The organism is Azospirillum sp. A29, assembly GCF_042604625.1.
Lineage (GTDB): Bacteria > Pseudomonadota > Alphaproteobacteria > Azospirillales > Azospirillaceae > Azospirillum > Azospirillum palustre.
Genome location: NZ_CP170466.1, coordinates 786,874 through 844,544, shown reverse-complemented (window position 1 = coordinate 844,544; position 57,671 = coordinate 786,874). Strand labels below are relative to the sequence as shown.

General features: G+C 68.3%; 48 protein-coding genes, 1 tRNA gene and 1 pseudogene (2 of these 50 only partly in view). 37 read left to right on the top strand and 13 right to left on the bottom strand.

The window, feature by feature from the left end:
• Nucleotides 1-1,077: the 5' portion of a glutamine-hydrolyzing carbamoyl-phosphate synthase small subunit gene (gene carA, locus ABNQ38_RS18780; RefSeq protein WP_376958762.1), read on the bottom strand. Its footprint begins 96 nt before the window's first position; 1,077 of the gene's 1,173 nt are visible here — the first part of the coding sequence; it begins with the start codon at nt 1,075-1,077; the stop codon falls past the left edge of the window.
• Nucleotides 1,078-1,442: 365 nt separating this feature from the next.
• Here carA and ABNQ38_RS18775 point away from each other — a divergent pair, with 365 nt between their 5' ends.
• The 7 genes from ABNQ38_RS18775 (at nt 1,443) to ABNQ38_RS18745 (ending at nt 9,949) form a co-directional block, all read left to right on the top strand.
• On the top strand, nt 1,443-1,907 hold the full coding sequence (locus ABNQ38_RS18775; RefSeq protein WP_377809701.1) for a GatB/YqeY domain-containing protein: 465 nt from the start codon (nt 1,443-1,445) through the stop codon (nt 1,905-1,907).
• A gap of 224 nt (nt 1,908-2,131) precedes the next feature.
• On the top strand, nt 2,132-4,039 hold the full coding sequence (dnaG, locus tag ABNQ38_RS18770) for a DNA primase (protein ID WP_098740181.1): 1,908 nt from the start codon (nt 2,132-2,134) through the stop codon (nt 4,037-4,039).
• Between the two features lie 199 nt (nt 4,040-4,238).
• Nucleotides 4,239-6,272: an RNA polymerase sigma factor RpoD gene (gene rpoD / locus ABNQ38_RS18765; RefSeq protein WP_377809700.1), complete on the top strand. Its 2,034-nt coding sequence runs from the start codon at nt 4,239-4,241 to the stop codon at nt 6,270-6,272.
• Nucleotides 6,273-6,417: 145 nt separating this feature from the next.
• Nucleotides 6,418-6,493 (top strand) — tRNA-Ile (locus ABNQ38_RS18760).
• 52 nt (nt 6,494-6,545) lie between these two features.
• On the top strand, nt 6,546-8,219 hold the full coding sequence (locus ABNQ38_RS18755) for a tetratricopeptide repeat protein (RefSeq protein WP_377809699.1): 1,674 nt from the start codon (nt 6,546-6,548) through the stop codon (nt 8,217-8,219).
• A 261-nt stretch (nt 8,220-8,480) separates the two neighbouring features.
• Entirely contained in the window at nt 8,481-8,990 is a 510-nt protein-coding gene (locus ABNQ38_RS18750; RefSeq protein WP_377809698.1) for a sigma-70 family RNA polymerase sigma factor, read from the top strand.
• Nucleotides 8,990-9,949, top strand: a complete 960-nt coding sequence (locus tag ABNQ38_RS18745) for an anti-sigma factor family protein (protein WP_377809697.1) — start codon at nt 8,990-8,992, stop codon at nt 9,947-9,949. Before ABNQ38_RS18750 ends, ABNQ38_RS18745 begins: the two co-directional genes overlap by 1 nt.
• A gap of 49 nt (nt 9,950-9,998) precedes the next feature.
• On the opposite strand, the gene ABNQ38_RS18740 is transcribed toward ABNQ38_RS18745, so the two are convergent.
• On the bottom strand, nt 9,999-10,649 hold the full coding sequence (locus tag ABNQ38_RS18740) for an alpha/beta hydrolase (protein ID WP_377809696.1): 651 nt from the start codon (nt 10,647-10,649) through the stop codon (nt 9,999-10,001).
• A 139-nt stretch (nt 10,650-10,788) separates the two neighbouring features.
• On the opposite strand from ABNQ38_RS18740, the gene ABNQ38_RS18735 reads away from it, so the two are divergent.
• The 7 genes from ABNQ38_RS18735 to ABNQ38_RS18705 all read left to right on the top strand — a co-directional run bounded on the left by ABNQ38_RS18735 (nt 10,789) and on the right by ABNQ38_RS18705 (nt 18,735).
• Nucleotides 10,789-11,616 (top strand): SRPBCC family protein, encoded by an 828-nt coding sequence (locus ABNQ38_RS18735; protein WP_377809695.1) that lies wholly within the window; start codon nt 10,789-10,791, stop codon nt 11,614-11,616.
• Entirely contained in the window at nt 11,613-12,794 is a 1,182-nt protein-coding gene (locus tag ABNQ38_RS18730; protein WP_377809694.1) for a zinc-dependent alcohol dehydrogenase, read from the top strand. Before ABNQ38_RS18735 ends, ABNQ38_RS18730 begins: the two co-directional genes overlap by 4 nt.
• A 17-nt stretch (nt 12,795-12,811) precedes the next feature.
• Complete coding sequence (locus ABNQ38_RS18725; protein ID WP_377809693.1) at nt 12,812-13,066, top strand: hypothetical protein; 255 nt, start codon at nt 12,812-12,814, stop codon at nt 13,064-13,066.
• A gap of 131 nt (nt 13,067-13,197) precedes the next feature.
• Entirely contained in the window at nt 13,198-15,180 is a 1,983-nt protein-coding gene (treZ, locus tag ABNQ38_RS18720) for a malto-oligosyltrehalose trehalohydrolase (protein WP_377809692.1), read from the top strand.
• A 28-nt stretch (nt 15,181-15,208) separates the two neighbouring features.
• Complete coding sequence (locus ABNQ38_RS18715; protein WP_377809691.1) at nt 15,209-17,275, top strand: amylo-alpha-1,6-glucosidase; 2,067 nt, start codon at nt 15,209-15,211, stop codon at nt 17,273-17,275.
• 574 nt (nt 17,276-17,849) lie between these two features.
• Nucleotides 17,850-18,236 (top strand): hypothetical protein, encoded by a 387-nt coding sequence (locus ABNQ38_RS18710; protein ID WP_377809690.1) that lies wholly within the window; start codon nt 17,850-17,852, stop codon nt 18,234-18,236.
• Nucleotides 18,237-18,372: 136 nt separating this feature from the next.
• Nucleotides 18,373-18,735: a hypothetical protein gene (locus ABNQ38_RS18705; protein WP_377809689.1), complete on the top strand. Its 363-nt coding sequence runs from the start codon at nt 18,373-18,375 to the stop codon at nt 18,733-18,735.
• A 36-nt stretch (nt 18,736-18,771) separates the two neighbouring features.
• Here ABNQ38_RS18705 and ABNQ38_RS18700 read toward each other — a convergent pair whose 3' ends face one another.
• On the bottom strand, nt 18,772-20,415 hold the full coding sequence (locus ABNQ38_RS18700; RefSeq protein WP_377809688.1) for a polysaccharide deacetylase family protein: 1,644 nt from the start codon (nt 20,413-20,415) through the stop codon (nt 18,772-18,774).
• A 315-nt stretch (nt 20,416-20,730) separates the two neighbouring features.
• Here ABNQ38_RS18700 and ABNQ38_RS18695 point away from each other — a divergent pair, with 315 nt between their 5' ends.
• Complete coding sequence (locus ABNQ38_RS18695) at nt 20,731-21,099, top strand: DUF2934 domain-containing protein (protein ID WP_109047496.1); 369 nt, start codon at nt 20,731-20,733, stop codon at nt 21,097-21,099.
• 27 nt (nt 21,100-21,126) lie between these two features.
• Here ABNQ38_RS18695 and ABNQ38_RS18690 read toward each other — a convergent pair whose 3' ends face one another.
• Nucleotides 21,127-22,461, bottom strand: coding sequence for a L,D-transpeptidase family protein (locus tag ABNQ38_RS18690; protein ID WP_377809687.1), 1,335 nt, complete (start codon nt 22,459-22,461; stop codon nt 21,127-21,129).
• 487 nt (nt 22,462-22,948) lie between these two features.
• Here ABNQ38_RS18690 and ABNQ38_RS18685 point away from each other — a divergent pair, with 487 nt between their 5' ends.
• Nucleotides 22,949-23,488 (top strand): DUF882 domain-containing protein, encoded by a 540-nt coding sequence (locus ABNQ38_RS18685; RefSeq protein ID WP_246307211.1) that lies wholly within the window; start codon nt 22,949-22,951, stop codon nt 23,486-23,488.
• A gap of 585 nt (nt 23,489-24,073) precedes the next feature.
• On the opposite strand, the pseudogene ABNQ38_RS18680 reads toward ABNQ38_RS18685, so the two are convergent.
• A pseudogene (locus ABNQ38_RS18680) lies at nt 24,074-24,329 on the bottom strand (helix-turn-helix domain-containing protein); the annotation flags it as partial.
• A gap of 541 nt (nt 24,330-24,870) precedes the next feature.
• Complete coding sequence (locus ABNQ38_RS18675) at nt 24,871-25,620, bottom strand: hypothetical protein (RefSeq protein ID WP_377809686.1); 750 nt, start codon at nt 25,618-25,620, stop codon at nt 24,871-24,873.
• A 153-nt stretch (nt 25,621-25,773) separates the two neighbouring features.
• Here ABNQ38_RS18675 and ABNQ38_RS18670 point away from each other — a divergent pair, with 153 nt between their 5' ends.
• The 14 genes from ABNQ38_RS18670 to ABNQ38_RS18605 all read left to right on the top strand — a co-directional run bounded on the left by ABNQ38_RS18670 (nt 25,774) and on the right by ABNQ38_RS18605 (nt 41,961).
• Nucleotides 25,774-27,246: a dynamin family protein gene (locus ABNQ38_RS18670; RefSeq protein ID WP_377809685.1), complete on the top strand. Its 1,473-nt coding sequence runs from the start codon at nt 25,774-25,776 to the stop codon at nt 27,244-27,246.
• A gap of 187 nt (nt 27,247-27,433) precedes the next feature.
• Entirely contained in the window at nt 27,434-28,261 is an 828-nt protein-coding gene (locus ABNQ38_RS18665) for a substrate-binding periplasmic protein (RefSeq protein WP_377809684.1), read from the top strand.
• Between the two features lie 166 nt (nt 28,262-28,427).
• A complete protein-coding gene (aroQ, locus tag ABNQ38_RS18660) occupies nt 28,428-28,877 on the top strand; it encodes a type II 3-dehydroquinate dehydratase (RefSeq protein WP_098740164.1) in 450 nt (149 codons plus the stop codon).
• Nucleotides 28,878-28,899: 22 nt separating this feature from the next.
• Nucleotides 28,900-29,349, top strand: coding sequence for an acetyl-CoA carboxylase biotin carboxyl carrier protein (accB, locus tag ABNQ38_RS18655; protein WP_098740163.1), 450 nt, complete (start codon nt 28,900-28,902; stop codon nt 29,347-29,349).
• A gap of 19 nt (nt 29,350-29,368) precedes the next feature.
• The gene (gene accC / locus ABNQ38_RS18650) at nt 29,369-30,709 is read left to right on the top strand and encodes an acetyl-CoA carboxylase biotin carboxylase subunit (RefSeq protein ID WP_109047376.1); all 1,341 of its coding nucleotides are present in this window, start codon (nt 29,369-29,371) and stop codon (nt 30,707-30,709) included.
• 484 nt (nt 30,710-31,193) lie between these two features.
• On the top strand, nt 31,194-33,677 hold the full coding sequence (locus tag ABNQ38_RS18645) for a methyl-accepting chemotaxis protein (protein ID WP_377809683.1): 2,484 nt from the start codon (nt 31,194-31,196) through the stop codon (nt 33,675-33,677).
• A gap of 311 nt (nt 33,678-33,988) precedes the next feature.
• Nucleotides 33,989-36,130 (top strand): PAS domain S-box protein, encoded by a 2,142-nt coding sequence (locus tag ABNQ38_RS18640; protein WP_377809682.1) that lies wholly within the window; start codon nt 33,989-33,991, stop codon nt 36,128-36,130.
• 10 nt (nt 36,131-36,140) lie between these two features.
• The gene (locus tag ABNQ38_RS18635; protein ID WP_377809681.1) at nt 36,141-37,535 is read left to right on the top strand and encodes a CHASE domain-containing protein; all 1,395 of its coding nucleotides are present in this window, start codon (nt 36,141-36,143) and stop codon (nt 37,533-37,535) included.
• Complete coding sequence (locus ABNQ38_RS18630; protein WP_377809680.1) at nt 37,450-37,773, top strand: ATP-binding protein; 324 nt, start codon at nt 37,450-37,452, stop codon at nt 37,771-37,773. Before ABNQ38_RS18635 ends, ABNQ38_RS18630 begins: the two co-directional genes overlap by 86 nt.
• Entirely contained in the window at nt 37,773-38,210 is a 438-nt protein-coding gene (locus ABNQ38_RS18625; RefSeq protein ID WP_377809679.1) for a response regulator, read from the top strand. The genes ABNQ38_RS18630 and ABNQ38_RS18625 overlap by 1 nt, the downstream gene beginning before the upstream one ends.
• A gap of 12 nt (nt 38,211-38,222) precedes the next feature.
• Nucleotides 38,223-39,656: a diguanylate cyclase gene (locus ABNQ38_RS18620; protein ID WP_377809678.1), complete on the top strand. Its 1,434-nt coding sequence runs from the start codon at nt 38,223-38,225 to the stop codon at nt 39,654-39,656.
• 45 nt (nt 39,657-39,701) lie between these two features.
• Complete coding sequence (locus tag ABNQ38_RS18615; RefSeq protein ID WP_377809677.1) at nt 39,702-41,072, top strand: response regulator; 1,371 nt, start codon at nt 39,702-39,704, stop codon at nt 41,070-41,072.
• A 143-nt stretch (nt 41,073-41,215) separates the two neighbouring features.
• The gene (locus tag ABNQ38_RS18610) at nt 41,216-41,614 is read left to right on the top strand and encodes a response regulator (protein ID WP_377809676.1); all 399 of its coding nucleotides are present in this window, start codon (nt 41,216-41,218) and stop codon (nt 41,612-41,614) included.
• A complete protein-coding gene (locus tag ABNQ38_RS18605; protein WP_377809675.1) occupies nt 41,611-41,961 on the top strand; it encodes a hypothetical protein in 351 nt (116 codons plus the stop codon). The genes ABNQ38_RS18610 and ABNQ38_RS18605 overlap by 4 nt, the downstream gene beginning before the upstream one ends.
• Before the next feature lie 6 nt (nt 41,962-41,967).
• Here ABNQ38_RS18605 and ABNQ38_RS18600 read toward each other — a convergent pair whose 3' ends face one another.
• A complete protein-coding gene (locus ABNQ38_RS18600; protein ID WP_377809674.1) occupies nt 41,968-42,576 on the bottom strand; it encodes a nitrogen fixation protein NifQ in 609 nt (202 codons plus the stop codon).
• A 121-nt stretch (nt 42,577-42,697) separates the two neighbouring features.
• Nucleotides 42,698-43,147 (bottom strand): CoxG family protein, encoded by a 450-nt coding sequence (locus ABNQ38_RS18595; protein WP_377809673.1) that lies wholly within the window; start codon nt 43,145-43,147, stop codon nt 42,698-42,700.
• Between the two features lie 138 nt (nt 43,148-43,285).
• Between ABNQ38_RS18595 and ABNQ38_RS18590 the strand changes: the two genes are divergently transcribed.
• From ABNQ38_RS18590 to ABNQ38_RS18570, 5 genes are all read left to right on the top strand, one after another.
• Entirely contained in the window at nt 43,286-43,705 is a 420-nt protein-coding gene (locus ABNQ38_RS18590) for a secondary thiamine-phosphate synthase enzyme YjbQ (protein WP_377809672.1), read from the top strand.
• A 171-nt stretch (nt 43,706-43,876) separates the two neighbouring features.
• Nucleotides 43,877-45,487: a DegQ family serine endoprotease gene (locus ABNQ38_RS18585; RefSeq protein WP_377809671.1), complete on the top strand. Its 1,611-nt coding sequence runs from the start codon at nt 43,877-43,879 to the stop codon at nt 45,485-45,487.
• A 90-nt stretch (nt 45,488-45,577) separates the two neighbouring features.
• Nucleotides 45,578-46,258, top strand: coding sequence for a winged helix-turn-helix domain-containing protein (locus ABNQ38_RS18580; RefSeq protein WP_377809670.1), 681 nt, complete (start codon nt 45,578-45,580; stop codon nt 46,256-46,258).
• A gap of 25 nt (nt 46,259-46,283) precedes the next feature.
• Nucleotides 46,284-47,717: an ATP-binding protein gene (locus ABNQ38_RS18575; protein ID WP_377809669.1), complete on the top strand. Its 1,434-nt coding sequence runs from the start codon at nt 46,284-46,286 to the stop codon at nt 47,715-47,717.
• 237 nt (nt 47,718-47,954) lie between these two features.
• Entirely contained in the window at nt 47,955-49,043 is a 1,089-nt protein-coding gene (locus tag ABNQ38_RS18570; RefSeq protein WP_377809668.1) for an AI-2E family transporter, read from the top strand.
• A 10-nt stretch (nt 49,044-49,053) separates the two neighbouring features.
• Here ABNQ38_RS18570 and ABNQ38_RS18565 read toward each other — a convergent pair whose 3' ends face one another.
• The 3 genes from ABNQ38_RS18565 to ABNQ38_RS18555 all read right to left on the bottom strand — a co-directional run bounded on the left by ABNQ38_RS18565 (nt 49,054) and on the right by ABNQ38_RS18555 (nt 53,096).
• The gene (locus tag ABNQ38_RS18565; RefSeq protein WP_377809667.1) at nt 49,054-50,610 is read right to left on the bottom strand and encodes an MDR family MFS transporter; all 1,557 of its coding nucleotides are present in this window, start codon (nt 50,608-50,610) and stop codon (nt 49,054-49,056) included.
• A gap of 67 nt (nt 50,611-50,677) precedes the next feature.
• Complete coding sequence (sppA, locus tag ABNQ38_RS18560) at nt 50,678-52,429, bottom strand: signal peptide peptidase SppA (RefSeq protein WP_377809666.1); 1,752 nt, start codon at nt 52,427-52,429, stop codon at nt 50,678-50,680.
• Nucleotides 52,430-52,523: 94 nt separating this feature from the next.
• On the bottom strand, nt 52,524-53,096 hold the full coding sequence (locus ABNQ38_RS18555; protein WP_377809665.1) for a peroxidase-related enzyme: 573 nt from the start codon (nt 53,094-53,096) through the stop codon (nt 52,524-52,526).
• Nucleotides 53,097-53,244: 148 nt separating this feature from the next.
• On the opposite strand from ABNQ38_RS18555, the gene ABNQ38_RS18550 reads away from it, so the two are divergent.
• Complete coding sequence (locus tag ABNQ38_RS18550) at nt 53,245-54,330, top strand: response regulator (protein WP_377809664.1); 1,086 nt, start codon at nt 53,245-53,247, stop codon at nt 54,328-54,330.
• A 114-nt stretch (nt 54,331-54,444) separates the two neighbouring features.
• Here the strand turns inward: ABNQ38_RS18550 and ABNQ38_RS18545 are convergent, their stop codons facing one another.
• Both ABNQ38_RS18545 and ABNQ38_RS18540 read right to left on the bottom strand, forming a co-directional pair.
• On the bottom strand, nt 54,445-54,741 hold the full coding sequence (locus ABNQ38_RS18545) for a hypothetical protein (protein WP_377809663.1): 297 nt from the start codon (nt 54,739-54,741) through the stop codon (nt 54,445-54,447).
• Nucleotides 54,742-54,838: 97 nt separating this feature from the next.
• Nucleotides 54,839-56,911: a methyl-accepting chemotaxis protein gene (locus tag ABNQ38_RS18540; RefSeq protein WP_377809662.1), complete on the bottom strand. Its 2,073-nt coding sequence runs from the start codon at nt 56,909-56,911 to the stop codon at nt 54,839-54,841.
• 293 nt (nt 56,912-57,204) lie between these two features.
• On the opposite strand from ABNQ38_RS18540, the gene ABNQ38_RS18535 reads away from it, so the two are divergent.
• Nucleotides 57,205-57,671 carry the 5' end (the start) of an LL-diaminopimelate aminotransferase gene (locus ABNQ38_RS18535; protein ID WP_098740140.1) on the top strand. 808 nt of this gene lie beyond the right edge of the window, so the window shows 467 of its 1,275 coding nt (coding positions 1-467); the start codon lies at nt 57,205-57,207; its stop codon lies off the right edge, out of view.

Sequence of the window (57,671 nt, the reverse complement as noted above, 5' to 3'; positions counted from 1 at the left end):
CGAGAAGACCGGCTTGTCCTTCAGGCGGATGCCTTCGTTGGTGCCGTCGAACAGGCTGACATGGGTGACCTCGGCGTCGGCCGGCAGCGTCTCCGGCATCACGACGAAGCCATGGTTCTGGCTGGTGATCTCCACCCGGCCGCTCGCCAGATCCTTCACCGGATGGTTGGCGCCGCGGTGGCCCTGCTGCATCTTGGTGGTCTTGGCGCCCAGCGCCAGCGACAGCATCTGGTGGCCGAGGCAGATGCCGAACATCGGCACGCCGGTGTCGAGCAGGCCCTTGATCGTCGGCACGGCATATTCGCCGGTGGCGGCGGGGTCGCCGGGGCCGTTGGACAGGAAGACACCGTCCGGCTGGTGGCGCATCACGTCCTCGACCGTGGCGGTCGACGGCACCACCGTCACCTTGCAGCCGGCGGCGGCGAGGCAGCGCAGGATGTTGCGCTTGGCGCCATAATCGATGGCGACGACATGGTACTGCGGCTTGTCCAGCGTGGCATAGCCGCCGCCGATGGTCCAGCCGGCCTCGGTCCAGTCGTAGGTCTGGCGGCAGGACACGTCCTTGGCCAGATCCATGCCCTCCAGACCCGGCCAGCCCTTGGCCTTGGCGACCAGCGCCTCGATGTCGAACTTGCCGTCCGGCGCATGGGCGACGACGCCGTTGGGCGCGCCCAGGTCGCGGATGCGGCGGGTCAGGCGACGGGTGTCGACGCCGGTCAGGCCGACGAGGCCGTAGCTCTTCAGCCAGTCGTCGAGATGGCGGGTGGCGCGCCAGTTCGACGGATCGGTGATGTCGGCGCGCAGGATCAGGCCGCGGGCGGCCGGCGTGATCGTCTCGATGTCCTCAAGGTTGGCGCCGGTGTTGCCGATGTGCGGGAAGGTGAAGGTGATGATCTGGCCGGCGTAGCTGGGATCGGTCAGGATTTCCTGATAGCCGGTCATGGAGGTGTTGAAGCACACCTCGCCCACCGAATCCCCCGTGGCGCCGATGCCTCGGCCGCGGAACACGGTGCCGTCGGCCAGGACCAGGACGCCGGTGTGAACCGCATTGTCGGAGGGGGGAGTGGCGAGAGTCATTCCTGTGAACCTTCCCAAAAACCGCGGCCGGCGACGGATCGGGTGATCGGCGGAACGGCGACGGCCTAGCGTCCCGCCGGGCGCGCACACGTAGCCGCTCGCACCCCACATCCGCCGGAATGGGCAGTGACGTGGGATCGAGTGGGCTGATCGGATGGGCCGGACATCCTATATGACGATTGGACGCAGGATTTCCAGCAATAGCTTTGCAAGGCGGCCCTGATCCGTGGACAAAGTCGGACGGTCGCGGGGCACCCATTTGCCGGCTGGGGCTTTTGCCGTGGAAATCGGCGGCCATTTTCGGAATAGTCGGCTGTCCGGCCGGAGCCTCCTATCCCGGCCCGACGAACCAAGGAAGACGGGACATGACACTGCGCACGCAGTTCAACGACAGCCTCAAGGATGCGATGCGCGCGAAGGACCAGCGCGCGGTGTCCACCATCCGCATGATCCTCGCCGGCCTGAAGGACCGCGACATCGAAGCCCGGGGGCGCGGCGTGACCGACGGCATCGACGAGGCGGGCATCCTGTCGATGCTGCAGGGCATGGTGAAGCAGCGCACCGAATCGGCGGCGATGTACGAGCAGGGCGGGCGTCCCGAACTGGCCCAGCAGGAGCGCGAGGAGATCGCGGTCATCGAGCGTTATCTGCCCAGGCAGATGAGCGAGGAGGAGGTTGCCGCCGCCATCGACGCCATCGTGACCGAGCTGGGTGCGGCCAGCATCAAGGACATGGGCAAGGTGATGGCCGAGCTGAAGGCCCGCCACGCCGGCCAGATGGATTTCGCCAAGGCCGGCGGTCTGTTGAAGGCGCGGCTGTCCGGCAAGTAAGGCCGGGCTGACGGGGCGTCGGCAGTAGCGGGGCGGCCAAGCTTCGTCCGAGGCCGGGCCCTCCGATCGGCCGGGTCCCGCTCAGTCGGACGGATGCCGATGGTCCGCCCCATCTGCGCCTCCATCGGCGCCCTTGGGGACGGCGGCCCCGGTTCCCATACTATGGCTCGGCCATAGCCCTGCGCCCTTGCTTCCTATCTATCGTATCCGGTGACCGTTCGACCATGGCTTTCCCGCCCCAATTCCTGGAAGAACTGCGCACCCGGCTGACCCTGTCGGAAGTGGTCTCCAAGCGGCTGCGGCTGATCCGCGCCGGCCGCGAGTACAAGGCCCCCTGTCCCTTCCACAATGAGAAGTCGCCATCCTTCTACGTCAACGACCAGAAGGGCTTCTTCCATTGCTTCGGCTGTGGCGCCCATGGCGACATCATCGGTTTCGTCATGCGTCACGACAATCTCGGCTTCCCCGAGGCGGTCGAGCATCTGGCCGGCGAGGCCGGGCTGCCGGTGCCGCGCCCGACAGAGGAGGACCGCCAGCGTTACGAACGGCGCAAGACCCTGCATGACCTTGTCGAGCAGGCGGCGCGCTGGTTCGAACAGCAGCTGCACACCTCCGCCGGGCGGTCGGGGCTGGATTACTTCCTGCGGCGCGGTCTGGACGGCGAGACCATCGCGCGTTTCCGGCTGGGCTACGCGCCCGGCGATTCGAATGCGCTGCGCACGTATCTCGGCAAGCAGGGCTTCTCCGACGAGGACATGGTCAATGCCGGGCTGCTGAAGCGGCCGGACGACGGCCGGTCGCCCTACAGCTTCTTCCGCAACCGCGTGATGTTCCCGGTCACCGACCGGCGCGGGCAGGTGGTCGCTTTCGGCGGCCGCATCCTAGAGGGCGACGGGCCGAAATACGTCAACACCGCCGACACGCCGCTGTTCCACAAGGGCACGCTGCTCTACGGCCTGTCGCGGGCGCGGCAGGCGGCGGCGGACGGCAAGCCGGTGATCGTCGCCGAAGGCTATATGGACGTGATCGCGCTGGTCCGTGCCGGTTTCGAGGGGGCGGTGGCGCCGCTGGGCACCGCGCTGACCGAAACCCAGGTGCAGGAGCTGTGGAAGCTGATCCCGGCGGCGGAGAAGGTGCCCTTCCTGTGCTTCGACGGCGACAATGCCGGCCGGCGGGCGGCCTGGCGGGCGGTGGAGCGCATTTTGCCGCACCTCGCCCCCGGCCAGTCGGCCCGCGTCGCCTTCCTGCCGGAGGGCGAGGACCCCGACAGCCTGATCCGCGCCCAGGGCGCGAAGGCGATGGGAGCGGTGCTGGAGGCCGCCATCCCGCTGTCCGACGCCCTGTGGCGGATGGAGAGCGAGGGCCGGCCGACCGACACGCCGGAGGCCAAGGCCGCGGTGAAGGCGGCGCTGGAGGCCCGCGTCGCCACCATCGCCGACCGCGACGTCCAGAGTTTCTACCGCACCGAGATGCGCCGCCGTGTCGACGAGGCCTTCGCTCCGGCGCGGCCGGCCTACAACCGCGGGCCGTGGGTGCCGGGGCAGGGGCGGGGACGCTTCGGCGAGGCACCGCGCCGCCATGTGCCGGGCACGCCCGGACGCCTGACCTCCAAGCCGGCAGGGGAGGGGCGCGGCCGCGCCTCCCGCCTCGCATCGATGCGCGAGCGCATTCTGCTGGCCACGCTGATCAACCATCCGGATTTGTTCGGCGAACTGGCGGAGCCGCTGGGGCTGTTGCCATTCGGTGACCCGGAGCTGGAAAAACTGCGCTGGGCGGTCATCGAATGCCTTTCTGACGACCGCAACCACGACTCGACACTTGACGCCGATGCGCTTTGTCGCCACTTGTCATCCGCCGGCCATGAGACAATGGTCGGTGCTTTGCTAGGCGAGTCGACCTATGTCCATGCCGGCTTCGCCCGTCCGGACGCCTCCACGGAGGACGCACGGAAGGGATGGTGGCCTGCGTGGCGGCATCTGCATCACGAGCGGGTGCTCGACGATCTTAGGGAAGCGAAAGCGGCTCTGACCCGTGACAACAGCGAGGCCAACTTCGCGAGGGTCGTGGCTCTTCAGCAGGAGGTCATAAAGTCCGGGATGGGTATCGCGGACAGTGACTTTGACGATATCTGAGTGTTGACGATGCATATCGTCGGCAATCGGATGTCGGTTGATGGATACAGAGGGCAACAGGACGGGGCCGCATGACAGTTTCTGTGATGGCGGGTTCTGGGTAGATACATGGTTGGGGGTGGGGCGGACGGGCCGGGAAACCGGGACCGGGCGCTCCTTTCGTCTTTATTCACTGGGGTAATGCGGGGGCACCGATCGCATGGCCACGAAAGCTGCGAACAGCGTGGAAGTTTCCGAAACGCGGGAGGAATCCGCAGACGGTCCTCTGATGGACGGCATGGGTTTGGCCGTCAAGAAGATGATCGCTCGCGGCAAGGAGCGCGGGTATGTCACCTATGACGAGCTGAACGCAGCGCTGCCACAGGATTCGTCCTCGTCCGAGCAGATCGAAGACACGATGGCGATGCTGTCCGAGATGGGCATCAACATCGTCGAATCGGAAGAGCAGGATTCGGAGAACGCCGGCGAGGGTGCGGGCGAAGGCGAAGGCCGTTCGTCGGGCAACCTCGACGACGACGACATCGGCCGCACCGACGACCCCGTGCGCATGTACCTGCGCGAGATGGGTTCGGTGGAGCTGCTGTCGCGCGAAGGCGAAATCGCCATCGCCAAGCGGATCGAAGCCGGCCGCGAGATGATGATCGGCGCGATCTGCGAATCGCCCCTGACCATCCGCGCCATCCTGGAGTGGCATGATTCCCTGATGGAAGGGAAGATGCTGCTGCGCGACATCATCGATCTGGACGCCACCTATGGCGGCGGCCCGGATGGCGAGGAGCTGCCGGAAGGGCTGGCCGAAGTGGTCGATGCCACTGGCGCCGCCGGAACTGCCGGCACCGCCGCCGCCGCTCCCGCCGCCGCCGCCGGTGCCGATGCGCCGGCCGGAGAGGAAGGCGACGAGCCGCGCCCGCCGCGCGCCGAAGGCGAGGGCGAAGAGGGCGAGGAAGGCGACGAGGGCGACAACAGCCTGTCGCTGTCCGCGATGGAAGCCGCGCTGAAGCCGCAGGTCATCGAGACCTTCGAGAACATCAAGGCGACCTACGACAAGCTGCACAAGCTGCATGAGGCCCGCATGGGCGCGATGCAGCGCGGCGAGGACGTCGGCAAGCAGACGGACAAGAAGTACGACAAGCTGAAGCTCGAAATGGTCGAGCTGATGAACACCGTCCGTCTGAACAACCAGCGCATCGAGCAGCTGGTCGAGCAGCTCTATGGCCTGAACCGCAAGCTGACCGGCTTCGAAGGCCGTCTGCTGCGCATGGCCACCGAGTGCCGGGTGAAGCGCGAGGACTTCCTGAACCAGTATTTCGGCCACGAGCTGGACCCGAACTGGCTGGAGCGCATCCGCGGCCTGAACCCCAAGACCTGGGGCAAGTTCGCGGAGAAGTACGACGGCGAAATCCGCAAGACGCGAGAGTCGATCTCGAACGTCGCCGAGGAAGCGCGTCTGCCGATCAACGAGTTCCGCCGCATCGTCTCCACCGTCCAGAAGGGCGAGAAGGAAGCGAGCCGGGCCAAGAAGGAGATGGTCGAGGCCAACCTGCGTCTCGTCATCTCCATCGCCAAGAAGTACACGAACCGCGGCCTGCAGTTCCTGGACCTGATCCAAGAGGGCAACATCGGCCTGATGAAGGCGGTGGACAAGTTCGAGTACCGGCGCGGCTACAAGTTCTCGACCTACGCCACCTGGTGGATTCGTCAGGCCATCACCCGCTCCATCGCGGATCAGGCGCGGACCATCCGCATCCCTGTCCACATGATCGAGACGATCAACAAGCTGGTCCGCACCAGCCGCCAGATGCTGCACGAGATCGGCCGCGAGCCGACCCCGGAAGAGCTGGCCGAGCGTCTGATGATGCCGCTGGAGAAGGTCCGCAAGGTTCTGAAGATCGCCAAGGAGCCGATCTCCCTCGAAACGCCGATCGGCGACGAGGAGGATTCGCATCTCGGCGATTTCATCGAGGACAAGAACGCCGTCCTGCCGCTGGACGCCGCCATCCAGGCGAACCTGCGCGAGACGACGACCCGCGTCCTGGCCTCGCTGACGCCGCGCGAGGAACGTGTGCTGCGCATGCGCTTCGGCATCGGCATGAACACCGACCACACGCTGGAAGAGGTCGGCCAGCAGTTCAACGTGACCCGCGAGCGTATCCGCCAGATCGAGGCGAAGGCGTTGCGCAAGCTCAAGCACCCGTCGCGATCGCGCAAGCTGCGCAGCTTCCTGGATACCTGATCGGGACATCCGACCGGGAAGCATACTTTTCGAAACGAAGCGGGGGCCAATCGGCCCCCGTTTTCGTTTTCAGGCTTCTGCGTCGGGACGATGAACGAGGGGTTGCAATTCCCCAAAGCTTTGTCGCAAAGTGCGCCCCGCGGTAGGGCCTGTAGTTCAGCGGTTAGAACGCGCCGCTCATAACGGTGTTGTCGTCGGTTCAAATCCGGCCGGGCCCACCACGCCTCCCCGACCGACCCAACACTCTGATCGGGGGCATGGCGGGGCATGGTCGTGGGCGACGTTCTCCAACTCATTCAATCGGCGGCGGCGGCGTTGCAGCGGCGGGAACCGGCGGCGGCGCGCAGGGCGTTGCGGCAGGCGCTGGCGCTCGATCCCGGGCGCGGCGACGGCTGGAGCATCCTCGGCGTCGCGGCCATCGGCAGCGGCGATGCGGTGGGCGCGCTGGCGCCGTTCCGGCGGTCGCTGTGCAGCGCGCCGGGCAATCCCGCCTATGCCCGCAACCTCGCGGCCTGCCTGAAACGGCTGGGCCGGGCGGAAGAGGCGGCGGCCGTCCTGCATCGGGCGGCGCTTGCCGGCGCGCTGGCTCCCGACCTGCTCTGCGACCTTGCCGATCTGCGGCTGGCGAGCGGCGACGCATCGGCGGCGCTGCCGCTTTACCGGGCGGCGCTGCTGCTGGCGCCCGACCATGGGCGCAGCCTGAACAATCTGGCGGAAACCCTGCGCCGGCAGGCCATGCCGGCGGCGGCGACGGAGCTGGCCCGGCTGGCACGGCTTCGCGGCACGGCGCCGGCCTGGGCCGCTGCAGGGGCTGAACTGGTCGAGGCGGGACGGATCGAGGAGGCGCAGCCGGCGCTCTGCCGGGCGCTGGCGCTCGATCCGGCCGATCCGGCCAGCTGGAGCAATCTCGGATTCGCGCATCTGCAACGGCATCGGGCGGAAGCGGCGGTGGCGGCCTTCGCCCATGCCCGCCGCCTCGACCCGGCCCTGGCGGAGGCGGCGGTCGGGCAGGGCAGCGCGCTGATGCTGATGGGGCGCCTGTGCGAGGGGGCGGCGCTCTATGAGGAGAGGGTGCGGCTGCCGCTGTTCCAGCCGCCGCGGCGTTTCGACCGGCCGGACTGGGACGGCAGCATCCGGCCGGGGGCGACCCTGCTGATCCATGCCGACCGTGGCATAGGCGATGTGATCCAGTTCATCCGCTATGCGCTGATCCTGCGGGCGCAGGGGATGCGAGTGCTGTTCTGCGGCCAGGAAAACCTGCTGGGACTGCTGCGGTCCTCACGCATCGTCGACGCCGCCTTCGGCTATGACGAGGACCTGCCGCCCTACGACATGCATGCCCATGTGATGAGCCTGGTCCATCGGATGGGGACCGAGCTGGGCGGCATTCCCGCGGATATCCCCTATCTCCACGCCTCGCAGGCGGCGAAGACCCTCTGGGCCGGGAGGGCCGCGGGTCTGGAGGGGCTGAAGATCGGCATCGTCTGGGCCGGCTCCGTGCATTTCCGCTATGACCGCGTCCGCTCGCCCCGTCTGGAGCCGCTGCTGCCACTGTTCGGCATTCCGGGGACGACGGCGGTGGTGCTCCAGTTCGGGCAGGGGCGCGACGACATGGCCGAATTCCCGCTGCCCGCCGGCACCGTCGATTGGGGCTGCTCGTTGCAGGGCATGGACAACACCGCGGCGGCCCTGGGAGAGCTGGATGTGGTGATCAGCTCCTGCACCTTCATGGCCCATCTGGCCGGTGCGCTGGGGAGGCCGGTGTCGGTGCTGCTGCATGCCGGGTCGGAATGGCGCTGGCTGCGCGGGCGGGAGGAGTCGCCCTGGTATCCGACGGCGCGGCTCTACCGCCAGACGGCTCCCGGCGACTGGTCGGGGCCGGTGGAGCGGCTGCGGGCCGATCTGGCGGCGCTGGCGGAGCGGCGGATTGCCCTGGCCGGCAACTGACGGGGCCGCTCTGAAGCCTTTTCGGCACAAGCGTGGCGGTACCGCACAAATTTTGCTGCAAGCCTCATAAAGTCTGGAATAAAGGATGCGCGGCGCGCGTTCGCACCCATATGCATCGGGTCTCCCATTCGGCCGCAAGGTCGAAAGAGCCGGCCCGGCCTCTGGAGTTGCGGCGCCCTCGTCGTCCCGTCCGCCTTGTCGGCAGAAGGGGAAGGCCATGGCGTGAGCCGTGGCGTGATCGGTTAAGGATCGGGTGCGCGGTTGAGCAAATTCGGGGTCGATCTGGAAGTCCACATCGCGTCCTTGCGGCGCTACGCGCGTGCGCTGATGCGCAACAGCGCGGATGCGGAGGATCTGGTGCAGGAGGCGCTGACGCGCGCGGTGGCGCGCGCCGACAGCTTCCAGGCGGGGACGAACCTGCGGGCATGGCTTTTCACCATCCTGCACAACGTCCATGTCAATCAGGTCCGTTCCAAGGCTGCCCGGCCGCAGGAGGTCGATGTCGACGACGTCGAATCCAAGCTGGTCAGCCCGCCCCGGCAGGAAGAGCGTGTCGAGCTGCGCGAGATGATGCGCGCGGTCGACGAGTTGCCGGAGGAACAGCGCAAGGTGCTGCTTCTGGTGGCGCTGGAGGGCCTGAAATACGACGAGGTCGCCGACATGCTCGGCGTGCCGATCGGGACTGTCATGTCGCGCCTGTCGAGGGCGCGCGAGGCGGTACGGGCGAAACTGGCGAACGAGGGTGCCGTTACCCTCCGGCGGGTGAAGTGATGAACGCGCATCAGGGACTGGGACGGGTCACGGAGGACGAACTCCACGCCTATGTCGACGGGCAGCTGGACGGCAACCGCCGTCTGGCGGTGGAGCGATGGCTGGCCGAGGATCCGGAGGCGGCACGCCGGGCGGAGGATTACCGCGCCCAGGCGACGCTGCTGCACGAGATGTTCGACATCGTCCTGCGCGAGCCGCCGAGCGACAAGGTCCAAGAGCTGTCCGACCGGCTGAAGGGGCGTGTCGCCTTCAACGACAACCGTCCGGCCTGGCATGCCCGTCCGCTGGTGCGCTTCGCCGCGGCGGTGATGCTGGTGGTCGCCGGTGCCGCCGGCGGCTGGATGGGCCGCGGGGTCGACCAGCAGGTCGGCGCTCCCGTCGCCCAGCAGCGCCAGACGCTCGCCACCTTCGCCCAGGAAGCCACCCAGGCGCACCGCTTCTACACCTCCGACGAACGCTTCCAGGTGGAGCTTGGCGCAGACAATCAGGACGAGCTGAACGGCTGGCTGTCGAAGCGGATGGGCCGCGACGTCTTCGGACCGGATCTGGGCCGCATCGGCTATCGCCTGATCGGCGGCCGCTCGCTGCCGACCGACCTCGGCGCCGGCGCGCAGTACATGTACGCCAACGACGGCAACAAGCGGATCACCCTGTTCGTCGGCGCTCCGCAGAGCGGCAACCAGTCGAACTTCAGCTTCACTCAGAACGGCGACGTGGCGACCTTCTACTGGGTCGAAGGGCCGCTGGCCTACGCCCTGGCCGGCCGCTTGTCGAAGGAGGAGCTGCTGGAGATCGCCAAGGCGGTCTATCAGGACGTGAAGGCTGGCCCGCCGCGGCGCGAGGCCCCGCCGGAGCAGCAACAGCAACAGCAACAGCAACAACAGCCCCAACAGCAGCAGCAGGATCAGCCGGCGGGCGTGCAGCCGATCAGCGACACGCACAAGGCCAAGGAGAGCTGAGGGAATTCGAGAGGGGCGCCGGTGGCGCCCCTTGTCGTTTCAGCAGGCCTTACCGTTCCAGCAGGTAAAACTTCAGCCAGTCGCGCACCTCGCGGCAGACCGCCTCCGACGCCTCTTCCATCGCATGGCCGGTGCCGGGGACCAGAACCAGCTTCTTCGGTTCGCCCGCCTTGCGGTGGACGTGGATGGAACAGCTTGCCGGCAGAATCTCGTCCGCCTCGCCGTGGACCAGCAGGATGGGGCAGGACAGGTCGCCGACCGGATCGGTGCCGTAGCCCTGGGTCGCCAGCGTCACCACGGTGCAGACCGCGCCCCGGTTCGACGCCGCCGCCTGGATGACCACCGCGCCGCCGAAGGAATGGCCGACCAGCGCGACATGGTGGATGCCCTGCCGGCCGAGGAAGGTGAGCCCGCACAGCACGTCGTACACCGCCTCCTTGAGGTCGCGCGGATCGCGGAAGCGCAGGCGCAACGAGGCGACGCCGTCGGCGGTGAAATCCGCGGCCAGGCGCGGGAAGAGCCCGCGCGCCGGGCTATCGAACCCGCCGCCGACCCCACCGACCCACAGCACCGCCAGTTCGCCGACCGGCGCCGGGTAGAAGCGGGCCTGGACAGGGCCGCGGTCGGTTTCCAGTGTCACCGGCCGAAAGCCCTCGGCGTCGACGATGCCCATGGTGGCGTCCAGAAGAGGCACGGCCATCCTCCCATCCGATCTCTGCTGTAGAGACTAACAGCGCAGACGCCCCGCGGTTGCCGCTTACCACTGCGGGTGAGGCAACGAAGCCGCAACCCGGCTGTTCTCTGTCCATAGCCTTTGCACAGACGGGAAAGGAGCGGCGATGGCGTCGAACAGTTTGACCGGGCGGGGCGGCCGCTGGCCGCAGCCGGACTCTTTCCTCTCAGGCCTGGGGGCAGGCCTTGCGGGCGCGGGACCGGGCGATGCCGCCACCGGCGGCCGCTGGCTTGCCATGGTCGGCGGCACGGCACTCGGCGTTCTGGGATTGCAGCGGTCGGGCTGGGGCGGGGCGATGATGGCGCTGGGCGGCGCCGGCCTGTTCGCCGCCGGTGCCCTCGGGCTGCGGCCCTTCGGCGAGCGGTCGCTGGGCACGGCACCGAACCCCGGCGCATGGCGCCACCAGGGGCCGGCTACCCGCCGCCGGTCGCTGACGCCGGAACGGACGCAGGCGGTGGTCACCATCGCGTCGGATGCCGGGACGATCTTCCGCTTCTGGCGCAACTTCGCCAACCTGCCGAAGCTGATGCCGCAGTTGGAGCGGGTCGATGTGCTATCGGCGACCGAAAGCCGTTGGATCGCCAAACCCTCGACCCAGTCGGCGGGCGAGGCGCCGAACTGGCGCTGCGTGCTGGACCGCGTCGACGAGGACCGGCTGCTGACCTGGCATACGGCGGGTGAGACGACCCTGCCGCACCGCGCCTCGCTGATGCTCAGCCCGGCGCCGGGCGACCGCGGGACGGAGGTGCGGCTGACGCTGGTCTATCGCGTGCCGGCGACCGAGGTGGCGGCGCTGCTGGGCGTCACGCCGGCGGGACAGGCGGAGGAGGCACTGCGCCGGTTGAAGCAGCGGGTGGAGACGGGCGAGCTGTCCACCATCGAACGGCAGCCGCGCGGCGGAAGCTCCGGCCCCTTCCGGGAGGCGACGGAATGAAGGCGCTCTGCTGGAACGGAACCAACGACCTGCGGGTGGAGCGGGTGCCCGACCCGGTGCTGGTCAATCCGCATGACGTGATCGTCAAGGTGGCGCTGTCGTCGGTCTGCGGGTCGGACCTGCATCTGATCGACGGCTATGTGCCGACCATGCGGCCCGGCGACATCATCGGCCACGAGTTCCTGGGCGAGATCGTCGAGAAGGGGCCGGAGGTCCGTTATCTCAACCGCGGCGACCGGGTCGTCACGGTGTCGATCATCGGCTGCGGCCAGTGCGGTCACTGCCGGCATGGCGAAAGCTCGCTGTGCGACAACTCCAACCCGAACCCGGACCATGCCCGCACCGCCTACGGCCATTGCGGCGCCGGCATCTTCGGCTACAGCCACGCCTTCGGCGGCTATGCCGGCAGCCATGCCGAATATATCCGCGTGCCCTATGCCGACTTCAACGCCTTCCGCGTGCCCGACGGGGTGAGCGACGAGAAGGCGGTGTTCGTGTCCGACGCCGTGCCGACCGGCTACATGGCCGCCGACATGGCCGGCATCAAGCCGGGCGACGTGGTGGCGGTGTGGGGCTGCGGCGGCGTCGGTCAGATGGCGATCCGCAGCGCCACTCTGCTGGGGGCGGAGCGGGTGATCGGTATCGACCGCGTTCCCGACCGGCTGCGCGCCGCCCAGATGAAGGCGGGGGCGGAGACACTGGATTACAGCCGGGTCGACATCTTCGACGCGCTTCAGGCGATGACCGGCGGGCGCGGTCCCGACGTCTGCATCGACGCCGTCGGCATGGAGGCCGACAGCGGGTCGAACGCGGTGGAGGATTTGTACGACCGGGCCAAGCAGGCGGTCGGGCTGCAGACCGACCGGCCGGCGGTGCTGCGCCAGATGATCGAGAGCTGCCGCAAGGGCGGCACCCTGTCCATCGTCGGCGTCTATGGCGGGCTGATCGACAAGTTCCCGATGGGGGCGGCGATGAACAAGGGCCTGACCTTCCGCATGGGCCAGCAGAACGGCCAGCGCTATGCCGAGCGGCTGTTCGAGCACATCCGCAACGGCGAGCTGGACCCCTCCTACCTGATGACCCACCGGCTGCCGCTGGACGACGGCCCGCAGGCCTACCGCATGTTCAAGGAGAAGGCCGACGACTGCCTGCGCGTCGTCTTCGCGCCGCAGGGTTGAAGCGAAGGGAGAGACAGATGGAGCTGGTCTATGCCTATCCCGCGGAGCGCGGCCGGGGCGTGGAGGCCGAGATCGTCGGCAGCCTGCGCGACCGCTTCGGCGATGTCGTGCAGCGGGGGCGGGAGGAGCGGGACGCCGAGCGCGGCGACCGCTCCGACGTGGTGGTGACGCTGGAGATCGGCGACGACAAGGTCGAGGCGGCGCTGACCGCGCTCCGCGCCCACCCGCTGGTGATCGACGCCGCCGCACGGAGCTTCGGCGAGCGGGTTTGAGCGATGCTGCCGACCCCGCCGCCGAATCCATAGGCTTCGAAACAATTTTCCGGACCTGCGCGACCACGCCGCCCTGTCCCTGTTGACCGACCCACAGGGGACGTCCGCATCACTCACCGGGGGCACTTGCCGTGATCATCTCCGCCGCACTTCCGCCTGTCGAACAGGCGCAGGCCACGGTCGAACGCCGCTGGCCCATCGGGGTAGAACTGCTTCCCGGCGGCGCCCATGCGCGGGTCTGGGCGCCGAAGGCCGGTCGGGTCGAACTGGTCTCCGAGCCGGACGGACATGCTACAGAGCTGACGGGCGAGGGGAACGGCTATTTCTCCGCCGCGGTGCCGGGGCTGGAGGCTGGGGGACTCTACCGCTTCCGGCTGGACGGCAAGGAGACGCTCTATCCCGACCCGGTGTCGCGTTTCCAGCCGGAGGGGCCGCACGGGCCTTCGCAGCTGGTCGATCCGCACCGCTTCGCCTGGAGCGACGGGGACTGGCAGGGCCGCGTCATCCGGGGGCAGGTGATCTACGAGATGCACATCGGCACCTTCACGGCAGAAGGGACCTGGGACGCCGCGCTGGCGGAGCTGCCGGCGCTGGCCGATCTGGGGGTGACGGTGCTGGAGGTGATGCCGGTGTCGGAGTTCCCCGGCCGCTTCGGCTGGGGTTATGACGGGGTGAACCTGTTCGCGCCGACGCGGCTCTATGGCGATGCGGACGCCATGCGGCGCTTCGTGAACGAAGCGCATCGGCTGGGCCTCGCCGTCATCCTCGACGTGGTCTACAACCACTTCGGCCCGGACGGCAATTACCTGAAATGCTTCGCCGACGACTACTTCACCGACCGCTACAGGAACGACTGGGGCGAGGCGATCAACTTCGACGGCCCCAATTCGGAGCCGGTGCGGGAGTTTTTTCTGACCAACGCCGCCTTCTGGATCGAGGAATACCACCTGGACGGGTTGCGGCTGGACGCCACCCAGTCGATCAATGACGGCAGCGAAGCCCAGGGCAAGCCACACATTCTGACTGAAATCTCGCGTGCCGTGCGCCAAGCCGCCGGCGGGCGCGCCACCATTGTCGTGGGGGAGAACGAGCCGCAGCATGCCAGCATGGTGAAGCCGGCCGAAGAGGGCGGCTGCGGACTGTGCGCCATCTGGAACGACGACCTGCACCATTCGGCGATGGTGGCGCTGACCGGCCGGATGGAGGCCTACTACACCGACTATCGCGGCACACCGCAGGAATTCGTGTCGGCGATGAAGTACGGCTTCCTCTACCAGGGACAGTGGTATCGCTGGCAGCGCAAGCGGCGCGGCATGCCGGCCTTTGGCGTGCCACGCCCGGCCTTCGTCAGCTTCCTGCAGAATCACGACCAGATCGCCAACTCCGCGCGCGGACTGCGGTTGCATGCGCTGACCACGCCGGGCCGGCTGCGGGCGATGACGGCATTGTTCCTGCTGGGCCCTGGCACACCGATGCTGTTCCAGGGCCAGGAATTCGCCGCCAGCGCCCCCTTCCTCTATTTTGCCGACCACAAGCCGGATCTGGCCGGACTGGTCGAGAAGGGCAGGGCGGAGTTCCTGGCCCAGTTCCCCAGCATCGCGGGGCCGGCGATGCTGGCGGCTCTGCCGAAGCCGCATGCCGAGGACAGCTTCACCCGCTGCAAGCTCGACCATCGCGAGCGGGAAAGCAACGCCGCGGTCTGGGCGCTGCACCGCGACCTGTTGCGCCTGCGCCGCGAGGACCCGGTCTTCGCCGCCCAGTGCATCGGAGGGCTGGACGGCGCCGTGCTGGGGGAGGAGGCTTTCGTCCTGCGCTTCTTCGGGGAAGGGGGCGATGACCGGCTGCTGCTGCTCAACCTTGGCCGCGACCTTACCCTGACTGTGATGGCCGAACCGCTGCTGGCGCCACCCCTCGACGGCGCCTGGACGGTGCTGTGGTCGAGCGATGAGCCCGCCTATGGCGGTTGCGGCACGGCGGCGGTGGAGCAGCCGGACGGAGCGTGGCGGCTGCCCGGCCATGCGGCGCTGGTTTTGGGACCGGCACATGGCTTTTCGACGGAAAGCGACGATGAGGGAGGCAACACAACCCCGGTCATCGTGGTTTCCCAAGGATAGGAAACCGATAGCTGAGCATAGGTCCACCATGGCTGATTTCGTCCGCACCCTGTCACGCGAGGTCCTGAACACCGGTCCGAAAGGTGCCGAAACCCGTGAATGGCTGGTTGCCAACGGTCTTGGCGGCTATGCGTCCGGGTCGGTGTCGGGGGCGGTGACACGGCGTTATCACGGTCTGCTGATCGCCGCACTGCCGGCCCCGCTCGGCCGTGTGCTGATGCTGAGCCAGTTGAGCGACGTGGTCATCGACTCCGACGGTCACCGCTACCGGCTGAGTTCCCGCGACACTGGTGGTGATCCAGGCGGCGGCGATGCGGCCGGCGGCGAAGCGGGGGAGGAAGGGCAGACCGCCGCCCTGCAGGAATTTCGCATGGAGACCGGGCTGCCGGTCTGGCGCTTCCGTGCCGGCGGGGCGGTGATCGAGAAGCAGCTCGTCCTGCCGCACGGCCAGAACATCGTCCACGTCACCTACCGGGTGATGGAAGCGAAGGCACCGGTACAGCTGCGGCTGCGGCCGGTGCTGGCCTTCCGCACGCTGGAATCGGCGGTGGACCGGCCGCTGGCCGGGGCCTATCGAATCACCGCGTCGGGACAGCAATATGAGGTCTCGGCCGGGCCCGACCTGCCGGTGCTGCGCATGGCGATCGAAGGCGGCGATTTCCCGATGACGCTCGACGGCGGCATCCGCCGCGACGTCTATTACCGGGTAGAGGACGAACGCGGCTACCAGTCGCGCGGATCGCTGTGGACGCCGGGCTATTTCAGCGGCGAGGTCGGGGCGGGCCAGAGCATCACCTTCGCCGCCGCGACCGAGGAATGGTGGCGGCTGGAGGCCCTGCCGCCGGCCGATGTGCTGGGGTTCGAGGCGGAACGCCGCCGCCGCATCATCCAGAACGCCCATCCTAGCTTGCGCGACGGCGCGATGGCGGAACTGGTGCTGTCGGCCGACAGCTTCCTCTTCGTGCCGGCCGGCCGTGTCGCCGACCAGATGCGGGCGCGGGCGGAGGGCGACGAGGTGCGGACGGTGATCGCCGGCTACCACTGGTTCACCGACTGGGGCCGCGACACCATGATCGCTCTGGAGGGGCTGACGCTCGCCACCGGACGCCATCTGGAGGCGGGGTGGATCCTGCACACCTTCGGCCACTACATCCGCGACGGCCTGATCCCCAACATGTTCCCCGACGGCAAGGACCGCGGGCTGTACCACACCGCCGACGCCACGCTGTGGTTCTTCCATGCGCTGCACCGCTATCTGGGCGTCACCGGCGACCGCGACACGCTGCGCCTGCTGCTGCCCAAGCTGCGCGAGGTGATCGACTTCCACCGTCGCGGCACCCGCTTCGGCATCGGCGTCGATCCCCGGGACGGGCTGCTGCGCCAGGGCCAGGAGGGTTACCAGCTGACCTGGATGGACGCCAAGGTCGATGACTGGGTGGTCACGCCGCGCCGGGGCAAGGCGGTGGAGATCAACGCGCTGTGGCACAACGCCCTGCGGCTGACGGCCGGCTGGCTGCGCGAGGAGGACGGCGAGGCCGCCGCCCGCCCGCTGGAGGAGCTGGCCGATCAGGCGCGCGCCTCGTTCAACGCGCGCTTCTGGTGCCCGTCCGCCGGGCATCTGTTCGATGTGGTGGATGGCGAGCATGGCGACGACATCGCCTGCCGGCCCAACCAGATCTTCGCCGTCTCGCTCGACCATCCGGTTCTGGAGCGCGAGCGCTGGGAGCCGGTGGTGGAGACGGTGCGCAAGCACCTGCTGACCCCGTTGGGGCTGCGGTCTCTGGCGCCGGGCTGCCGCGACTACAAGGCGAAATATTTCGGCGATCTGCGGGCGCGCGACGCCGCCTACCACCAGGGCACCGTCTGGGGCTGGCTGATCGGCCCCTATGTCGATGCCTGGCTGAAGCTGCATCCGGAGGACAAGGCGGGTGGGCGCCGGCTGCTGGAGGGTTTCCTGCCGCATCTGGACGAGGCCGGCATCGGCACCATCAGCGAAATCTTCGATGCGGAGGCGCCCTTCACCCCGCGCGGCTGCATCTCGCAGGCCTGGAGCGTGGCGGAGGTGCTGCGTTGCTGGGTGAAGACGGAAAGCTAGGCGGCGCCGGGGGTTGCGGACGTCACCCACCCGAAGGTCATAGGGCGGCCGATGGGGGCCGCCCTACCCGCAACGATGGTGCAATGCCCTTGGGAGCAGTTGTCAACAGGGCACAACAGGGTGTGAAATCGCAGGGTCCGGCGGAATGTGACAGATTTCAGTTGACACGCCACTGAGGCGCCGACAGCCGGAAAAGCGTGATTATTCATATAAATCAGGCGGTTGTGCAGATTGCCTGATTTTTGGGCAAACACAGTGGGCCCCTTGAATCGCCTTGCGCGAATCGGGACTGCCCACGGCTTGCCCACACAGTTATCCACAGCCTCTGTGGAGACCGCGGGCGAGGCCGGCGGCCAAGCCCTTCGTCGTGCCTATCCAATGAACCTGTCCATAAGATGCCTTTACTTTGGGCAGGGATGGGGCGGCGCTCAGCGCAAGGGGGTAACCGTATTGGATTTTAGCCAGACCGGAGAAAGCATCCTATAGTTCCAGCATCGGTTCCTTCGGTAACCCGACTGGACCAGTCGAAGCAGACCGTACGGGGTGCGGCAGAACAGCCAGAGCGGAGGTGCCAATGCGGAGCGTTGTGCGGGGCGTCGCCGGCTTGCCATATCCGGCCGTCCGATTTGGGCCGGGCCGGTCCGGATGGGCGGACGGCGATACCGTCGCCAAACCGACCGAAGCGCCGGCACGGGGAGTCCTGGGCGGGCTGCCCGCCGTGGTCGGTCCGCTGCTGGGCGCGTCGGTGCTGGGCGCGCTGATCCTGCATCTCATGGCCAGCCTGGTTGCGCAGCTTCCGGCCGCCGATGCGCTGGGGGCCTTGTCGGTGATGGTCGGCATGGCGGTGGTCCTCGTTACCCTGCTGCCCTTCGCCTTGCTGTCCTTCAGGCGGGCGCAGCGGGCGTGGGCGGCAATTCAGGGCTTCGGGCAGGAGACCGGGCAGGGCGCCGGCCGTCCCTGAGGCATCAGGCTTTCTCCTGACGGAAACCCGACAGGATTTCGTTGCTACGCGAAGCGTGCCCGCGTTTAATCTCGGGCGGGGGCGGCATTCGCTCTTCCGTCCGTCGCAAGCGGGGGCGGCTTTCCGGGGGCGCGGTATGGGGCTTTTCGATTTCCTGAAGGTCTCGGTGGCCGACAAGAAGGCGGCCAAGCCGGCAGCCCGCATGCCGGTCAGCGTCATCCAGTGCGACGGAAAAAGCTATCCCATCGTGTCGCTGACGCCCAAGGGCTTCGTCGCCCGCGGTTTCGACGGGTCGCTGGTGGTCGGGCAGAATGCCAAGGTGTCGGTGCGCGTCGACGATGCCGCCGGAAAATTCACCTTCAACGCCACCGTTTCGGTGGTGGAGATCAAGGGCGACAGCGTCGGTGCGACCTGGAGCATCCTGCCGACGGAAGTCGATGCGGTGATCCGCCAATACGCCCAGAACCGCAAGAAGCAGGACGGCAAGTCCGCCCGCTGAGTCCCATAGGATGGCGGTCGGGTGGCGGGCGGGGCCTTACTGGCGGCCGCTGGCCTCGTCCCCGCCCGGCGAGGGCATGCCGGCATTGACGATCTTCGGCAGAGCCAGGACGCGCGCCCGTTCCAGCCATTCCGACAGGGTGACGAACTCGCAGCCCTTGGCTTTCAGTTCGGCGATGACGCGGGGCAGGGCCTGCGCCGTGCTGGGATAGGTGGAGTGCATCAGGAAGACGTTGCCCGGCAGTCCGCCCAGCTTGATCTGGCTGACGATCTTGTCGGCGTTGCGCACCTGCCAGTCGCGCGTGTCCACCGACCACAGGACGGAGCCCATATGCTCGTCCCGCGCGATGGTCAGCAGTTCCTCCGAATAGCGGCCATAGGGCGGGCGGAACAGCACCGGGTTGGCGCCGAAGCTGCGCAGGATGCGGTTGGTCTCCGCGATTTCGTAGCGGGCGCCAGTGGCGTCCATCTTGCGCAGGTCGGAATGGGTCAGGCTGTGGTTGCCGATCTCGTGCCCGGCGGCAACGAAATCATGGATCAGGTCGCCCTGCCGCTCGGCGATGCGGCCCACCGGGAAATAGGTGGCGCGCACGCCTTCCTGGTTCAGGATGTCCAGGATCTGGCGGGTGACCGTGCGGTGCGGCCCGTCGTCGAAGGTCAGGGCGCAGAGGTTCCAGTTCTCCCGCTTCAGCGTCGCCGGCATCACGTCATAGCGCGAATCCGGCATCACCGAGCGCAGCCGGCCCTTGCGGCGGCTGTGCTGCTCGATGTCCGCCATGGTGCGGGCGTCTTCCTCGTTGTAGATGATCAGCCCGTCGGCCGGCGGCGTAGCGTTGGCCACCGACGGCGGCGGCGGGGGCGCCAGCGGAGCGGCGACAGCCGATCCGATCGGCGCCAGGACGGACGAGGTGGTGGTCGTCACCGTCTCGCGGTTGCCGGCCGGCTGCGGCGGCTTGGCCTCGGTCGGTATGGCTGCCGGCAGGGGGGCCGGCGCCGGGGCGACCGCCACGGTCACGGCCGGCGGCTTTGCCGTTGCAGGGGCCGACGCAGCGGGCGCAACAGGGGCCAATGCCGGAATTGCCGAGGCGCCGCCCGCTGCCGGCGCGGACGGAGCGGTTACAGTGGCAGCGGCAGTGGCGGTCGCCGCCTTCTCCGCCGGCTTTTCGGCCATGGCCGGCCGGTCCACGACAAGACAGCCGAAGCCGGCACCGACGATCCGCCGGCACAGCGCCCGCGCGTCCGTCCCCTTGCCGACTTGGGCGTAGAGCGCCACGCCCGCACCGCTCTTCCCATCCAGCTGCATGACCGATGCGGTCAGGCCCGCCGTCAGGTCCCGCTCGCGCTGCTGCAAATTCTTCCAGCTCAGCCACGCATCGCCGTCGCGGGAATAGATGCCCAGCTGCAGAACCGGACCATCGGGCGCCGGGGCGGCCGCGGGCGTGGCGGCCTGCACCGGAGCTGCAGGCTTCGCCTCCACCCTTACGGCGGACGGGCGCTTCGCGGCGGGCTCTGCAGCAACGGTGGGCAGGGCAGGCAGGCCGAGGGCGCAGGCCAGCAAAGCGACCTTGAGCATGCCGGCGCGGCCCAGCGGGGCCAGGGCGCCGTCATGGCTTCGTACGGCGTCGGTCGCCCGGAATAGGGTGCTGGTTGAGGCGGGATTCGGCCAGGAAATGCGCAACATATCGGTCCCGTCGCTTGGCCCAGCCACTGTCTGTGGACCGCCGGTTGATGGCGGTGCAATATCATCACGATGGGGTTAATTCAAACGACAAGCGGCGGAATTGTGGCGGCTTCGCCGCTTTTCACAGGGGCGTTGCCGTTCGGAAACGGTGACGGGTGCGGGCAGTACGAAAGCATAGAGCGGAAGCGCGCCGGAACCGGCGGGGGAGCGGCGGGGTTCATTACAGGACCGGCGGGGCTGACCGGGGCGGCAAGTGCCGCCGCGCGCCGTTCCCGCCTCCCTCCGCAAGGCCCACCCGTGAAGGAGACGACCCGTATGGCCGAGGATTTGGAAAGCCGCATCCGTCGGCGCGCGCACGAGATCTGGGAAAATGAAGGCCGGCCGGAGGGTCGTTCCGAGGCCCATTGGGAACTGGCCAGCGAAGAGATCGCCATCCAGGACAATTATCGTGACACGCTGAAGCCCAACCCTGCCGGCGGTCCGGAAGCGACGGCGATGCGCACCGAGCCAGTCGAGCCGGTGCTGAGCATCGCCAACCAGGGCGAACAGCCCGGCCTCGCTGACCAGGGCGAAGAGATGGGCATCCCGATGCGCGGCGACCGCGACGTCTGGCCGACGCCGGAAGAGGCGGCATCGACCGCCGTGCCGCCCAACCGCAGCAAGAAGACGCGGCGCCGGGCCTAAAGCAGGCGCCGCGCGGTCCGGCCGTCTTCAGACGCTGGACTTGTCAGCCGACTTTTCCGCCGTGCCGCTCTTGTCCAGCGGCATGGCGGCGCGGCCCGCGTCGGGTTGCCGGCCGGCAGGCGGCATGGCAGCCGGAGCCGGGGACAGCGCGGGGGCCGCGGCGGGCGTGGTGCCGGGAAGCGCGCCGGGCGGCGGCGCCGGAACGGACACCGTGGCCGGCGCGTCGTCCAGACGGTCATAGATGTCCGGATGCAGGCGGACCGCCCCATCGGCCTCCACCGTCGCGATCCAGTAGACGAACTGCACCGGCATCGGTGTCGCCAGCTTGACCCATTGCGGCTGCTGCTTGTTCAGCATGCGGTCGATCCGCTCCGGCGTCACGCTGGTGCCCTGCAGCAGCAGTTCGGCCAGTTTGCGCGGATCCTCCAGACGGACGCAGCCGGAGCTGATCGAGCGCAGTTCGCGGGCGAACAGCCGCGGCTCGTTGGTGCCGTGCAGATAGATGTCATAAGGGTTGGTCAGGTTGAACCGGAAGCGGCCGAGGGCATTGTGGTCGCCCGGCTGCTGGACGATGCGGACGCGGCCCGGCGTGACGTCGTGCCAGTCGACCGTTTCCGGCGCCACCTCCTGCCCGTCGAGATAGACGATGGCGTTCTGGATGCCGGGCGTGCCCTTGGCGCGCAGGTTCGGCAGCTTGTCTTCCTTCAGAACGGTGGGCGGCACCGTCCAGGTCGGGTTGACGATGACGTGGGTGATGCGGTCGGTCAGCAGCGGCGTCTCGCGCGACGGCCGGCCGACGATGGCGCGCATCGTCAGCTCTTCTTCCCCGCCGCGGACCAGGGTGGTGGTCTGGTTGGTCAGGTTCACCACCAGGATATTGTCCGGGGCGGTGTCGCGGAAGCTGCGCATCGCGACGGCGCTCTGCCGCATCAGCGCCGCGGCCTCGGCCGGCGTGCGGTCGAGCGCCGCCCGGGTGCCGGCGCCGATCAGCCCGTCGGGCTTCATCCGCTGGGCGAGCTGGAAGGCCTTCACCGCGCGGTCGACGTCGACGGTGAACACCTCCGACACCTTGTCGGCCGGCAGCAGGCCGAGCTCGGCCAGGCGCTGAGCCAGCCGGCCGACACGCTCGCCGCTGCTGCCCAGCTTCATCAGCCCGCCTTCCCCGATCCGGGTGGAGGTCTGCACAGGGGCCTGGTCCAACTCCACCGCGGCGGCATCCAGCCGGTCGGCCCACTGGGTCAACGTGTCGCGGTAGGGCAGGGCGTCCGCCGGCCCGGCCCCGAGCAGCGCTATCGCCGATGCGGCGGTCAGCGCCAGCAGGGCCAGCTTGCGGGACATGCGGAGGTCGGCGGAAGCGATCATGGCGGCACCTTCTGTCACTGTGGTCCAGCGAAGCATCGGAATGGATGCACCGCTGCCCTCCCGATCAATTTATGCAACGCAATAATGGAAGGCGAGGCGCGCGGCGAGAAATCCGGTCGATCATTCTTCCGGTGTGATCTTCCTGCCGCCGTCCTATGACCCACCTATGCAAGAAGGTCACACTGTGAAATTTTTTAATTGCCTCAGCCGATGACCTTCCCTATACGAATATCCGTCCGGAGACGATTCACACCAGACGGGACGCTTCGGATCAGCGTTGGTCATAAGGCTGATACTATCACCGCGGGCGCCCGCGCGACCCGCCAAACGCCGAACGGCCACAGCGTAGAACGGCAAAAACGTAAGACGACGAGGTTCGGGGATGCATTTGGGGGATGATGAGCGTGCCGCACCGGCAATCGGGCGGCGCGGGTTCCTTGGTTTTGCCGCGGCAGCGGTATCTGCGGCTCTTCCGGCCGCATCGGGGATGATGACGGGGGTCGCCACCAGCGTGGTGACGGGTGTGGCGACTGCACCGGTCCTTTTGGGATCGGGCTCTGCGGAAGCCGCTCCCCTGGCCGGCAGCGTCCGGCGCCTCAGCCTGCACAACATCAACACACAGGAACGGTTCGACGGCGTCTATTGGGCCGACGGCAATTACAAGCCGGACGCGCTGCGCAAGCTGGACGTGCTTCTGCGCGACCACCGCGCCAAGCAGGTCTGCCACTACGACCCGCGCCTGTTCGACCTGCTCGCCCGCGTTCACCAGAGCGTCGGCTCCGACGATCCGTTCGAAGTGATCTGCGGCTACCGCTCCCGCCGCACCAATGCGATGGCCCGGCGCCGGTCGCGTGGCGTCGCGAAGGAGAGCTATCACACCCGCGGCATGGCCATCGATATCCGCCTTCCCGACACCCAGCTGCGCGCCATTTCCGAGACGGCGAAGGGGATGCAGTCCGGCGGTGTCGGCTTCTACCCGCGCAGCGGCTTCGTCCATCTCGACGTCGGTCCGGTCCGCAGCTGGTAAAGCCGCGGGCAATCGTGCCCGTCCTGTTATGAGAAAGGCTCCGCATCGGCCGATGCGGAGCCTTTTTCTTTTGCTGCCAGCCGAGCGCAGCTTTTTAACTGCCGGACCTGGATCAGCTTCTCGGCGACGGCTTGGACGCGCGCGCGATGTCGGTCGGGTCCCACACCGCGCCGTGACGCCGGCGCGACTTGCTCTGGCTGGCGGCATCGGCCGACTTCACCGGCTTGACCCGCGGCGCGTCGCTGCGCACCGGACGACCAGCCTTGCGGGTGCTTTCCCCATCCGGCCCGGCGGCGAGGATCTCGGTGTCGGCAAGGCGGCTTCCCCCGTTGACCGATGGCTGTGGGCTGCCCGATTGAGAGGATGCATCCGGCTCGCCGTCCTCACCCTCGCCTGGGCCTTCCGGCGGCTCCTTGATTTCGGGGGAGAGGGCCGAGAGCAGCGACAGCATCTCGTCCGACACATGGGAGGGAGCGGCGCGCCACAGGCGCAGCAGTCGCGCCTCACGCCGGCTGATCTGGCTGTCGCTGTCGTCCGACTCCTCGAAACCGCCGCGTGAGCGGCGTGGGCTGTCGGCGTCATTGTAGGTATCGAAAAAGAAGCTTACGGGAACGTCCAGAACCTGGCTCAGCCGATACAGGGTGCCCGCCGAAATACGGTTGGAGCCGCGTTCGTATTTCTGGACCTGCTGAAAGGTCAGGCCGATCGCTTCGCCCAGTTTTTCCTGGCTCATTCCCAGCAGGGTCCGGCGCATCCGCACCCGTTGCCCGACATGGGCGTCCACAGACCAGGACTCCGGCGATCCGCGTCGTCCTCTTTTGCGCGCCGTCGGTTCACTCATGTCCATTGGTCTCCGCTGTCCAGTCTTCCGCGGCCTATCTTTACGATAATGAAAAGATTGTTCACACATTCGTTGAAGCGATTCAAGAGAAAACTTCTGAATATTGGTGTGTGTTTGTCATATTCCGATAGGCATTGGTGGTGGTGCAGCATTCGCAGGGGTTGTCATATTACAGCTTTGTATTATTTCAGCGCCGCTGAGAAGCAATTGCGCCAAGCCTCTGTCGGATCCCTGCATTCATCCCTTTGCGGAAATCACCGAGTCTTTCGGTTCATCCATTCGTTCAGGCGATAGCTTTTTGTTTATAGAAATTCCGTGATCGGAAACGGATGGGATTTGCACCGCCACAAATGGTGGAGAAGAACCTTCTGGTTGTAATAAATAAACCGGGAGCGGAGAGAAACTTTCTTCTCTCAAGGCCGATACAGTCCGTCACGCTGCGTCCGGACCGGGCCATTCGGGCCGCATGGTTGGCCAGACAAGCGTTAATACATAATTAACCTTATTAAGCCGCCGTTAACCGGGGTCCGGAACCGGCGATTCAGGGTCGTGGCAGCCGTGGTGCGTGACTATCCGTATCGGCCTTCCGGGTGCTCCTCGTTCGGGCAGTGCCGGACGGGTGGGGGACCTCCATCGCCCAGGGGCCGCCGGCCATGGCGAAGCCTTCCACATGGTCGCGCAGCTTCTGGACCTGGGACGGCGTGACGGTGCGGCCGAAGCGGGATTTCAGCAGGGCAGCCAGCGCCCCGCGGGTCGGCCGGACGCCGCCGGTCGACAAAATGCGGTAGGCGACGAAGGCCTCGGCATAGAGCCGGATGCGGTCGGGCCGTCCGCGCAGCTGCGCCGCCTGGGCGGACGGGCTGCCGTCCAGATGGTCGGTGAGCCGCGCCTCCGCCTGCGCCACGGTCAGGTCCGGCAGGTCGGCGGCCACCGGCTCCGGCGGTTCGGGCCGGCCGATGGAATCGCGCAGGCGCCGCCGGCGCTGGCGCTCGCGGTCGCCGGCCCGCAGCCGCTCGGCATAGGCCGGGTCGGCCGCCCGCCGTTCGGTGCGGCTGCGGTTGGACTTCGCGGCACGCTCCGCCTCCCGCGCCCGCAGCATCGGGTCGCGCAGCAGGAAGGCCAGTTCGTCCGCGGTCAGCCGATGCGCCTGATCGGCGTCCGCCGGCAGGGGGCCGCCGTCGCGGATCTCCTCGCGCCCGCCACCCGTGCTGTCGTTCTGGCCGCCGTCCTGACGGTCGCTGTCGTCCATCGCCGGGAAACGCGTGTCCGCCCGGTCCTGTTCCCGCGGCATTTCGCCCGGCCCCGTTTGGATGCCCCCGCCCCGGCTCTCTGTTCGGAAAATCCCCGGACCGAAGATGAGGGAGATTTCATGTCCGGTGCCGGTCCCGCCCGTGCTAGAGAGGGGCCGTTCTTTTCGGCCCGTGCAACAGTGGATTCGCCCGCCATGACCCCCCGGCAAGCCCTTCAGCAGCGCCTTGCGGCTTTGGATGCCCATCTGCGGGCGGAAAATCCCAACCTGCTGCCGGTCCTCCCGACCTTCCGCGCCTTCGACCGCATCCTGGCCGGGCTGGGGCTGATCGACCGCCATGAATCGCTGACCACCCGCATTCCCTGGTGGCCGATGGTCGCGGTGCTCGGCACCTTCTCCGCCGGCAAGTCGACCTTCCTCAACGGCTATCTGGGCGAGGTGTTGCAGAACACCGGCAATCAGGCGGTGGACGACAAGTTCACCGTCATCTGCCACGGTCCGGAAACCCGCAAGGAAGCGCTGCCCGGCACCGCGCTGAACGCCGACCCGCGTTTCCCCTTCTATCGCATCGCCGACGAGATCGAGAAGGTTGCCGCCGGCGAGGGCAAGCGGATCGACAATTACCTGCAACTGAAGACGCTGGCCGGGACGCGGACCAAGGGCAAGATCTTCATCGACTCGCCGGGCTTCGACGCCGACGACCAGCGCCGTTCGGTCCTGCGGCTGGTCGACCACATCGTCGAGCTGTCGGACCTCGTGCTCGTCTTCTTCGACGCCCGCCATCCGGAACCGGGCGCCATGCAGGACACGCTGCGCCATCTGGTCGCCAAGACGGTCAACCGCGCCGACGCCCGCAAGGTCTGCTACATCCTCAATCAGGTCGACACCACCGCCAAGGAGGACAATCTCGAGGCGGTGTTCGGCGCCTGGCAGCGCGCCATCGCCCAGGCCGGGCTGGTGTCGGGCCGCTTCTATGCCATCTACGACCAGCGCTCCGCCGTCGACATCGAGGATGACGGCCGCCGCGCCCGCTACCAGGCGCGCCGCGACCACGATCTGGCCGAACTCCAGACCCGCATCAACGAGGTCGAGGTCGCCCGCGCCTATCGCATCATCGGCTCCATCGACAGCCTGACCAAGGAAGTGGAGGGGGAGGTGCTGCCCAAGCTGCGCGAGGCGATGGCGATGTGGCGCCGCCGCGTGCTGATCGGCGACGCGGTGTGGGGCGTGCTGCTGCTGGCGCTGCTGGGCGCCGTCGTGCAGACGCTGGGCGGCGGATTCGGCGCCTTCCTCGGCTGGCTGTCCGAGTCCGGCGACAGCGGGCTTCCGCTGCACCTGATCGGCACCGCGCTGCTGCTGGGCGGGCTGTTCCTGGCCGGGCATTTCAAGCTGCGCCAGTTCTTCGCCCGCCGCATCGCCGCCACCTTGAGCGACCGTTTCGGCGACGTCGACCTGAATCTGCGGCAGGCCTTCCTGCGGAACACCCGCTTCTTCCGTTCGATCTTCGCCAGCCAGCCGGCCGGCTGGGGCGGGCGGGCCCGCAAGGCGATCTTCGCCATCCGCGAGGCGACGGCGGTGCATGTCCAGCGCATCAACGACCTCTACACTGATCCGGCCGGCCGCCGTGTGCGGGACGCCGCCGCCGGCCCGGCCGCCGCGGCTGAGTGACCGTAAGCGACCGCAAGCCGGCGGCGGGTGTCGGCGGCTCTTTACAGTGCGGCGTGCAGGCCGTTAGATCTCAGCGATTGGATCTTGGCCGGCGCCGTGCGACCGCGGCGCCGGACCCACCAGCGGGCGGCCAACGGACTTGCGGGATTCGGCAAACGGGGCGATAGGCACGGTGAGACCCTCGGCTGTGGGCATTGTCCTGGCCGGGCTGCTGCTGCTGTGCATTGCCCCGGCTCAGCCGCAGGCGCAGGTCCCCGGCCCGGAGGCCGGCGGCAGGGAACCCGCTCCGGCCCCCTACACCGGCCTGGATCTGGTGACCGGCAGCGACTATGCCCCCTACACCGGCGACGACCTGCCGGGTGGCGGGCTGGTGACCGATCTGGTCCGCCGGGCCTTCGCGGTCGGCGGGCGCCGGTACGACGTGCGCTTCATGCCGTGGAAGCGCGGCTATGACGGCGTGGTGGCCGGCCGTTTCCTCGCCACCTTTCCCTATATCCGCACGCCGGAGCGCGAGCGGGAGGTGCTGTTCTCCGACCCGGTGATGGAGGTGCGGCAGTTCGTCTATCTGTCGAACCGGTCCGGGATGGAGTTCCGCGGCCGGGGCGGGGCCGGCGACTCCGGCGGGCTCGAGGATTTCCAGGGGCGGACGATCTGCCTGCCGGTCGGCTATGCCCTGCCGGCCGGGCTGGAGGCGATGGTCGGGCAGGGCCGCCTGACCCGGCAGACCCCCTCCGACCTGGGAGCCTGCGTGCGCATGGTGGCGACCGGGCGGGCCGACGTTCTGGTGATCGATGAGTTCAGCGGCGCTGCGGCGATTCAGCGCTCCGGGCTGGCCGACGACATCCGGGTGGCGGAGCGGCCCTTCGCCGTGGTGACGCTGCATCTGGTGGTCGGACGCGGCACGCCGGGGGCGGAGACGACGGTCGCCGACTTCAACGACGGGCTGAAGGCCCTGAAGCAGCGGGGCGTTTACAATCAGCTGCTCGCCGGCCACGCGCTTCGGCCTGCTCCCTGATATTGCTGGAGTTTTTCCTGGGGGTTCGCGCGGTCTTCCGGCCCTGCCGCGGCGATTTTCCGGATTTGGGCGCGCTTTTCCGCGCGGAAGGCCCCCGTCGCCATGGACAGGACGGTGCTTCGTGATATAAACGCGCGGTTTCGATCATGGAAAAGGGGCGCGGGCTGTGGCCATCGACGCGTCGATTCTGGTCCTCAATGGGCCGAACCTCAACATGCTGGGTGTGCGGGAGCCGCAAATCTACGGGTCGATGACCCTGGACGAGCTGGAGGCCGCCTGCCACGAGCGTGCCGACACGCTGGGTCTGACCGTGGATTTCCGGCAGTCGAATCACGAAGGCGAACTGGTTTCGTGGATTCAGCAGGCCCGCACGGAGAATGACGGCATCGTCATCAACGCCGGCGCCTATACCCACACCTCGGTCGCGATCATGGACAGCCTGATTCTGTCGGATCTGCCGGTGATCGAGGTCCATCTGTCGAACATCTTCAAGCGCGAGCCGGTCCGCCATCATTCCTACATCTCGCCGGTGGCGAGGGGGATGATCTGCGGGTTCGGGCCGCACGGGTATCTTCTGGCGCTGGACGCCATCGCGAACATCATCGACCGCGATTAAGGAAACGGGAACGACTGACATCATGGCGAGCTTCGACATCGACGGCGATCTGGTCCGCAAGCTGGCGGACCTCCTGCGTGAGACGGGCTTGAGCGAGATCGAGTTCGCCGAGGGCGAAAAGCGTATCCGCGTCACCCGCCCGACCGCCGCCCAGACGGTCGCCGTCCAGGCAGCCCCGGTCCTGGCGGCCGCTCCGGTCGCCGTGGCGGCGCCGGCCGCTGCAAAGCCGGCCAGCCATCCGGGTGCCGTGACCTCGCCGATGGTCGGCACCGCCTATCTGGCGGCCGAGCCGGGCGGCACGCCCTTCGTCCGTCCGGGCGACGTGGTCAAGGCCGGCCAGACCATCATGATCATCGAGGCGATGAAGGTCATGAACCCGATCAAGGCCCCGCGCGGCGGCACCGTCGCCGAAGTGCTGGTGTCCGACGCCCAGCCGGTCGAATTCGGCGAAGTTCTCCTCATCATCGAGTAAGCGGGGCATTCCCTTGGCGATGTTCGAAAAGATCCTGATCGCGAACCGTGGTGAGATTGCGCTCCGCATCCACCGCGCCTGCCGCGAGATGGGGATCCAGACCGTGGCGGTGCATTCCACCGCCGACGCCGATGCCATGCACGTCCGCCTCGCCGACGAAAGCGTGTGCATCGGTCCGGCGTCCGCGCGCGACAGCTACCTCAACATTCCGGCCATCCTGTCGGCGGCGTCGATCACCAATGTCGACGCCATCCATCCCGGCATCGGCTTCCTGTCCGAAAACGCCCAGTTCGCCGAGATGGTGGAGGAGCACGGCTTCACCTTCATCGGTCCGACGCCGGAGCATATCCGGATCATGGGCGACAAGGTCACCGCCAAGAAGACGGTGATGGAGCAGGGGCTGCCGGTGGTGCCCGGCTCCGACGGTCCGGTGACATCGCTGGAGGATGCGGAGAAGGTCGCCCACGAGACCGGCTATCCCGTCCTGATCAAGGCGGCGGCCGGCGGCGGCGGCAAGGGCATGAAGGTCGCCCGCAACCCCGACCAGCTGAAGGAAGCCTATCAGCTGGCCCGTGGCGAGGCGCGCGCCGCCTTCGGCAACGACGAGGTCTATCTGGAGAAGTATCTCGGCCATCCGCGGCACATCGAGATCCAGCTCCTTGGCGACACCCACGGCACCTGCGTGCATTTCGGCGAGCGCGACTGCTCGGTCCAGCGCCGGCACCAGAAGGTCATCGAAGAGGCGCCGAGCCCGGCGCTGAACGCCGAACAGCGCGCCTTCATCGGCGAGCTGGCGGCCAAGACGGCGGCGGCCATCGGCTACCGCGGCGTCGGCACGATGGAGTTCCTCTACGAGGACGGGCAGTTCTATTTCATCGAAATGAACACCCGCCTTCAGGTCGAGCACACCATCACCGAGATGATCACTGGCATCGATCTGGTTCGCGAGCAGATCCGCGTCGCCGCCGGTGCGCCGCTGGGCTACGGCCAGTCGGACATCCGCTTCGAAGGCCATGCCATCGAATGCCGCGTGAACGCCGAGAACCCTGAGACCTTCATCCCGTCGCCGGGCAAGATCGACGGCTATCACGCGCCGGGCGGACTGGGCGTTCGCGTCGATTCCGCGCTGTATGACGGCTACCGCGTGCCGTCGCATTACGACAGCCTGATCGCCAAGCTGGTCGTCCACGGCACCACGCGGAACGAGTGCCTGATGCGCCTGCGCCGCTCCATCGAAGAGTATGTGATCGGCGGCATCCAGACCACCCTGCCGCTGCATGACCGCATCATCGCGCAGCAGGCTTTCATCGACGGCAATTACGACATCCATTGGCTGGAACAGCTGATGGCGAAGTCCTGACCGCTCGCGGCATTTTCACATATGTGGAAATGCTGCGGCAGAATGTCGCAGTCATGGAACCCCTCTCTCCAAGTCGAGAGAGGGGTTTTTCTTTATTAATGTTTTCTGATGTCGCGATTGACCTTCCTCCTGAGAAACCTGTTCTTTTGCAATTTGATAATTTCCTGGCTGACTCGCGTTTTCATTCGCAAATTGCGACGCCGGACGCGGCGAATCCCCGGTGACGTGCGTGCCCGGTCATCAGGGTTTTACCGGAGCGGCCGTTTGCGAAGAATTCAGTGTGCATGGCACGCCGCTTGCTGACTTGATCTGTGTCAGTGCGGGCATGGGCTACTCAGAGTAGATGAAACGCCATTCCGTTAGCTGTGCCGAACCATCGCTTTTTCCAGGCGGTGCGCCGGCCCCTGGTCTGTCCTCCGGTCGCGCCCCGTCGTGCCGGCCTGCCTGCCCGAACGTGCCCATTGTCTGACGAGGCTCCGTCCCCATGCGTCTCAACGAACCGATCACCGACCGTGAAATCGCGATGGAAGACGGTGTCCTGCTGGTGTCGCGTACCGACACGGGCGGGCGCATCACCTTCGTCAACAAGGCATTCGTCGACATCAGCGGCTATGCCGAATCCGAGTTGATCGGGGCTCCGCACAATCTGATCCGGCATCCACACATGCCGAAGGAAGCCTTTGCCGACCTGTGGGCGACCATCAAGGATGGCCGGCCGTGGGAAGGGCTGGTGAAGAACCGGACCAAGGACGGCGACTTCTATTGGGTCCGCGCCAACGTCACGCCGGTGATCGAGGACGGGACGGTGACCGGCTTCATCTCGATCCGCACCAAACCGTCGCGCGATCAGGTGGCGGCGGCGGAGCGGCTCTATTCCGACATCCGCGAGGGCAGGGCGCGCCATCTGACGGTGCGCGACGGGCAGGCGGTCGGGCGCGGCGCCGGGGCGAGGTTCCGCCGCTGGATGGCGACGGTGACCGGGCGGCTGACCCTGATCTTCGCCTTCATGATCCTGTCGATGCTGGCGGTCGGCGGCGTCACGCTGCGCGGCATGTCCGACAGCAACGCGTCGCTGAAGATGGTGTATGAGCACCGGACGGTGCCAGCGGTCCAGATCGGCGAGATCCTAGACCATATGCGCGACAATGTGCAGACGTTGCAGCGCCTGATCATCGACACCCGCGACGGCACCGATCCCAAGGCGATGGCGCAGCGCGAGGACCGCATCGCCGGGAACGCCGCCACCATCGACCGGCTGTGGGCGGACTACCTCACCACCTATATGACGCCGGAGGAGACGATTCTGGCGGACCGCTTCGCCAGGCAGCGCGCCGCCTTCCTGAACGAGGGGCTGAAGCCGGCGATGGAACTGGCGCGCCAGGGCGATTCGCTGCGGCTGGAGGTCCTGGTCCGCGACCGCATCGACCCGCTGTTCCAAGCGGCGTTCCAGACCAACAAGGACCTGCTGCAATTGCAGCTGACGGTCGCCAAGGGCGAGTATGAGGGGGCGCTGGAGGATTTCCGCTGGCATCTGGTGTTCGCCGTGGCCGCCGGGCTGGCTGTCCTGCTGGGGGCGGTGTTCTGCGGGCTCTTGCTGCTGCGCACCGTCCGCCGCCCGCTGGCCGCCTTCTCGGTCGATTTCGACGCCATCGCCCGCAACGACCAGACCCACATCATCGACCTGCCGGCCGCAGCCGAATTCCATCTCATCGCCGGCCAGCTGCGCGGCCTGAAGGCGCGCCTGTGCTATGCCGTGCAGGAGCGTGTCGAGCGCGCCCGCCATGCCGACGAGGAACGGCGCCGCGCCCTGGAGACCATGGCGTCGACGGTGGAGCGCGAGGCCGGCCGCGCGGTGGAGGAGGTCGCCCAGCGCACCGGCGCCATGGCCGACGATGCCGAAGGCATGTCCGGCTCGGCCGAGCGGGTCAGCATCAACGCCCAGACCGTGGCGTCCGCCGCGGGGCAGGCGCTGGCAAACGCCCAGACCGTCGCCGCCGCCAGCGAGGAGCTGGCCGCCTCGATCCGCGAGATCTCCTCGCAGGTCGCCCATTCCAGTGCTGTGACCCGCCGCGCGGTGGAGAGCGGCCACCACACCCAGGCCACCATCCGCTCGCTGTCGGAAACGGTGGCGAAGGTGGGCGAGGTGGTCAACCTGATCCAGTCCATCGCCGGCCAGACCAATCTGCTGGCGCTGAACGCGACCATCGAGGCGGCGCGGGCGGGAGAAGCCGGCAAGGGCTTCGCCGTCGTGGCGCAGGAGGTGAAGAACCTCGCCAACCAGACCGCGTCCTCGACCGAGGAGATCACCCGCCAGATCACCGCGATCCAGGCGGTGACCGACGAGGCGGTGCAGGCGGTGGAGGAAATCGGCCGGACCATCGCCGAGATCGACCACATCGCCGGTTCCATCGCCGCGGCGATGGAGCAGCAGTCGGCCGCCACCCAGGAGATCAGCCGCAACGTGGTGGAGACCTCCACGGCGGCGCAGGAAGTGTCGTACCGCATCGCCGCGGTGTCGGAAGAGGCCGACCGCACCGGCGAACAGGCCACCCATGTCAAGAACGGGTCCGGCGACGTCGCCCGTTCCATCGAGAGCCTGCGGCAGGTTCTGGTCCGCATCGTCCGCACCTCCACCGGCGATGCCGACCGCCGGCGCAAGCCGCGTTTCCAGGTGGACGAGACGGGAACCCTGCTGATCGGCGGCGACCGGCTGGCGGTGACCGTGCGCAACCTGTCCATCGGCGGCGCCATGATCGATCCGGTGACGACGACCGACGGCCGCTCGCTGGCGGGGGCCATCGGTCATCTGCGGCTCGACCGCTACGCAGCGGAGGTGGCGGTGGTGGTGAAGGCGGTGGAGCACAGCCGCATCCATCTGGCCTTCGACGCGGAGAAGATGGCGGGCGATTTCGCGCGGGCCGTGGAGATCGCCACCAAGGACCGCTCGCCGGTCGACGTGGCAGCCTGACCGCAGAGCGGACAAGCCTGCCGCACCCGTCATCGATCCGTCGCACCGAACGTTACGCATCTTCTTCATCCCACAGGTTGAGGACGTATCCCCTGTGACAATTTCACAGGGGGAGTCCCTGTTGGATGACGGGATATGATTGCGTTCATTGCCGACGATGCGTGCAGCTTGAAGCATCCCGTCCGCTGTGCGGAACCTTTCGATAGAAAAGAGGCCGGGACGCAGTGATGGCCGATACCATACCCTTGTCTTGCCGGTCGGGATGTTTCCAATCGGAAAACACCCATCCCGGGGTTGGGGCGGCGACCGTCGTGGCGGAAATCAGGCGCAGTCCCCGCACCCGTCTACGCTGGCGGTGTGGCCGGACGGCCTCGGCGGGGCCGCGCCTGCATCTGGCGGCAGATGCCGCCGGCGACGGGCTTTGGGAGGTCGATGTCACCGCCCGCAGGCGGATGGAAGAGGAGCTGGTGGAAAGCCGGCTGCAACTGGACGCCATTCTCGACAACGCGCCGGTGGGCGTGCTGCTGGTCGACCGCGACCGGGTGATCCGCCGCGTCAACAAGTCGGTCGCCGCCACCTTCCAGCACCGGCTGGAGGACATCGTCGGATCCAGCGCCCGCGTCATCTATGGCGACGACCGCGTGTTCGATGAAGTCGGGGAGCGCGCCTATCCCAGGATGCAGGCCGGCGGCCAGTTCGACGAGGAGGTGGCGATGCGCCGGGCCGACGGCGCCGACATCCGCTGCCGGCTGATCGGCCGGTCGGTGAAGCCCGGCGATCCGGAACGCGGCTATGTCTGGGTGGTGCAGGACGTCACCGTCCGCTGGCGCGCCGAACAGGCGCTGAACGACCGCGCCGGCTTCCAGCGCGTGCTGCTGGACACGGTGCCGGTGCCGATCTTCGTCCAGGACGTGATGGGCCATTACGTCGATGCCAACAGCGCCTTCGAACGCTGGATGGGCATCGACCGCCAGTCCCTGTTCGGCCGCACCGTCTTCGACCTCGCCCCGCCGGACATCGCCGAGGCGGACGAGGCGGCGGACAGGGCCCTGCTCGCCGACAAGAAGCCGCAGAGCTACGAAACCCGGCTGCGCTGTGCCGACGGGACGCTGCGCGACGTTGTGTTCTCCAAGGCGGTCTATTGCCGCACCGGCGGCAAGCCGGCCGGCATCGTTGGCGCGGTGATGGACATCAGCGAGCGCAAGCGGGCCGAGCAGGCCCTGCGCGAGCGCCAGCAGCTGTTCGAGCAGATCTTCGTCTCCAGCTGTGCGGTGAAGCTGCTGATCGACCCGGTGGACGGGCGGATCGTCGATGCCAACCCGGCGGCGGCGAGCTTCTACGGCTATCCGCTCGACCGGCTGCGCAGCATGCGCATCGAGGACATCAACGCCGCCCCGACCATGGTGGTGCAGCAGGAGCTGCATCATGCCGGACGCGCCGAACGCCGGCTGTTCCAGTTCCGCCACCGTCTGGCGTCGGGCGAGCTTCGCGATGTCGAGGTCTATATCAGCAACATCGTGGTGCATGGCCGCACCCTGCTGATGTCGCTGATCCACGACATCACCGAACGCTGCCGGGCGGCCGACGCGCTGGGCCGCAAGACGCGCGAACTCGAACGGTCGAACGCCGAGCTGGAGGCGTTTGCCTATGTCGCCTCCCACGACCTGCGCCAGCCGCTGCGCGTCATCACCAGCTACCTGACTCTGCTGGAGCGGAGCCTGGGCGGCTCGCTGGACGAGGAGGCGCGGGAATGCATCGACTTCGCCCGCGGCGGCGCCCAGCGCATGGACCGGCTGATCGTCGATCTGCTGGACTATTCGCGGGTCGGGCGCAAGGCCAAGACCTTCCGGCCGGTGCCGCTGGACGAGCCGCTGCGGCTCGCCCTGCTGAACCTGGAGGTGGCGGTGCAGGATGCGGGTGCCGCGGTGTCCGTCGAATGGCCGGGCGGAGCCGCGCTCCCGACGGTTGCCGGCCCGACGGTTGCCGGCGACGACGACGAGCTGATGCGGCTGTTCCAGAACCTGATCGGCAATGCGGTGAAGTACCGCCAGCCCGGCCGGCCGCCGGTGGTGCGCATCTCCGTGGCCCCCGACCGCCAGCATACGGATCGGCAGGGCACGGACCAGCCGGGCACGGCTGCGGTCTGGCGCATCGACATCCGTGACAACGGCATCGGCATCGCCGCCGGGGACCGCGAGCGGGTCTTCGGCATCTTCCAGCGGCTGCACCGCCGCGACGAGTATGAGGGAACCGGGGTCGGGCTGGCCGTCTGCAAGAAGATCGTCGAGCATCATGGCGGCCGGCTTTGGGTGGACGACCCTCCGGACGACGATCTCCGCGACGGGGACGGACGCCCGTGCGGCAGCCTGTTCCGCCTGGTCCTGCCGGCGCTGGATGACGCGACCGGGCAGGCCGGGGCTGGTCGCACCGGCGAGGTTCGGATCCGATCATGACGGCGCAGCCATGACCGCGCCGCGCCGTCCGGTGCCGGCCGTCCTGCGCCGTCTGCTGGCCGGCGGACTGCGCATCTGGAAGCCCGCCGCCGTCCAGGCGGTGGTGACGCTGGTGCTGCTGGTCGGCTATGTCTGGATGGCCGACGTCTATGTCCGCGTCCTGGTGGCCGAACACCGCGCCACGGCGGCACTGACCGCCTCGTCGCTCGCCAGCACCCTGTCGAGCGCGCTGAACGAGCGCCTCGCCCTGGTCCGCGGCCTGACCGCCTTCGTCGAGGTCGCGTCCGGCACCGGCAGCCTCGCCGAGCAGTTCCCCCGCTATGCGGAGGGGCTGCGGCGGTCGGTGGTGGGGGTGCGCAACATCTCCGCCGCCCCCGATTTCGTCGTCCGCATCGTCTATCCGATGGAGGGCAACGAGAAGGTGCTGGGCAACGACCTGCTGCGGGACGCCCGGCCGGGCTTCGCCGATACGGTGCAGCGCGCCATCGTCAGCCGCGACGTGACCGTCCATGGCCCGGTCAAGCTGTTGCAGGGCGGGCAGGGGCTGATCGCCCGCCAGATCGTCTATGGACCGGGCAAGCCCTGGGGCGCCGTCGGGCTGGTGTTCGACGTCGGCGCCATCCTGAACGAGGTGCGGTTCGACCGGGTGCCGGCGCATCTGGGATTCGCCGTGGTGACCGACAGCGGTCAGCAGGTGGCCGGCGACGCCCTGGCGCTGAAGGGCGACCCGCTGGTCGAGCGGATCAACCTGCCCGACGGCTTTTGGCATCTGGCGCTGGCCCCGCGCACCAGCTGGGAGGGGCTTGCCCATGGCGACCCGACCTTCCGCGGCTTCCAGCTGGCCTTCTTCCTGCTGTCGCTGCTGATCGAAACGGTGACCTTCATGGCCATCGGCCGCCGCCACACGCTGGAACGGCAGGTCGACCTGCGCACCGCCGAGCTTGGGCGCGCCAAGAACGAGCTGGAGCAGTTCGCCTATGCCACCGCCCATGATCTGCAGGAGCCGCTGCGCGCCATCGCCAGCTATGCCCAGCTGCTGGAGCACCAGCAGAAGGGCATAGCTGGACGAGGAGAGCGAGGGCTTCATCCGCGAGATCGTCGACGGCGCCGGACGGCTGAAGATGCTGCTGCGCGACGTGCAGCTTTTCCTGGCGGAGAACCGGGTGCCGCTCGGCTGCGGCGTCATCCCGGCCGGCGATCCGCTGAAGGCGGCGCTGGCGGCGCTGACGCGGCGCATCGCCGATGCCGGCGCCGCCGTGACCGTGGCGGACCTGCCGCCGGTGCAGGCCGACGAGCGGCGGCTGCGCGAGATCTTCATCGTGCTGATCGCCAACGCCATCGAATATCGCCATCCCTACCGCGCGGCGGAGGTGCAGATTTCCCATCGGAGGGTAGACGGCTATGACGTGATCGACGTGCGCGACAACGGCATCGGCATCGAACCGCGCTACCGCGACCAGATTTTCGAGGTGTTCCGGCGCCTGCATCCGCGCGACGAACATCCCGGCACCGGCATGGGGCTGGCCATCGCCCGCAAGATGGTGGAACGGCTGGGCGGTCGCCTCACCGTCCTGTCCAGCCCCGGCGTCGGCAGCACCTTCTCCATCCATCTGCCCCATCCCTCCTTCCGAGGCTTCCCCTGATGCAGGAGCCGACGACCCCGTTCGAGATCCTGCTGGTCGAGGACGATCCCGCCGATGCCGGGCTTGCCAAGCGCGCGCTGCGCGACGGGCGCATCCTGTGCAATGTCGGCCACGTCCGTGACGGGGTGGAGGCGATGGCCTATCTGCGCCGCCAGGGTCCCTTTGCCGGAACCGCCCGGCCGGATCTGATCCTGCTGGACCTCAACATGCCGCGGATGGATGGCCGCGAGGTGTTGCAGGAGTTGAAGGAGGACGAGGATTTGAAGACCATTCCTGTGGTGATCCTCACCACCTCCGACGTCGACCGCGACGTCAACGCCAGCTATCTGCTGGGTGCCAACAGCTTCATCACCAAGCCGATGGACATGGACGCCTTCTTCGACGCGGTGAAGAGCATCGAGGAATACTGGTTCCGCGTCGTCCGGCTGCCACGGTGAGGGAGGTCCGCCATGTCCATCGCCTTACCGCGCAAGCCGATCCTGTCCCAGCTCCCGGAACCGCATGAGGGCCGCACGGCGATCCTGCTGGTCGAAGACGAGGACGCCGACGCGCGGCTGGTCACCCGGTCGCTGGCGCCCTATGCCCGCCGCTCCAGTGTGACCCGCGTCACCTCGCTGAAGGAGGCGCGGGCCTGGCTGCAGCACAACGCCTGCCACGTCGTGCTGCTCGACCTGTCGCTGCCCGACAGCTTCGGGCTGGAGACGGTGACCCGCCTGCATGCCGATGCGCCGTCGCTGCCGCTGGTGGTGCTGACCGGCTATGACGACGAGGATTTCGCGCTGGAGATCCTGGCCCACGGCGCCCAGGACTATCTGGTCAAGGGGCAGACCGACGGGCCGCTGATGTGGCGCGCCGTCCAGCACGCCAGGGCCCGGAAAAGGCTGGAGGAGGAGCTGCGCCTGTCGGAGGAGCGGCTGCAGGGCATCATCGCGCTGGCGCAGGACGCCATCCTGACCACCGACGCCGATCTGAACATCACCCTGTTCAACCGGGCGGCGGAAAGCCTGTTCGGCTACGATGCCGAAGACATGCTGGGCCGTCCGCTGTCGCTGCTGATCCCCGAACGCTTCCGGGCGGACCACGATGCGCACATCGCCCAGTTCAGCGTGTCGCCGGTACAGACCCAGGTGATGACCAACCGCCGCGAGGTTCAGGGGCTGACCGCCGACGGGCGGGAGTTTCCGGCGGAGGTGTCGATCGCCAAGCTGCACCATGCCCATGGCCTGCTGTTCACCGCGGTGATCCGCGACGTGTCGGAACGCAAGCGGGTGGAGAGCGAACTGCGCCGCATGGCGACCACCGACCCGCTGACCGGCCTGTACAACCGCCGCCGCTTCCTGGAGCTGGCCGAGGTCGAAATGGCCCGGCTGCGCCGCTATGGTCGGCCGGTTTCGGTGCTGATGCTCGATATCGACCGCTTCAAGGCAATCAACGACAGCCACGGCCATGCGACGGGCGACCGGGCGCTGGTCAGGCTGGCGGAGGTCTGCCGCAGCGAGCTGCGCGACACCGATCATATCGGCCGTCTGGGCGGCGAGGAGTTCGCGGTCATCCTGCCGGAAACCCCGCTGGCCTCGGCGGGCGAGGTGGCGGAACGGCTTCGCCACCGGCTGGCGCTGGCCGACGTGCAGTTGAACGACCTGCCGCTGGATCCCGCCGACCTGGGGCAGGGATGCATCCGCATGACCGTCAGCATCGGCGTCGCGATGTCCGGCGAGGACGACGCCTGCATCGAACAGGCGCTTGGCCGCGCCGACCGCGCGCTGTATGAGGCGAAGGCGGCGGGCCGCAACCGCGTGGTGATCGGCGACGGCTGTTCCGGCCTGGCCTTCGCCCCGGCCTCCGCTCCCACATCCTCCGTTTCCACCTCCATCGCCGGCTGACGGTTCGTTCGAGGAAAAATGGCAGAAGGATTTAAGACCCAACCCATGATCCGACCCGGGTCGGCGGCAGCGGAGCCGGTGCTTCTGGTGTCGCAGGCGCCGCCGCCCGCCGGGGCGCTTGCCTCGCTTTTCCCGGAGCTGGTGCGGGTGGACACGGTGGCCGCCGCCTTGGACCGGCTGCGCGGCGACGGTGCGGCGGCGGGGGAAACGGTGGTGGTGCTCGACACTCCCACGGTGGCGGCGGTCGAGGCGCTGGCCCGGCTGGAACCGGCCCCGGCGGTGGTGGTCCTGCTGCCGGAAGGGCAGGGGCACGACGGTGCGGGCTTCATCGCGGCGGGCGCGCAGGATGCATGGCCGGCCGGCGATGGTGAAGAGGATGGCGATGGCCTGCGCCGCGCGGTATCGGCCGCCCGCCGGCGCCAGATGCGGGAGAACCGGCTGCGGATGGCGCTGGCCGAGGCGCAGCGGGGCCGGGATGAGGCTGCATCGCTGCTCGACGCGGCGGGGGCTGCGGTTGCGGCGGCGCTCGATCCGATGATTGCGCTGACGGCCGCCGCGCTGGAATCGCCGCTGTTGCCGCGCCAGCAGGACCGGCTGCTCGCCGTCCAGGCGGCGGGCGCCGCCCTGAAGACCACAGTGGCGGCCCTGCGCCCGGTGGGACCGGGCGCCGCGGTTGAAGAGAGCCTGACGCTGGCGGCGCTGGCCGCCGATGCGAAGGCAATGTCGATTGAAGGCGGGGCGGACGAGGAGTTCATCGGCGATGCCGCCGGGCTGCGGGATCTGTTGACGCTGCTGGCCGCGGAGGGGGGAGCGTCCCTGTCCCTGTCCCTGTCGCTGCGGCCGGCGGGCGATGCCGCCGAGTTGACGCTGCGGCACCGGGGGGCGGCCCGGCTGCGCCCCCTGGTGCTGGCCGCGATCCAGCCGCTGGTGCGGCGTCTGGGCGGGCATCTGCCGACCGACGGGCCGGATGGCGCGGCGGGGGAGTGGCTGACCGTCCGCATCCCGGTGCGGGCCGTGCTGCGTCCTGCCGCCCTGTCGGTCCTGCTGGTGGAGGACAACCCCATCGGTCGTCTGGTGGCCGCCGGCTTCTTCAAGGCGCTGGGCCACACGGTGACGACGGCGGAGGACGGAGTTCAGGGGCTGGCCGCCGCGACGGACAGGCGGTTCGACCTGATCGTGATGGACGTGCAGATGCCGGTGATGGACGGCCACGAGGCCGCCCGCGCCATCCGCGCTTTGCCGGGGGAGGCCGGCCGCGTGCCCATCGTGGCACTGACCGCCGGGACCGATACCGAGGACGACGCGCGCTGCCGCGCCGCCGGGATGGACGATTGCCTGCACAAGCCGCTGGCCATGGACCGTCTGCGCACGGTTCTGGAGCGCCTGTTCCCCGGCCGGGTACAGGCCGGCGGCTGACGGCCCCGGCACTACAAATTGTCGGATAATTTACAGAACCAAAATCACATTCCATCCGCCGGTAACCGACCTTCGATTGCCCGCCACCGGTTCGGGCGGTATCAGTGGGATGCGGCGTATTGGCTGGAGCAATGGGAGTGGATATGCAGGTGATCGACTATTCCCAGTTTCAGATCCTGGTCGTGGAGGATCAGCCCTTCGTCCGCCGCACCATCGTCCAGATCCTGAGCCAGATCGGCTTCCGCGACGTGACAGAGGCCGACAACGGCGAGTCGGCGATGTACGAGTGCATCCGCGTCAATCCCGACCTGATCGTCTGCGACATCGACATGAAGCCGGTCTCCGGCCTGCAATTCCTGGCCCGCCTGCGCGCCAGCACCGAGGCCGCCAATCCCCGCGCCCCGGTGGTGTTCCTGACCAACCACACCGAATCCGAGATCGTGAAGCAGGCGATGGCGCTGGGCGTCAACGGCTTCGTGGTCAAGCCGCCCTCCTTCGCCGCCCTGAAGGAGCGGGTCGACCGGCTGCTGGGCGGGCGGTGAGACGCTGCTTCTTCCTGATCGCCACGCTGTCGCTCGCCGCCTGTTCGGGCGAGCCGTCGGAGGGCGACATGCGCAAGCTGGTGGAAGCGCACACCCGCCGCACGTTGGAGCGCCAGGGCAATGCCGCCTTCCGTGCCTTCGACAATTTCCGCAAGCAGGGCTGCGTCGAGGCGAAGCCGAAGGGCGGCACCGGCAGCCGGGACGGCAGCGGCCAGTATGACTGCTATTACGCCGCCACCTTCGTGCCGCAGCCAGGGCAGCCACCGCTGACAGTCAACGGCAAGGGCCGCTTCCGCCACACCGACAAGGGCATGGCCTTCGAGGATCTGGGCGCCCAGCCGCGCTGAGCCTCCTTACCCGCCACGAGCGAGGCGGGAGAGGGTGGACAGCGGGTCGCCGGCTTCCTCGCCGAAGCAGACCTCCACGTCGTCGCAGACCTCGCAGTTGGGGGACTTGCACAGCATCAGCCCCTCGCGCTCGCAAAGCTGGCGGTAGAAGAACTTCTTCCACTTCATGTCGCTGGAATTCAGCGCCACCAGCGCCGGGAAATGCCGCCGGAACATGGTGTTGAGTTCGCCGCGGTTGTGGAACCCCATATCCTGCCACAGATGGTTGGGCTCCAGCGACCGACGAGCCAGGATGGCGACCAGCCAGCGCTCCTCGTCGGCTCCCTTGGCTCCATGCTCGGCCAGGAAGGCCCGCAGGTCGGCCTCTTCGATGGCATCCTCGTCGGACCCGTCCCCGCCGGGGAGGGCGGCGACGGCATCGGCGAAGTGGGGGGCGTGTCTTGCGGCAAGTTCCGTCAGGTCGGCTTTGGTCAGCGCCAGCGCTCCTGTCATCGTTCGCGCCGGATCGGCGGCGACAAGCGCCAGGATGCGGCCGAAGATCATGCGGTCGGCGGCGTCATCATCCGCAGCGGGATTTTGGTCAAGGCTGTGGGCAGTGGGCTGGGACAGGACCACTCGGCATCTCCACCGGCAAAGAGCACCCGCGACGCCTGCTATCCTGACCCATGATGCTGCACCTGCGAAAGGCGCTCTCCGGTCCCATGGCCTGCGGCATTGCGCCGCATCACGTAGCCTCTTACTCCGGGCGGCCGTCGATTTCCTCCGCGAAGCGCTCGAAGAAGCCGGCGAGCACGCGGTCGGTCTTGGCCTGCACCAGCTTCACCGCCAGCCGGCCGACCGCTCCACCGAGCGCCACCGACAGGCTGTAAGTCAGCCGGGTCCGCCCGTCCTCCTCCTCCAGCACCACGAACGCCTCGCCCTTCACCGCACCGGCCAGCCCGCCATTGCCCTGGGCGACCAGCCGGTAGCGGTGGGGGCCATCCTCCGGCTCCAGCCGCAGCCGGCCGGAGAAGCGCGCCTTCATCGGCCCAAGCGTGGTGCGGACCCGCGCCGCATAGTCGGTGGCCGACAGCCGCTCCATCTCTTCCAGCACGGGGATGCAGCGCATCAGCACCGCCGGGTCGCAGAGTGCCGCGAACACGCGGTCGCGCGGTCCGGGAACGCTGTGGGTGCCGGTGATGTCCATGCGCGGTCTTCCTCCTTGGCCTTCCGACAGAAACAGTGGCCTCATCGATTTTATTCGGGCGACACCGTTGGGGTAGAGACATCTGGTATTGCCTGTCCCCGGAACCAAGCCGGCGAACCATGAAGGAGACCGCACGCCATGCGACAAGCCGTCACGACGCTGACCGTTCCCACCCGCGGCGCTGGGCTGGTCGAGGTGACCGCCCAGGTCCGGCGCTGGGTGGCGGAACAGGGGATGGAGACCGGGCTGCTGACGGTGTTCTGCCGCCACACCTCGGCCTCCCTGACCATCCAGGAGAATGCCGATCCCGACGTGCAGGCCGACCTGCTGCGCTTCTTCCGCCGTCTGGTCGCGGAGGACCCGTCGCTCTATGCCCACACCACCGAGGGGCCGGACGACATGCCCGCCCATATCCGCTCCGCCCTGACCGGCGTCAGCCTGTCGATCCCGGTGATGGCGGGGGAGCCGGCGCTGGGCACCTGGCAGGGCGTCTACCTGTTCGAACACCGCGCCCGCCCGCACCGGCGGGAGATCGCGCTGCATCTGATCGGCGAGTAGGGCAGTGCTGCCGCTCGGGCCGGCAAGCCTGAAATTTCTTTCATCCGGTCGCAAGGCGGCGGTGAAGGGCGGGTTCCTATGTTGGGGACAACAGCGGTGAGGTGCCGCGGCGGCCGGACCGCCGGCGCCACCTCCCCACAGTCGGAATCGCCTGATCGGAGTGTCGCCGTCATGACCACCCTTCCTCCCGCCAATTCCCAGTCGCAGCGCGAGACCCGGAGCGAAATCGGGCGTGTGGGCCGCCTGCGCCGGACTGTCGCCGCCCTGCTGCTGGGCTCCACGGTGCTGACGGCTCCGGCGCTGACCGGCTGGGCGGTTTCGCAGGCCCAGCAGAACGCCACCCCGCCGGCCGTCGCCATGGTGCAGGACACGCCGGCCAGCTTCGCCGACCTCGCCGCCAAGGTCAGCCCGGCCGTGGTCAACATCGCCGCCACCCAGGAGGCCAAGGCCGAAGCACGGACCCAGCGCGGCCCGGCGATCCCCGGCGTGCCCCCCGGCACGCCGTTCGAGGAGTTCTTCCGCCAGTTCCAGGACCAGATGAACCGGAATGGCGGCCCGAATGGCGGTCCTGACGGCGACCAGGATCAGGACCAGGGTCCGCGCGGCAAGACCGGGGCGCTCGGCTCCGGCTTCATCATCGATCCGGCCGGCTATGTCGTGACCAACAACCACGTCATCGACGGCGCCAGCGAGATCACCGTCACCCTGCAGGATGGCACCGCCATGCCGGCCAAGCTGATCGGTCGCGACGCCAAGACCGACCTCGCGCTCCTGAAGGTGAAGTCGGACAAGCCGCTGCCGTCGGTCGACTGGGCGGACAGCGACAAGACCCGCGTCGGCGACTGGGTGATGGCGGTCGGCAACCCGTTCGGGCTGGGCGGCACCGTCACCAAGGGCATCGTGTCGGCCCGCGGCCGCGACATCCACAGCGGCCCCTACGACGATTACTTCCAGCTCGACGCCGCCATCAACCGCGGCAACTCGGGCGGCCCGACCTTCGACCTCAGCGGGCATGTGATCGGCATCAACACAGCCATCTACTCGCCCAACGGCGGGTCGGTCGGCATCGGCTTCGCCATCCCCGCCAACCTCGCCAAGGAGGTGGTGGCCCAACTGAAGGACAGCGGCAAGGTCGAGCGCGGCTGGCTCGGTGTGAAGATCCAGGAGGTGACGCCGGACATCGCCGACAGCGTCGGGCTGCCCAGCGCCAAGGGCGCCCTGGTGGCCGAGGTGACCGCCGACAGCCCGGCCCAGCGCGCCGGCCTGCATCAGGGCGACGTGGTGCTGTCCTATGCCGGCAAGCCGGTCAACAACCTGCGCGACCTGACCCGCCATGTCGCGGATACCAAGGCCGGCGACACGGTGGATCTGAAGATCCTGCGCGAGGGCCGCGAGAAGACGGTTCCGGTGCGCATCGACCGCCTGTCCGAACAGCAGCAGATGGCCGCCGCCGAGACCGACCCCGGCAAGGGCTCCGCCGAGCATGAGGAGGTCGCACCGGTAAAGGGGCTGAAGCTCGCCCCGCTGGACCGGGCGGCGCGCAAGCGGCTGGGCATCGGCGAGGATGTCCAGGGCGTGGTGGTGACCGGCCTGTCCTCCAGCGTCGACGTGCCGGTCCGTCCCGGCGACGTGATCGAACGGGTCGGCGACACCGAGGTGAAGAGCCCGGCCGACGTCCGCCGTCAGGTGACCGAGGCCGAGAAGGCGGGGCAAAAGGCGCTGCTGATGCTGATCAACCGGCAGGGCAACGAGTCCTTCGTCGCGCTGAAGCTGAAGGCGTGAGGCAACGCGCTCTTTGAGTGACGGAAAGTCCGGCCGGGCACGACACCCTCGTGCTTGGCCGGGCTGTTTTGGGAGGCTACACTCGTGCTCATGAAGATTCTCGTCATAGAAGATGATCGCCAGGCCGCCAGCTACCTTGCCAAGGGGCTGAAGGAGGCCGGCCATGTGGTGGACGTCGCCAACGACGGGAAGGAAGGCCTGTTCCTGGCCGGGGCCGAGCATTACGACGTGATGGTCGTCGACCGCATGCTGCCCGGCCGCGACGGCCTGTCGCTGGTCCAGGTGCTGCGGGCGGCCGGCAACGATACGCCGGTGCTGTTCCTGTCGGCGCTGGGCAGCGTCGACGACCGGGTGAAGGGGTTGAAGGCCGGTGGCGACGATTACCTGACCAAGCCCTTCGCCTTTTCCGAGCTGCTGGCGCGGATCGAGGTGCTGGTGCGCCGGCGGGGTGCCGCCCAGCCGCAGACCCGCCTGTCGGTCGGCGATCTGGAACTCGACCTGCTGTCGCGCAGCGTCAAGCGCGCCGGCAAGGCCATCGACCTCCTGCCGCGCGAGTTCTCGCTGCTGGAATATCTGATGCGCAATGCCGGCAGCGTGGTGACCCGCACCATGATGCTGGAGAATGTGTGGGACTATCATTTCGATCCGCAGACCAACGTGATCGACGTGCACATCGCCCGTCTGCGCCAGAAGATCGACAAGGATTTCCCCACCCCCCTGATCCACACCGTGCGCGGTGCCGGCTACAGCCTGCGCGCGGCGGAGGCATAAGGGTCTCGATGGAATTGCGTGACGTATGAAGCATGAGGGCGCGGCCGCCGCCGGCCTGCACGGCTTTGTCGCCGCCGGGCTGCGGCTGGTGCGGACCACGGCGTTCCGGCTGGCGCTGCTCTATCTGGCCATGTTCGTCCTGTCGGTCGGGCTGATCCTCGGCGTCGTCTATCGCACCACCGCGGGATTCCTGGAGCAGGAGATCGGCGAGACCATCGCGCTGGAGGTCGCCGGCCTTCAGGACCATTACCACAACTACGGACTTCCCGGCCTCGTCGATGTGGTGCGGACGCGCAGCGCGGTGGCCAACAACAACTCCATCTATCTGCTGAGCACGGCGGCGGGGGTGATCCTGGCCGGCAACCTGTCGGGCTGGCCGGCGGCGGTGCCCAACGCCAGCGGCTGGACCCATTTCAAGGTCGCCGATTATGGCGGGGTCACCGACAGGCCGTCCACCGCGCAGGCGGTGACCTTCACGCTGCCGGGGCAGTTCCGCCTGCTGGTCGGCCGCGACATGAGCGAGATCGATCAACTGCGCACCCGGATGTTCCGCTCGCTCGGCTGGATCCTGGGGGCGACCGCCCTGCTCGGGCTGGGCGGCGGATTGTTGATGAGCCGCGGCGCCATGCGGCGGATCGAGGCGATCAACCGCACCACCCGCCAGATCATGAGCGGCGATCTGAGCGACCGCGTGCCGCGGTTCGGCGGCGGCGACGAGATGGACCGGCTGGCCGGCAACCTCAACGCCATGCTGGACCGCATCGAACGGCTGATGACCGGCATGAAGCAGGTGACCGACAGCGTCGCCCATGACCTGCGCACGCCGCTGACCCGGCTGCGCTCCCGCATCGAACTGGCCCTGCTGCACGAGACGGAAGACCCGGAGGTCTATCGTTCCGTCTTGCAGGACACCATCGTCGAGGCCGACCGGCTGCTCGCCACCTTCACCGCCCTGCTGTCCATTGCGGAGGCGGAATCGGGCGCCAAGCGGCAGGACTTCGTGCCGGTCGATCTGGCGGAGGTGGTGGAGTTGGCCGCCGACCTTTACGAGCCGGTGGCGGACGAGCGCGGGCAGCGCCTGTCCGTCGACATCCGCGGCAAGCCGGTCGTCCACGGCAACGGGCAGCTTCTGGCCCAGGCGGTGTCGAACCTGCTGGACAACGCCATCAAATACACGCCCGACGGCGGCAGCATCGCGCTGGTCCTCGACGGCCCGGCCCCCGGCCGCGCCGCCTGCATCGAGGTCGGCGACAGCGGCCCCGGCATTCCGGCGGACATGCGCGACAAGGTTCTGCAACGTTTCGTCCGGCTCGACACCGCCCGCGCCTCGCCCGGCAACGGGCTGGGGCTGAGCCTCGTCGATGCGGTGGCGACGCTGCATGGCGCGAAGCTGGAGCTGAGCGACAACGAGCCGGGCCTGAAGGTCTGCCTGCTGTTCCCGCCGGAGGCACGCCGGTAAGGGGGACGTTATCGGCCAAAAAAAAGCCCGCCGTGAGGCGGGCTCTTAAAGTGACATCAGCGAGAATGACTCCTTGGCGTCACTGCTGATATGGGGCGGTTCGGGGCAGCTTCCATATCGATCTTCGGACTACCGCCGACGGCATAGCCTGCCGACACTGCGCAACGTCTGCGGACTCCGCGCGTTCTTCCCGCGAGGCTGTCCGTCCGGCGGCCGCGAGTGCGGGAGTTTGAAGAGATGGCGACACCCAGCCGGCCCACCGCCTATCAAGCGACACCCCCCGGCGGCGGGGCGGCGCAGACCGAGCCGCCGGCGCGGGCCGGGCGCGGCGAACTGGCCGTCTTCACCTGGAAGGTGCTGATCGTCGCCGGGGTGGCGGCGCTCGGCATCTTCCTGTGGCGGATCTCCGGCACGCTGCTGCTGATCTTCACCGGCGTGCTGTTCGCCATCCTGTTGCAGCGGCTGACCGGCTATGTGCAGCGGGCGACCGGGCTCGGCCATGGCTGGTCGCTGGCCATCGTGCTGCTGGCACTGGTCCTGCTGGTCGGCGGCGGCGGCTGGCTGATGGGCACCTCGATGGCGGCCCAGCTCGGCCAGTTGCAGGAGCAGGTGACCAAGGCGATGGGCATGCTGCCCGACGGCTGGCGCGACCGCATCATGGAGCAGGGCAAGGAATGGCCCTGGATGAACCAGCTGAGCAGCTTCGCCTCCGGCCTCGTCTATGTCGTCGGCGACGCGGTGGTGGTGATGTTCGCGGCCCTGTATCTGGCAGCGTCGCCGGGGCTCTATCAGCGCGGCGTCGTTCTGCTGGTGCCGCCGCGCGGCCAGAAGCGGGCCTGCGAGGTGATGGATGTGGCCGGCGACAGCCTGTGGAAGTGGCTGATCGGGCAGCTGGTGGCGATGGCGGCGGTCGGCACGATGATCGCGGTCGGGCTTTGGCTGCTCGGGATTCCGTCGGCGCTGGCGCTGGGCATCGTCGCCGGGCTGATGGAGTTCATCCCGCTGGTCGGCCCTTTCCTGGCGGCGGTGCCGGCGCTGCTGATCGGCTTCGCCCAGTCGCCGCAGGATGCGCTGTGGGTCGCCGGGCTCTATCTGGTCATCCAGCAGATCGAAGGGAACGTGATCACGCCGCTGTTGCAGAAGCGGGTGGTCGATCTGCCGCCGGTGGTCACCATCGGCGCGATTGCCGCCGGTGGCGTTCTGTTCGGCATCATGGGCATGTTCCTGGCGACGCCGCTCGCCGTCGTCGTGCTGGTGCTGGTCAACCTGCTCTACATCGAGGACAAGCTGGGGCAGCCCAGGCACTTCCCCAGCGATCATTCCTGACGGCTAGCGGTTAGCCTTCTGCGGCCGGGGCGGTCTCCGCCCGGCCGGGGTTGGCGGAGCGCAGCGGCAGCTCCTTCAGGAACAGCGTCATCGCGAAGGAGACGACCGCCAGCGCGGCAGCCAGCAGGAACAGGGTGGCGAAGCCGTGCTCCAGCGTCGCCACCACCCCGCTGCGGGCGGCGGCGGGCAGGCCGGCGAGGGCGGCGGCGCCATGCTCCAGAACCGCACGGCCGGACAGGCCGGCCCCCTCCAGCCGTTCGGACACCACGGCGTTGAAGACGGCGCCGAACACCGCGACGCCGACCGACCCGCCGAGCGAGCGGAAGAAGCCGACCGCGGCGGTGGCGGCCCCCAGGTCGCGATGCTCCACCGCATTCTGCACGGCGACCGTCATCACCGGCATCACCAGACCCAGCCCCATGCCCAGCGGCACCAGGATCAGCGTCGACCACAGTCCGTCCGCCGCCAGCGCCGGCAGGCTGCCCAGCAGGGCGTACATGACGCCCGACAGGGCCAGCCCGGCCAGCGGGAAGGCCTTGTAGCGCCCGGTCCTGGCGATCAGCCGTCCTCCGCCGACCGACCCGACGGTCATGCCCAGCACCAGCGGCAGGAGCAGCAGGCCCGACACCGTGGCGCTGGTCCCCTGCACCAGCTGGAGATGCAGCGGCAGATAGACGATGCCGGCGAACAGCACCATCGCCGACACGGCGACCACCGGAGTCGCCACCGCCACAACCGGGCGGCGGAACAGGTGCAGCGGCAGGATCGGCTCCTCGATCCGGCGCTCGTGCCAGAGGAAGACCACCAGCATGACGAGGCCGGCCGCCAGTAGGGCCAGCGCCGCCGGGCTGCCCCAGCCCATGGCGTCGCCGCGGGTGGCGACGACCAGCAGGCTGGTCACCGCCCCGGTCAGCAGCGCCGCCCCAGCCAGATCGATGCGCGGCCTGGCCCGGCCGGCGGGCAGGCGCGACAGGGTGCTGCGGGTCATGGCAAGTGCGGCGACGCCCAGCGGCAGGTTGATCAGGAAAATCCAATGCCAGCCGATGGTCTCGGTGAAGATGCCGCCCAGCAGCGGCCCGGCGACGCTGGCCAGCGCGAAGACGCCGCCGATCATGCCCTGGTAGCGCCCGCGCTCGCGCGGGGCGACGACATCGCCGATGATGGTGAAGGCCAGCGACATCAGCCCGCCGCCGCCCAGCCCCTGCAATCCCCGGAACAGGATCAGCTGGGTCATGCTCTGCGCCGCGGCGCACAGGACGGAGCCGACCAGGAACAGCAGGATCGCCGTTTGCAGCACGCGCTTGCGGCCATAGAGGTCCGACAGCTTGCCGTAGATCGGCGTCGTGGTGGTGGAGGTCAGCAGATAGGCGGTGACCACCCAGGGCAGCATCTCCAGCCCGCCGAACTGGCTCGCCATCGTCGGCAGCGCAGTGGCGACGATGGTCTGGTCCATCGCCGCCATCAGCATCGCCAGCGCCACCCCGCTGAACACCCGCAGGATTTCCTGGTGGGTGAAGACGGGATGGGCCGAATCGGGCTCTGCGGCGCGGGTGGCGGTCTCGGTCATGGTCAGGCGTCTCGGACGTTGAGGTCTTTGAACGGTGAAGCGGGGAGTTGGGTCGGGCCGGTGCGGTTCACCGTCCGAGCGACATCGGCGGCATGCGGGCCTGCACGCCGTCGCCCTGGGTGGCGGCCAGCAGCGGGCGGAGCTGCGCCAGCAGCGGGCGCAGTTCGGCAACGGCGGCGAGCGCGCCGACCAGCTCGCCCTTGCGGGACACCAGATCGAGGATCTGGTCGGTCACCGACTTCGGCGGCGGGTAGGGGACCAGGCTCACCGGGGCATCGGGGGAGAGGCCGGCGGCGGTGCGGGCCAGCGTCAGCGCCTGCTCCTGGCCGCCCAGATCGTCGACGAGGCCGAGGTCGCGGGCCTGGGCGCCGGTCCAGACGCGGCCCTTGGCGATGCCGCGCGCCTGTTCCGGCGTCATCCGCCGGGCCTCCGCCACCCGTTGCAGGAAGTTGGCGTAGGTGTCCTCGATGATGGCGTTCAGCCGGTCGGATTCGCCGCCTTCGAAGGGATGCAGCGGCGACCACATGCCGGCATTCTTAGCGCCCTGCACCCGGTCCCAATGGATGCCGAGCTTGTCGGACAGGCCGCCGATGGCGAATTTGCCGGCGACGACGCCGATGGAGCCGGTGACGGTGGCGGGGGAGGCGACGATGCGGTCGGCGGCCAGCGCGATCCAATAGCCGCCCGACGCGGCGGTGTCGCCCATGCTGGCGATCACCGGCTTGCCGCTCTGCCGCGCCTTGACCAGGGCCCGCCGGATCGCCTCCGACGCGGACACCGCGCCGCCGCCGCTGTCGATGCGGAACAGGATGGCGCGCACCTCCGGATCGTCGGCCGCCTCCTCGATGGCCTTGACGATGGTCTCCGACCCGGCGGACATCCCGCCAACCGTCGGCTTGCCGCTCTCGCCGCCGGTGATGGTGCCGACGGCGTGGATCAGGGCGATGGTCGGCCCCTCGCCGTTGGGGCTGCCGGCGACCGACAGGTAATCGGCCGGGTTCAACGTCTCCGCCCCGGCGCCGGCCCGCGTCAGCGCCTCGTCCCGCGCCTCGTCGGCATAGCCGAGCCGGTCGACGAATTTCTGGTCCAGCGCCTCCCTGCTCAGCAGCGGCGCCTTGTCCATGGCGGTCCGCACCGCGGCGGGGGCGAGGCGCCGGCTCTTGGCGATGCCGTCGACCAGCTGGTTGCCGAGGTCGCCGACCAGCGCCTCCATCATCTCGCGGTTGGCCGGGGTCATGCCGGATTTGGTGAAGGTCTCGGCGAAGCTCTTGTATTCCTCGCGTTGGGCGAAGCTCGGCTGCACGCCCAGCTGGTCGAAGGCGTCGCGGGCGAAGGGCAGCTCCGCCGACAGGCCGGTGATGCCCAGCGTGCCCAGCGGTTGCAGCCACACCTCGTCGAAGGCGCTGGCCAGCAGGTAGGAGCGGTTGCCGGCCCCGGCCCCGCCATACTCCTCGGCGAAGGCGACGGCAAAGCGGCCCGAGGCGCGGAACCGCTCGATGGCGGTCCGCAGCTCCTGGGTCTGGGCGAAGCCGATGCTGTCGTCGCCGAAGCGGGCCAGGACGCCCTTCACCTTCGGGTCGCGCCGGCCGCCGTCGAGTGCGTCCAGCACCTCGCGCAGCGTGGCCTGGTGTTCGAACAGGCTGCCGAACTTGCCGTCGTCGCTCTCGGCCAGCGGCTTGGTCAGGTCGAGTTCCAGCACCACGGCGGCGGGCAGGGTGGGTTCGTGACGGACCGCCAGCACCACCACCGCCACCGCGCCGACCACCAGCAGCAGGCCGATGAGCGCGAACAGACGGACGAAGAAACGGACGATCGCCATGATACCTACCCTGTGTGGCCTTGAAGACTATCGATAAGACTACCGATAAGGCTGCCGATTGCGATGCCGGTCAAAGACCGGGAGTTTCCGGGCCTTAACGGTCCTGGCTGTGGTACTCGCGGTTCGGGATCATGTCCACCGCGGTCGCCACGCGGTTGGACATGTTGTAGAAGCCGACCGTGTCGGCAATGTCGAAGATGTCCTCGGCGCTGAATCCGGCGGCGCGCAGCGCCTCGCGGTCGGGTTCGCCCACCGACATCGGCTCCTTGGTCAGCTTCCAGGCGAAGTTGAGCATGGCGCGCTGGCGCGGCTCCAGCGGGGCGACGCGGTAATTGGCGACCAGCATCTCGCCCAGTTCCGGATCGCCGGACAGCTTGCGCACCGCCTGCCCATGGGCGACCAGGCAGTAATAGCAATGGTTGGCGGAGGAGACGACCACCGCGATCATCTCGCGCTCGAGCTTGCTGAGACCGCTCTCGCCCAGCATCAGCTCATTATAGAACATGGCGAAGTTGCGCAGCTTCTTCGGCCGCAGGCTGTAGGCCTGGAGCACGTTCGGCACGAAGCCCAGCTTTTCCACACACTTGTCGAACAGGGCCTGCATGTCGGGGTCGAGGTCCGGCTTTTCCGGCAGGGGCAGGGCCATGACGTGATCGGGTTGCGGCATCGGGCGAGTCCTCTCTTTTGTTTGCTGGGCCTTTTCGGCCGGGGGAGGGTAACCGCCACCGCGCGGTTTGTCTTCCGTTCCGCTTGCCGCTCGCCAATCGGGTTCGGTTGTGCCAGAAGTGGAAACTGAATGCGGGAATATGTCCCGGTTGGCGAAACAGAAGGCGATGACCCAGCCGAAGCTCGATCTTCTTTCGGTCCTGGTGGTTGAGGACAGCAGCTTCATCCGCACGGTGCTGACGGCGACCCTGCGCACCATCGGCATCGGCCGGGTGGAGGGGGTGGCGACCGGTGCCGACGCCATCCGCTGGCTGGGGGAGCGCCGCGCCGCCTTGCCGCCGGGCACCGCTCCGGTCGACCTGATCCTGTCCGATCTGGTGATGCCCGAGGTGAACGGGCTGATGCTGCTGCGCTGGATCCGCTCCAGCCCGAAGAGCCCGGACAAGTTCCTGCCGGTGCTGATGCTGTCGGGGGCTGCCGATCGGCACTATGTGGAGCAGGCGCGCGATCTCGGCGCCACCGACTTCATCGCCAAGCCATTTTCCGCCCAGACCATCGCCAGCCGGCTGCTGTTCGCCATCGCCCGGCCGCGCCGCTTCGTGCTGGCCAAGGGCTATTTTGGCCCTGACCGCCGCCGCGCCGACAAGCCGGTGGCGATGGATTGCCGGATGACCGCGCCGTCGGAGATCCTGATGGTGCACAGCGCGTCGAAGGCGCGCGGCATCGACCGCTTCCCCGTCATCTATTTCGACCTGCCGAACCGGCTGGGCGCCAAGGCCGGTCTCGCCCCGCGCGATCCGGTGCCGACCCTGCCGCCGGAGGTGCTGGCCGCCGCGGAGGAGGAAATCCTGAACCGCGCCGGCGACTATGCCGTCTGGATCGGCTCGGAGGTGGACGAGATGAGCCGCCGCGTCGACCGCCTGCCGCGCGAGCCCGACGCGGTGGCCGTCCTGCTGGCCCAGGTCAACCGCTCGGCCCACGAGATGCGCGGGCAGGGCGGCATCTTCGGCTATCCGCTGATCACCCACATCGCCAAGTCGCTCTACGAGGCGACCCGCAGCGGCCTGACCACGGTGACCGCCAACGAGCATCTGCTGTTCAAGGCCCATGTCGACGCGATCAGGGCGGTGATGACCGGCCGCGTCAGCGGCGACGGCGGCGCCACCGGCCAGCAGCTGCTGGCCTCGCTGGAGGTGGCGAAGCGGAAATACGCGAAGGCGACCGGGGTGGGGTGAGGGAGGCTATTCCCTCATCACCTGCGGCAGGTCGCGCGCACCGTGGACGATGCGGATTATGACGACCCGGTCTGCTCCCGCGGCGGTGAAATCCAGCCGTGCCATGGATGTCGATCAACCCTGTCCGGGCTCTCCCGCCTTGGCATATTTGGCGATCAGACGTTCGAACAGCATCTCGCCGTCCGTCGTCCGCCCTGCATCCGCATCTTCCAGCCCGACAGTGACGTCGTCCTTCAACGACTGCCGGCGTTCCTCTTCACTCTCATCGACCGGTTCGATGGTCACCCGGAAGCGGGTTCCGGCCGGCGGGCGGACGGGGAGAGCGGCGGTGATCGCTCGCGGCAGTTCCTCCGCCTGAATGGTGGCCGTCACTCTGGAGGTGCGAACAGGCGGGGTTGGCGGAACGGGCATCGCAGGGTTCTCCAGAGGAAAAAGCGGGCCGCCGTCAGGATACACGCCGCAGCCTTGGGTGGAAAGCGGTGACCGCCCTGCCGCCTGCCCAACTCCCTCACGCCGCCCGGATCTTCCCGATGAAGTCGGCGACGTCGCCGCGCAGCCCGTCCGCGTTCCGCTTCAACGCGTCGGCCATCGACAGCACCTCCTTCGCCATGGCGCCGGCACGGCTGGCCTCGGTGCCGACGAGGGAGGCGTTGTGCGACACCAGATCGGTGCCGTCGGCGGCCTGGCGGACGTTGCGGCCGATCTCCGCAGTGGCGGCGTTCTGCTCCTCCACGGCGGCGGCGACCGCGGAGATGTTTTCCTCGATGTGGGTGACAATGCTGCCGATGTCGTCGATGGCGCTGACGGTGTGGCCGGTCGCCGACTGGATTTCCGCCACCTTGGCGGTGATGTCCTCGGTCGCCTTGGCGGTCTGGTTGGCGAGGTGCTTCACCTCGCTCGCCACCACCGCGAAGCCCTTGCCGGCCTCGCCGGCCCGCGCCGCCTCGATGGTGGCGTTGAGGGCCAGAAGGTTGGTCTGGCTGGCGATGTCGGTAATCATCCGCACGATCTCACCCACCTGCTGGGCGGCGCCGCTGAGATCGGCGATGACGTCGGCGGTGCGCCGGACGTCGCCGACCGCCCGCTCCGCCATCTCGGTCGAGCCCGCCATCTGCCGTCCGATCTCGGCGATGGAGGCGGTCAACTGCTCCGCTGCGGCGGCGACGGCCTGGACATTGTCGGATGCCCCCTCGGACGCGCGGGCGACGGAGAGGACATGGACTTCGGTCTCCGAGGCGATGTGGCTCATCTGCTGGGCATTGCCGCGCAGGCCGGTGGCCGCCCCCGCCAGCTGTTCGGCGACCTCTTCGATGTGGCGGTCGAACGCATCGACCAGCCGCTCCAGCCGCTCGGCCTCGCGCAGCCGGTCCTCCTGGTGCTGCCGTTGCTCCGCGGCGAGCCGGTCGGCCTCGGCGAGGCTGAGACGGAAATGGTCGAGGCTGCGCGCCATGGCGCCCAGCTCGTCGGCGCGTTCGGCGCCATGAATGGTCAGCTCGCGCTCTCCCGCTTCCAGCCGCGCCATGTCGCCGTTCAGGCGGGCGATGGGCCGGGTGATGTTGCGGGCGACGAGGACGGCGATCAGCGTCATGGCGCTCAGCAGGATCGCCAGACCGGCGGCCATGCCGACCAGCCGGGTCATCGACTCCTGCGCGTCGCGGTTGGCAAGACCGATCAGGTCGTCGGCCACACGTGTTTCGACGCTGCGCAGCATGTCGATGGCGATGGTGATGGTGTCGAACCACTTGCCGGCATCGATCCGCTCGCCCTCGGCCCCATAGGCCGATGCGATGCCGATCCGCCGCATCCGCTCCACCTCGGCGATGGCCGGTCCGGCGAAAGTCCGGTCGAAATGGCTGGCCTGCTCGGCCGTCAGCTTGTTCTTCAGCCCGCCCATCAGCGCCTTGTATTCGCCCGACAGCTCGATGAAGCGTTCATGCGCGTCGATGGGGAAACGGTCCTTGCGGAAGGCGCCGCCGCCCACAGCGCGCTGCTGGCCCAGCCGCTCCTTCGCCTCCGACAGGGAAACCAGGGCGTCGGCGGCGCGCAGCTGGTCGCTGCCGTCGGACAGGGACCGGGCCTGCCCGGCGGCGTCGAGCAGCCTGCGGATCATGGCGGTGTAGCTTGCCACCACCTCCATCGAGGATTGCGCCATGCCGTCGACGCCGGTGCGCAGGCCGGACAGCTGCGACAGTGCGTCGCGGGCGCCGCCAATCGCCGCGGCCACCCGGGAATCGCCGATCCGGGCCTCGGCGAATTGCCGGTTCAGGTCGGCCATCCGGGCGTCGGCGGTGGTCCGCACCGTCTCCATGCGTCCGCGGTCTTCGGCGAGCTTGCCGCCGAGGAAGATGGAGGAGGAGCCGCGTTCCTTCTGAAGCTCGTGCACGAGGCTGGTCATGCCCACCGACAGCCGGGTGACGGAGGCGAGATCGGACGCCCGGCGGCTCGCTTCGACCTGTTCCCACACCAGCAGCGACGACAGCACGACCACGCCAGCCATCGGTACCGACAGCGCCAGCGCCATTTTGCGCGCGAAGCGCATGTCGCCGAGCAGCCGATCCGCGACCTTCAAAAGCGAAACCATCTTACGACTCCAACATCCTTGACCATTGCGGCATGGCGACGAAAGTTCCAAGCCGAAGGTATGAAAGCTAATGGGTTAAAGCACAGTTAGGTTTAACCACGGCGTTGGTAGGGAGATTGTTAAGTTACTCCACCAACCGATGTCCGCGGGCCCGTCGCGGCCAAAGCGCTGGATCCGACGGTGGGGGCGCGAAATTTGCCTCGCTTCCGTCGCGTCAGGGCGGTAGAACGTCAGTCCCGGTCCGCAGGTCTCTTGGGTTCGTGGCGTGACCGGAGCGGTCTTCCGGAGCGTCCATGTCCAACACCGAATTCCATCGCATCAAGCGCCTGCCGCCCTACGTCTTCGCCGAAGTGAACGCGATGAAGGCGCGAGCTAGGGCCAACGGCGCCGACATCGTCGACCTCGGCATGGGCAACCCCGACCAGGCGACCCCGCAGCACATCGTCGACAAGCTGGTCGAGGCCGTGCGCGATCCGAAGACGCACCGCTACTCGAACTCCCGCGGCATCCCCGGCCTGCGCAAGGCCCATGCCGCCTATTACAAGCGCCGCTTCAACGTCGACGTCGATCCCGAGACCGAGTGCATCGTCACCATCGGCTCGAAGGAAGGTCTGGCGAACCTCGCCCAGGCGATCACCAGCCCTGGCGACATCATCCTGGTGCCGAACCCCAGCTATCCGATCCATCCCTTCGGCTTCATCCTGGCCGGCGCCTCGGTGCGCCACCTGCCGGTGGGCATGGAGAACGGGGCGTCGACCGA

Excerpts from the sequence above, each read along its gene's own strand:
- ABNQ38_RS18645 (WP_377809683.1), top strand. The coding sequence starts at position 31,194 with ATGCGTCTCAACGAACCGATCACCGACCGTGAAATCGCGATGGAAGAC.
- ABNQ38_RS18555 (WP_377809665.1), bottom strand. The coding sequence starts at position 53,096 with ATGCCGCAACCCGATCACGTCATGGCCCTGCCCCTGCCGGAAAAGCCG.
- ABNQ38_RS18775 (WP_377809701.1), top strand. The coding sequence starts at position 1,443 with ATGACACTGCGCACGCAGTTCAACGACAGCCTCAAGGATGCGATGCGC.
- ABNQ38_RS18635 (WP_377809681.1), top strand. The coding sequence starts at position 36,141 with ATGACCGCGCCGCGCCGTCCGGTGCCGGCCGTCCTGCGCCGTCTGCTG.
- ABNQ38_RS18730 (WP_377809694.1), top strand. The coding sequence starts at position 11,613 with ATGAAGGCGCTCTGCTGGAACGGAACCAACGACCTGCGGGTGGAGCGG.
- ABNQ38_RS18575 (WP_377809669.1), top strand. The coding sequence starts at position 46,284 with ATGAAGCATGAGGGCGCGGCCGCCGCCGGCCTGCACGGCTTTGTCGCC.
- ABNQ38_RS18610 (WP_377809676.1), top strand. The coding sequence starts at position 41,216 with ATGCAGGTGATCGACTATTCCCAGTTTCAGATCCTGGTCGTGGAGGAT.
- ABNQ38_RS18595 (WP_377809673.1), bottom strand. The coding sequence starts at position 43,147 with ATGGACATCACCGGCACCCACAGCGTTCCCGGACCGCGCGACCGCGTG.
- ABNQ38_RS18725 (WP_377809693.1), top strand. The coding sequence starts at position 12,812 with ATGGAGCTGGTCTATGCCTATCCCGCGGAGCGCGGCCGGGGCGTGGAG.
- ABNQ38_RS18685 (WP_246307211.1), top strand. The coding sequence starts at position 22,949 with ATGATGACGGGGGTCGCCACCAGCGTGGTGACGGGTGTGGCGACTGCA.
- ABNQ38_RS18745 (WP_377809697.1), top strand. The coding sequence starts at position 8,990 with ATGAACGCGCATCAGGGACTGGGACGGGTCACGGAGGACGAACTCCAC.
- ABNQ38_RS18565 (WP_377809667.1), bottom strand. The coding sequence starts at position 50,610 with ATGACCGAGACCGCCACCCGCGCCGCAGAGCCCGATTCGGCCCATCCC.
- sppA (WP_377809666.1), bottom strand. The coding sequence starts at position 52,429 with ATGGCGATCGTCCGTTTCTTCGTCCGTCTGTTCGCGCTCATCGGCCTG.
- ABNQ38_RS18705 (WP_377809689.1), top strand. The coding sequence starts at position 18,373 with ATGGGGCTTTTCGATTTCCTGAAGGTCTCGGTGGCCGACAAGAAGGCG.
- ABNQ38_RS18615 (WP_377809677.1), top strand. The coding sequence starts at position 39,702 with ATGATCCGACCCGGGTCGGCGGCAGCGGAGCCGGTGCTTCTGGTGTCG.
- ABNQ38_RS18695 (WP_109047496.1), top strand. The coding sequence starts at position 20,731 with ATGGCCGAGGATTTGGAAAGCCGCATCCGTCGGCGCGCGCACGAGATC.
- rpoD (WP_377809700.1), top strand. The coding sequence starts at position 4,239 with ATGGCCACGAAAGCTGCGAACAGCGTGGAAGTTTCCGAAACGCGGGAG.
- ABNQ38_RS18675 (WP_377809686.1), bottom strand. The coding sequence starts at position 25,620 with ATGCCGCGGGAACAGGACCGGGCGGACACGCGTTTCCCGGCGATGGAC.
- ABNQ38_RS18580 (WP_377809670.1), top strand. The coding sequence starts at position 45,578 with ATGAAGATTCTCGTCATAGAAGATGATCGCCAGGCCGCCAGCTACCTT.
- dnaG (WP_098740181.1), top strand. The coding sequence starts at position 2,132 with ATGGCTTTCCCGCCCCAATTCCTGGAAGAACTGCGCACCCGGCTGACC.
- ABNQ38_RS18540 (WP_377809662.1), bottom strand. The coding sequence starts at position 56,911 with ATGGTTTCGCTTTTGAAGGTCGCGGATCGGCTGCTCGGCGACATGCGC.
- ABNQ38_RS18670 (WP_377809685.1), top strand. The coding sequence starts at position 25,774 with ATGACCCCCCGGCAAGCCCTTCAGCAGCGCCTTGCGGCTTTGGATGCC.
- accB (WP_098740163.1), top strand. The coding sequence starts at position 28,900 with ATGGCGAGCTTCGACATCGACGGCGATCTGGTCCGCAAGCTGGCGGAC.
- ABNQ38_RS18545 (WP_377809663.1), bottom strand. The coding sequence starts at position 54,741 with ATGCCCGTTCCGCCAACCCCGCCTGTTCGCACCTCCAGAGTGACGGCC.
- ABNQ38_RS18740 (WP_377809696.1), bottom strand. The coding sequence starts at position 10,649 with ATGGCCGTGCCTCTTCTGGACGCCACCATGGGCATCGTCGACGCCGAG.
- ABNQ38_RS18715 (WP_377809691.1), top strand. The coding sequence starts at position 15,209 with ATGGCTGATTTCGTCCGCACCCTGTCACGCGAGGTCCTGAACACCGGT.
- ABNQ38_RS18690 (WP_377809687.1), bottom strand. The coding sequence starts at position 22,461 with ATGATCGCTTCCGCCGACCTCCGCATGTCCCGCAAGCTGGCCCTGCTG.
- ABNQ38_RS18590 (WP_377809672.1), top strand. The coding sequence starts at position 43,286 with ATGCGACAAGCCGTCACGACGCTGACCGTTCCCACCCGCGGCGCTGGG.
- ABNQ38_RS18585 (WP_377809671.1), top strand. The coding sequence starts at position 43,877 with ATGACCACCCTTCCTCCCGCCAATTCCCAGTCGCAGCGCGAGACCCGG.
- accC (WP_109047376.1), top strand. The coding sequence starts at position 29,369 with ATGTTCGAAAAGATCCTGATCGCGAACCGTGGTGAGATTGCGCTCCGC.
- ABNQ38_RS18700 (WP_377809688.1), bottom strand. The coding sequence starts at position 20,415 with ATGTTGCGCATTTCCTGGCCGAATCCCGCCTCAACCAGCACCCTATTC.
- ABNQ38_RS18625 (WP_377809679.1), top strand. The coding sequence starts at position 37,773 with ATGCAGGAGCCGACGACCCCGTTCGAGATCCTGCTGGTCGAGGACGAT.
- ABNQ38_RS18570 (WP_377809668.1), top strand. The coding sequence starts at position 47,955 with ATGGCGACACCCAGCCGGCCCACCGCCTATCAAGCGACACCCCCCGGC.
- ABNQ38_RS18620 (WP_377809678.1), top strand. The coding sequence starts at position 38,223 with ATGTCCATCGCCTTACCGCGCAAGCCGATCCTGTCCCAGCTCCCGGAA.
- ABNQ38_RS18735 (WP_377809695.1), top strand. The coding sequence starts at position 10,789 with ATGGCGTCGAACAGTTTGACCGGGCGGGGCGGCCGCTGGCCGCAGCCG.
- ABNQ38_RS18710 (WP_377809690.1), top strand. The coding sequence starts at position 17,850 with ATGCGGAGCGTTGTGCGGGGCGTCGCCGGCTTGCCATATCCGGCCGTC.